The organism is Kitasatospora sp. NPDC051702, from assembly GCF_040681575.1.
GTDB lineage: Bacteria > Actinomycetota > Actinomycetes > Streptomycetales > Streptomycetaceae > Kitasatospora.
In genome coordinates this window covers 1-50,950 of record NZ_JBFAZB010000059.1, presented here as the reverse complement: position 1 = coordinate 50,950, position 50,950 = coordinate 1, and the positions used below count along the sequence as shown (strand labels likewise).

Sequence of the window (50,950 nt, the reverse complement as noted above, 5' to 3'; positions counted from 1 at the left end):
GAGTCCATGCGGAGCATCGGCGACTGACGAGAAGCCGGCGAGGTGCGTGCCCCGGCGGCGACCGCCTGGCGTGATCCGAAAGACACGCCCTAGGCTCCCGCCGTGGCACAGAGCGAACTGCTGGTCGACATCCGCGAGTACACCGTCGAGTCGCTGACGGACCTCCGCGCGGCACTCGTCGCCGTCAACCACGAGGCCCTGCACCACTGGCAGGGCCGCAGCCTGGACGCCCTCTGGGACATCATCGAGAACCGGGGCTTCTCCGACCTGCTCGACTCCCACGACGTCCTGGTCGTCCGGGCCCGCCGCAGCGCCTTCCTCTCCCCGGAGCACCCGCTCGGCCGGACCCTGCTGGAGCTGTTCCACGACGCCACCCACGCCCGGCTGGAACTCTGCTGACCCGGCTCGTGCGACGGACGAAGGGGGGGTGGGCCGTGACCCGGGAACTGCCCGAGCGGCACGTGGTCCTCAACGAGCTGGCGCAGGGCCTGCGGCCGCTGGCCCAGGGGATCGACTGGTTCGACGGGCTGCCCGGCGAGGAGCAGCGGCTCGCGCTGCGGGACCTCGCCGCGTTCGCCGTACAGGCCCGCGCCACCACCGAGGACGGCGTGGCCGCCGTCCGCCCGGCCGGGCTCAAACCGACCCACACCCCCTCGGTGCTGCTCTCCGGCGGGCGCATCGAGCACCGGCTGGGGGCGGTCGCCCGCCTGGAGCCGCCGCACGAGCGGCGCAAGGCCTTCCGGCTGCTGGTCCACGTGCTGGCGCTCGCCGACGCCCGGCGCCGGGAGCGCTTCTGCCGCGACGGCTGCTCCCACGCCTGGCACCGGCTGGGGCCCGCCCGGCCGCCGGGCGCCGCGTCCGGCACCACGGACTGGTCGCGGCTCACCCACGCGTACGGCACCGCCGAGGACGTCCCGGTCCGGCTCGCGCGCCTCGCCGCCGACCCCACCCCGCAGGGCTGGGACGCCCTCTGGTCCGCCCTGTGCCCCGACGACACCGTCCACCCGGCGGGCTTCGCGGCGCTGCCGGGACTGCTCGACATCGCGGGCGGGCTCGACCAGCAGCGCACCCTGCCGGCCCTGGCCCTGGCCGGTGCCATCGTGGCGGGTGCCGACCAGCCCCACGGGGCCGGGAACGTCCGCGCCCGGTACGCCACCGAGATCGCCGCCCTGCGCGCGCTGGCCGAGGAGCACCGGCGGACGGCCCCCTGCGTGCGGGACTACGCCGCCTCCCTGGACGCGCAGTTGAGCCTCGAGGGCGGTCCGGCCTGGGCCGGGGAGCTCACCCTGGGGATCATCGTGCAGCAGTACGAGCTGACCTGCCCGGCGTGCGCGGCGGAGGTCCTGGTCGTCGTCGGCGACCGCGGCCGGTACTCCCGCCCCGGCGGCCGGGCCCTCGCCACCGCCGGTGCCGACGCCGGCTCGGCCGGCCACGCCGCGACCCACCCGCTGCGGCCGGCCGACCCGGCGGACCTCCGCGGCACCGCCCGCCGCCTGTACGACCTGGCGGTCGCCGACCACCGGCCGGCCGTCGCGGCCGTGCTGGCCTGTGCGTTCGGCACCGCGACCTGCCCGGGCTGCGGGGCGGACTTCCCGGTGGCCGAGCGGATCGCCGCGGCCGCCGGGGAACCGGGGACCGCACCGGCCTGACTCCCTGACCGCCCGGGGCCGCGCGCCGCGCCTTCGCCCGGTCAGACCCCGTCCGAGCCCCGCTCGAGCCCGAGGTCCGTCCGGGCTCCGGTGATCCACCCGAGCACGCCGTACGCGTCGGTGTCCTCCGCGAGCGCGGTGGCCTCACGCAGCAACTCGGCCGCGTCCGCACGCCGTTGCTCCTGCCCGGCGATGTAGGCGAGGCCGGCCAGGTTGGCCGCGACGCCGGGAGCGAAGTCGGCCTCGCGCCGCAGGCGGGTCGACTCCTCCAGGTGGGCGCGGGCCTCCGGGAGGCGGCCGGCCATGTGGTCGAGGATGCCGAGATGACGCAGCGCGTAGGAGGCGGTGAGGGTGTCGCCGGCCCCGCGGGCGAGGTCCAGGGAGCGCCGGAGCAGCGGCTGGGCGGTGTCGTGGTCCCCGCGCACCACCTGGTGGTAGACGGCGATCCAGAACAGCGCCTCGCCGCGGCCCCGGTCGTCGCCGAGCCCGGCGTAGAGCCGCTCCGCCCGTTCGAAGAGCGCCAGTTCCTCCTCGGACTCCTCCTGCCGGGCCACGAAGCGGGCGTGGACCACCCGGCCGCGGGCCAGGGCGAGATCCGCCTCGACCGCGTCGAGACACCGGTCGGCCCGGGTCAGTGCGCCGGTGTCGCCCCCGAAAACCGCTTGCTCGTAGAGCCGTTCGGCTTGCTGCACACGATCGTCGATTCCGGTCATGGGGCGATCGTATCGATCACCCCTCCCCCGGGCCCGCCGTCTCGACGATCAGCAGACTCCCCCGGCTCCCCGCCCGGACCGCGTGCCGCGCCCCCGCCGGAACCACCACCAGCTCTCCCGAACGCAGCGTCATGTCGGCTTCCTCGACGTACAGTTGCAGCACCCCGTCGACGACCAGCAGCACCTCGGCCGCGGCGTGCGACTCCACCGGCAGCTCCCGCCCGTCCATCCGCAGCAGCTTCACCTCGGCGGCCCCGACCAGCCCCAGCACCCGGGACTGCCAGGCCTGCGGCAGCCGGGCCGCGCACTCGTTCACGTTCACGTTCATCAGGTCGACCGGGTTCACGGCATGCCTCCCCGCGGTCCGCCCGCCCGGTGGGGGGAGGCGTCCGCGCATCGCGTTCAGTGGATGCCGAGGACGCTACCCGCCCGGCGCCGCCCGTTGGTCGACCGTTCGGTAAAGACTGCCGGACCGCTCCGCGCGGCCCTCGCCCCCGCGAGGTGCTACGCGTGCCGGCCGACGGCCGGCGAGGCGTGCTCGGCCAGCACCTGCGCGACGACGTACCGGGCGATGTCCGCCATGACGGGATTGGTCTCCCGGTAGTAGTCCAGTTCGGCCACCGCGATCGACAGGGCCCAGCCCCGGCCGCGTGCCCAGGCCGCGTCGTCGGCCCCCACCGCCGCCCGGAAGTCGCCCCGGACGGCCGCCGGGAGCACGTACCAGGCCGGGATCAGGTCGACGGCGCCGTCCCCCAGTCCGGCGCACCCGAAGTCGATGACCGCACTCAGCCGGCCGCCGGAGACGAGCAGGTTGCCCGGCTGCAGGTCGGCGTGGATCCAGACGGGCGGGCCGGACGGCCCCGGGGCCTCCAGGGCCGCCTCCCAGGCGTCGGTCGCGGCGCGGGTGTCGACGATCCCGTGCAGCCCCGCGATCGCCGCCCGGGTCTGGCCGTCCCGTTCCGCGAGGGGTTCGCTGCGGTAGGCGGCGGGGCCGCCCGCCGGGTCCACCCGGTGCAGGGCACCGACGAAACCGGCCAGGTCGCCGGCCAGCAGCGCGGGCTCCTCGGCCCGGCCCGCCACCGGATTGGCCCCGTCCAGCCAGCGGAAGACCGACCACGGCCACGGGTACCCCGCGACCGGCCCGCCCACGCCCAGCGGTGCGGGGACGGGCACCGGCAGGGCCGGGGCCAGGCGCGGCAGCCACGCGTGCTCCTTGGCGATGTCCTCGGCGGCGGCCGGGATCCGCGGCAGGCGCACCACCATGTCCGCGCCGAGCCGGTACATGGCGTTGTTGGTGCCGGCCGAGTCGACCCGTTCGACCGGCAGGCCGGCCCACTGCGGGAACCGTTCGGCGAGCAACGCGCGCACCAGCGCCTCGTCGATGTCCCACTCGTCCGCGTGCATCGCGCCCATGCCTGTGGCTCCCCCTCGCTCGGTCCGGTCACGTGCCGGCGGCCGGGCTCACGCACCTGCGGGTACGGCCCCGGCCGGCTCGGACCCCGTCCGGTGGACCGGGCCGGGCACGGGGCCCGAATCTTCCACCGGGGTGCCGGGCCCGCAACCGGATTTCGGCGGCCCTCACCCCCGCGCGGCGAGGTCCGTGCGGTCGGTGAGGCCGTGACGGCCGTCGAGGTCCCGGCCACCGGCGAGGTCCTGACTGCCGGAGAGGTCCTGACTGCCCACCACCTTGAGCAGCCGCAGCGCCGCGTGCGAGGGGGTGCCGGGCGCCGCCGTGTAGAGGATCACCCACTGATCGCGGTGCGGGTCGTGCAGCGCCTCGCAGTCGAGGTCGAGCGGGCCGACCACCGGGTGGAGGATCCGCTTGCGGGTGGAGCGCCGGACCTCGACGTCCTGACGCGCCCAGAGCTCGCGGAACTCCGCGCTCGCGGCCACCAGGCGGTCGACCAGCCCGCGCAGCTCGCTGTCGGCCGGGTAGCGGGCGGCGGCGACCCGCAGGTCGGCGACCGCACGGAGGGCGAACTTCGCGGCGCCGTCCGGGTCGTGGCGGGCGCGGGTGTCCGGGTCGGTGAAGAAGCGCCAGATCATGTTGCGCTCGCCGGGCGGCAGGACGGAGAAGTCGCCGAGCAGCGCGGCCGCCATGGCGTTCCAGGCGAGCACGTCCCGGGCGGCGCTGCAGACCATCGCCGGGGTGTCGTCGAGACGGTCGAGCAGGTGCAGCAGCCCGGGCCGCACCTCCCGCGGCGGGCCGGCCGGCGGCAGCGGCGGCTCGCCCACCAGGTGGTGCAGATGGGCGCGTTCGTCGTCGGACAGCCGCAGCGCCCGGCTGATCGCCCCGATCATCTGGCGCGACGGGCGCGGCCCCCGGCCCTGTTCGAGGCGGATGTAGTACTCCACCGACATCCCGGCGAGCTGGGCGACCTCCTGGCGGCGCAGGCCCGGGGTGCGCCGGCGCCCGCCCGCGGGCAGGCCGACGTCGGACGGCTGGATGCGGGCGCGCCAGCGCCGCAGGAAGGCGGCCAGCTCCGCCCGGTCCACGTGTTCCACGCCGTCCAGTCTCGCCGGGCGGCCGACGCGCCACCATGGCACCGCCGGTACCACCCTCGACAGTGCTCTCCCGGGCGTCGCCGCCCCCGGTCAGGGTGGGGCCATGACCGACAACCGCATCGTCCTCGTCACCGGCGCCAACAAGGGCATCGGCTTCGCCACCGCCCGCGAACTCGCCCGCTCCGGGCACACCGTGCTGATCGGCGCCCGCGACCCCGGCCGCGGCGCGGCCGCCGCCGCGGAGCTCGCCGCGCAGGGCCTCGACGCCCGTTTCGTCCACCTCGACGTCACCGACCCGGAGTCGGCCGCCGCGGCGGCCCGCCGGATCGACGCCGAGCACGGCCGCCTGGACACCCTGGTGAACAACGCGGGCACCGCCCTCGACTACGGCCACACCCCGCAGACCCTGCCCCTGGAGGCGCTGCGCGCGACCTACGAGACCAACGTGTTCGGCGTGGTCACCGTGACCAACGCGATGATCCCCCTGCTGCGCCGCTCGCCGGCGGCCCGGATCGGCAACGTCTCCAGCGGTCTGGCCAGCTTCGCCGGCTTCCTCTCCCGCCCGGAGAACCCGGTCTGGGAGCACGCGACCCTGCTCGCCTACAACTCCTCGAAGGCCGCGCTCAACGCCGTCACCCTGGTGTACGCCCGCGAGCTGCGCGGCACCGGGATCAGGGTCGACGCGCTGGAGCCGGGCTACTGCGCGACCGATCTGAACGGCCACGCCGGCCCGGCGAGCGCGGAGGAGGGCGGGCGGGCGATCGCCGCCCAGGTCGGCGGGCCGGGTGACGGCCCGACGGGCTCGTTCTTCCGCCCGGGCGGCGGCACCCACCCGTGGTGACCGGCGCCCGCCGGTGACCGCTGCCCGCCGGCGGCCGGCGACCGATGCCCGGCGCGTCCGGCCGTGCGTCCGGCCCTGCGTCAGGCAGACCCTAGGCGGGCTGGACGGCCCCGGCGGCGATGAGGGCGGGCAGCCGGCGCATGTCGTCGAAGACGACGGTGTCCGGCCCCGCCAGCCGCTCCGCGGGGGTCACGCCGCCCGCGTAGCCGAGCGAGCGCATCCCGGCGGCCCGGGCGGCCTCGACGCCCGGGCGGCTGTCCTCGACGACGATGCACGCGGCCGGGTCGACGCCCATGGACCGGGCGGCGTGCAGGAAGAGGTCGGGCCAGGGCTTGCCGCGTCCGACGTCGGTGGCGGAGAAGATCCGGCCGGCGAAGTGCCCGTGCAGGCCCGTCCGGCCGAGGGTGTGGCGCATCTTCTCGTGCGAGCCGCTGGAGGCCACGCAGGTGGGCAGGGTGATCGCGGCCAGCGCCTCGGGCAGACCGTCGACCGGGGTCAGTTCGGCGTCCACGGCCTCGGCGTGGAGCTCGACGAAGCGCTTGGCCCACACCTGCGCGGTCTCCTCCCCGAGCCGGTCGGCGACCAGCGTGTGGTTGGCCGCCTCGGAGCGTCCGACGAACCGCTCGATCGCCTCGGCCTCGGTCAGCGGCCAGCCCAGCTCCGCGCCGAGGCGCAGCAGCACGCGCACGGCGATGACCTCGCTGTCCACGAGGACGCCGTCACAGTCGAATATCACCAGTTCGATCGGCTTGATCATCCCCACAGGATAGGCATCCGTCCGGACCGGCCACCGGGCGGCCCGGAGCCGGCCGGCGGCCGTTCGCCGAAGTCACGGGCCCGGAGGGGGAGTTCACCGTCGATGCCGGGCCCGGCCCGCGGGGTCCGTGGACTCCGCGGGCCGGGCGCTCGAACCGGACGGGCCTCAGCCGGTCTGGACGGAGGTGTCGTCGATCACGAAGCTCGTCTGCAGCGAGGAGTCCTCGACGCCGTTGAACTTCAGGGTGACGCTCTGGCCCGCGTAGGACGAGAGGTCGAAGGTGCGCTGCTGGTAGCCGGCCGCGGCGTCCACGTTGCTGTAGGTCTTCAGCGTGGTGCCGTTGGCCGAGAGGGTCAGCTTGTCGTAGGCGGTGGAGCCGGTCTCGGCGGTGTCGATGTGCAGCCAGAAGCTCAGCGTCGCCTTGCAGCCGGCCGGGATGGTGACGGTCTGCGCGAGGGAGTCGGTGTGGCTGGAGCCGTAGCCGTTCAGCCAGGCCTTCCAGGAGCCGCCGTGGGCCGCCTGCGAGGAGCTGTTGTCGACGACGCCGGAGCTGGTCGTCCACGGGGAGGCGCTGCCGGTCTCGAAGCCGGCGTTGCCGAGCAGCTGGGCCGGGGTGCAGGTGCCGCCGCCACCGCCGGTGACGGTCCAGGTGAAGCCTGCGGTGGCGGTCTTGCCGGCGGAGTCCGTGACCGTGACGGTCACGTTGGAGGTGCCGGCGGCGGTGGCGGTGCCGCTGATCAGCCCGGTGGAGGCGTTGATCGACAGGCCGGCCGGGAGGCCGGTCGCGCCGTACGACAGCGGGGCGGTGCCGCCGGAGGCGTTGATCTGCAGGCTGACCGAGCCGTTGAGCGCGGTGGACTGGTTGCCCGGGTTGCTCACGGAGACGGCGCTGCCGGCGGGCTTGGTGAGCAGGCAGCCGGCGACGTTGAGGTCGATGGCCCGGTTGGCGCCGAGGCAGGTGGTGAACCAGTAGGTCTCCTCACCGTAGCTCTGGCCCTTGAACGCCTTGGTGGTGCCGTCGGCGGCGACCTCGCAGGGGTTGTCGAGGGTGCACATCTCGCCGTTGTCGTTGCCGGTGTTGTTGATGCCGACGATCCGCCCGCTGGCGGAGTCGACGATCGGCGAGCCGGAGGTGCCGTGCGTGGTGTTGCAGCCGGAGCTGTAGCGCAGCGAGTCGTGCCAGGTCCACTGGTCCTCGCGCAGGGTGGGCACGAACCCGTTGACGGAGCAGTTCCACACCTGCTTCCAGTACGAGGAGGGTATGTACATGGCGGAGCCGTCGACCGGGTGGCTGTCGTTGATGGTCAGCGCGGTGGCGCCGTACTTGGAGCTGATCGAGGCGTAGGTGTCGGTGAGCTGGTAGAGCGCGACGTCGGTGCCGGTCATCGTCGCGTAGAGCACCTTGTCGGCCTGGACGGTGCCGAGGGTGTTGCCGGCGCCGTTGAGCAGGGTGCCGCTGCGGCTCGCGCTGGCGTTCTGGATGACCTGGCCCGCGGTGGGCATGGTCGGCAGGCAGTGGCCGTTGGTGAGCATGAGCGCCCGGTCGGCGGACACGGAGCTCGGGTAACGCACCAGCGACGCCGAGCAGTTGCTCAGGGCGATGGTGGAGGTCAGGTCGCTGGCCTGGACCGCGTGCGCGGGGGCGGCGGCGAGGGTCAGCCCGCCCGCGACGACGGCGCTCACACCCGCCATCGCGACAACTCTCTTCAGCATGGCTCTCCTTGTGGGGGATCGCGGGGTGTACGACTGGTCGCCGAGGCCCGCGCCGCACGAAAGTGCCATGGTCACTTCAAGCGGTCAACCGTCCTGACCGAACTCGCCACCGCCGATCGGCGGTCGTGCCACCGGGCGGGGGCCATCCGCCCCGGTATGCCCGTTACGCGCGCAACCGACGGCACCCCCGGGCACCACGGGTGCCAGGAGGTGCCAGAAGGTACCGACGGTAGGTCAGAACGCCTGCGACGAAGACGAGTCGGGAGAATCCGTCCGAAGGCCAGGACACCCGGCGCCCCGGCACCCCGGCACCCACGCCCACGCCCACGGCTACGGCTGCGGGAAGGAGTCCGCGTCCACGCTGTCGGTCTTCGCGTTGCCGCCCGCCGTCGGCTGGAGGGTGATCGACCAGGACGTCGCGGTGCGGCCGGTCTCGAACGCCAGCGTGTCCTGGAACTTGGTGAAGCGGCAGCTCTGCGTGAAGGCCTTCGCGTCGGAGTCCCAGTCCACGCCGCCGGAGAAGAACACCTCGTAGGTGCCGTCCTCGACGCCCTCGATGCTGGCCTTCGCCCCCTTGGCCACGTACACCGAGTGCACCGACTTGCCGTTCAGCGCGAGCGAGACCACCGCGTCCGACTTGCCGCCGTTGTCGACCTTGAACACGCCCTCGCCGCGCAGCCTCCCCTCCCGGACCAGGGTGCCGTTGTCCAGCGAGCGGGACTGCTGCTTCGGCGTCTGCGGCGCCGCGAAGGTCGTCTGAAAGCCCAGCGCCGCCATCTTCGCCAGGGCCGAACCCACCCCCGCCAGGCCCTCGGAGGCACCGAGCTCGGCCTGGGCCGAACCCAGCGCGCAGACCCCCTTGTTCTTGATGTCCTTGCGGACCCCGGCCGCGTCGGAGGAGAGCTTGGTCAGCGAGGCCACCAGCTCGGCCCGCGCCGTGGCGGCCTCCGGCGGCTCGCTCGCCCAGCGCAGGTCACTGCCCGCGGTCGTCGCGGCGCTGCCGATCGTGCCGAGCAACGTGTCGAACTCGCCCAGGGTCTTCGCCGTGGACACCTGGCCCAGCGCCTTGGCGAGCGGGTCGATGCCCTTGGCGAGCACCGGGCCGTACGGCGGCCTGGTCGGGGTGGGGAGCGGTGTCGGGGTCTCGGCCTGCACCGGCACCGCGGTGACCGTCGCCGTCGACGGCCCCGCGGCCGCCCCGCCACCACCACCGCCCCCGGAGCACGCGGCGCACGCGGCGAGCAGCAGCGCGGTACCGACGGCCAGACCTGTCTTGCTGATGGACTCCATGGAACCCCGCCCCGGTGACGTCTCGTACACACTGCGTGCACGACCCCGCCGCCATGGTGCCGACCCCGCCCAGGCCGGTCAACCGGATTCGCGGTTTCCGGCGGAAGGGCTACGTCAGGGGGCGTACGGGGGCGCCGACGGAGGTCAACTACGATCGGCCCGTGCTCAGTCTCACCGGCCTCCCGCTCCAGATCGCCGCCTCGGTCATCGCGATCCTCGTCTTCGCCGCCACCATGTGGCTCTGGCCGCGGTTCGGCGGGAAGGGCTGGAAGTCCTGGGCGGGCCGGATCGGCGCCTTCCTCGCCGCCCAGGTCTCCGTGCTGGTCGCGATGGGCCTGATCGCCAACGGCTACTTCGGCTTCTACAGCTCCTGGACCGACCTGCTCGGCACCAGCGGCGGCCTGGGCACGGTGGTCGACCACTCGCCCAACGCCTCCGGGGTGTCCGTCACCGGCGAGCAGAAGTTCTACTCCGCCCAGGGCTCGGAGCCCGACCGCTCCGGGCTGATCCAGAAGGTCGACGTCAAAGGAGCGGGCAGCGGCCTGAGCAGCGAGGCCTACGTCTACCTGCCCCCGCAGTACTTCCAGCCGGACTACGCCAAGCAGCGCTTCCCGATGGCCCTGGTGCTCACCGGCTACCCCGGCACCCCGGAGAAGCTGATCTCGCTGATGCAGTACCCGGCGTCCACCCTCTCCGCGATCGAGCAGAAGAAGCTGCCGCCGACCATCCTGGTGATGACCCGCCCCACGCTCGTCGGCAACCGGGACACCGAGTGCGTCGACGTCCCGAACGGCCCGCAGGTGGAGACCTTCTTCACCAGCGACCTGCCCAAGGCCCTCGCCACCTCCTACCGGATCGGCACCGACCCGGCGAACCGCGCCGTGATCGGGAACTCCACCGGCGGCTACTGCGCCCTCAAGTTCGCGCTGCGCAAGCCCGACTCCTACCGCGCGGCGGTCGCGCTCTCCGGCTACTACAGCGCGGCCCACGACGAGACCACCGGCGACCTCTTCGGCGGCAGCGACCGGCTGAAGCAGGAGAACGACCTGCTGTGGCGGCTGAAGAACCAGCCGCCGGCCCCGGTCTCCCTGCTGCTGACCACCGCCAACGACGAGAACAACTTCGGCGAGACCCAGGCCATGGTCGGCGCCTTCAAGGCCCCGACCAAGATGTCCACCATCACCCTGGACACCGCCGGCCACAACTTCCACACCTGGACCCGGGAGATCCCCCCGGCCCTGGAGTGGCTGGGCAAGCACCTCTCGATGCCGCCCGCGGCGTAGCCGAAGCCCGGACCCGACAGGGGGCCGGCAGGGCTCCGGCAGGGCTCCGGCAGGGCCCGACGGGGCGCGGTCCCGAGATCACACCCACCTCACAGCCGCGTCTCACGCTCCTCTCAGCCGCGCCACGCAGCGTATGGCGCATGACCACGACCAGCTACTCCACTCCGGCCGGGGACCCGTGGCCCGAGGCCGCGAACTTCCCGCCGCCGGAGGTGCCGCAGCCGGACCCCGCCCAGCCGGACCCGGCACCGCTCTTCCCCGAGCAACCCCTGCCGCCCACCGGTCCCAAGGGCGTCGCCTCCTGGTCCGGCCGGCTGCGCACCCTGCCCGCCCGCACCTGGCGCGGGCGGGCGGACGACCCGCGCTGGGTGCGCCCGGCCCTGCTGGCACTGCTGGCCGCCACCGCCGTCCTCTACCTCTGGGGCCTGAGCGCCTCGGGCTGGGCCAACGCCTTCTACTCGGCCGCCGTCCAGGCCGGCAGCCAGAGCTGGAAGGCCCTGTTCTTCGGCTCCTCCGACGCCGGCAACTTCATCACCGTCGACAAGCCGCCGCTGTCGCTGTGGCCGATGGCCCTGTCGGCGCGGATCTTCGGGCTCTCCTCCTGGTCCGTCCTGGCCCCGCAGGCGCTGATGGGCGCCGCCACCGTCGGCGTGCTGTACGCGACGGTGCGCAGACGCTTCTCCCCGCTCGGCGGTCTGCTCGCCGGGGCCGCGCTGGCGCTCACCCCGGTGGCGGCGCTGATGTTCCGCTTCAACAACCCGGACGCGCTGCTGGCCCTGCTGCTCACCCTGGCCGGCTACGGGCTGGTGCGGGCGATCGAGGCGGCCGGCACCCGGTGGCTGCTGTTCACCGGGGTGATGTTCGGCCTGGCCTTCCTCACCAAGACCCTGCAGGCCTTCCTGGTGCTGCCCGCCTTCGCGCTGGTCTACCTGGTGGTCGCGCCGACCGGCCTGTGGCGCCGGGTGCGCCAGCTGCTGCTGGCCGGCGCCGCGATGGTGGTCGCCGGCGGCTGGTGGGTGGCCGTCGTCGAACTGCTGCCGGCCTCCGCCCGCCCGTACATCGGCGGCTCGCAGGACAACAGCTTCCTCTCCCTCACCTTCGGCTACAACGGCCTCGGCCGGATCAACGGCGACGAGACCGGCAGCGTCGGCGGCGGCGGCCGGCTCCCGGCCGGCATCGAGGCACCGACCGGCGCGATGCGCGGCGGCCGCGGCTGGGGCGAGACCGGCATCACCCGGCTGTTCGACGGCGACATCGGCGGGCAGATCGCCTGGCTGCTGCCGGCCGCACTGATCCTGCTGGTCGCCGGCCTCTGGGCGACCCGCCGCTACGGCCGGACGGACACCGCGCGCGCGGCGTTCCTGGTCTGGGGCGGGGCGCTGCTCTCCACCGCGCTGGTGTTCAGCTTCATGTCCGGCATCTTCCACCAGTACTACACGGTGGCGCTGGCCCCGGCCGTCGCGGCGCTGGTCGGCATGGGCGTGGACGGGCTGTGGCGGGCGCGGCACCGGTTGCCGTGGGCGCTGGTGCTGGCCGGCACCCTCGCGGTGACGGCGGTCTGGGCGTTCGTCCTGCTCGGGCGCAGCGGGGACTTCCTGCCGTGGCTGCGCTGGGCGGTGCTGGTCGGCGGCCTGGCCGCGGCGGTCGCGCTGGTGGCCGGGCAGTTCGCGGGCCGGGTCGACGGCCGGCGGGGGGCGCGGATCGCCTCCGTGTCGGGCCTGGTGGGCCTGGCGGCGGCGCTCGGCGGTCCGGCGGCCTACGCGGTGGACACCGTCGGCACGCCGCACACCGGCTCCATCGTGACGGCCGGACCGGCCGTGCAGGGCGCCTTCGGGCCGGGCGGCGGCGGCCGCGGCGGCAAGGGCTTCGCCGGCAACGGCCGGATGTTCCTGCCGGGCGGGCAGAACGGCGGCGGCGTCAACGGCGTCCCGCCGCAGGGCGGTGCCGGCGGGTTCACCGGCGGCGGCCAGAACGGCGGCGGGTTCCCGGGCGGCGGCGTCAACGGCGGTGCCCAGGGCGGCAACGGCGGCTTCCCGGGCGGCGGTTCGGGCAACGGCTCGGGCAACGGCAACGGCTCGGGCGGTTTCCCGAACGGCGGCGACGGCGGTCACCGGGAGCGCGGCAGCGGCGGCGCGAACGGCACCGGCAGGTCCGGCGGGGGCACCGGCGGCTTCAACGGCGGTGGGCAGAACGGCGGCGGCTTCAACGGCGGCAACGGGTTCAACGGCGGCCAGAACGGCGGCGACCGCTCGGGCGGCTTCCCCGGCCCCGGGGGCACGGGCGGCCCCGGGGGCATGGGCGGGCTGCTCGGCGGCACCAAGGTGAGCGACGAGGCGGCCTCCCTGCTGGAGGAGAACGCCGACCACTACACCTGGGCGGCTGCCACCAGCGGCTCGCAGAACGCGGCCAGCTACCAACTCGCCACCGGCAAGCCGGTGATGGCCCTCGGCGGCTTCAACGGCACCGATCCCTCGCTCAGCCTGGCCGGCTTCCAGAAATACGTCCAGGAGGGCAAGGTGCACTGGTTCATCGGCGGCGGCTCGGCCCGGGGCTTCGGGGCCGGCGGTGCCAACGGCGCCGAGGGCGGCCGGGGCGACGGCCGGGAGCAGGAGTCCGAGACGGCCCAGATCGAGAGCTGGGTGGCGAGCCACTTCACCGCGAAGACGGTCGGCTCCACCACCTTCTACGACCTGACGGCCCCGCTCTCCTGACCGTCCCGCGCTCGGGGGCGCACCGCCGGCCGGCGGTGCGCCTCCGAGCGTGTTCGCGGCGGTGTTCCCCGGGTCCTCTCCCCGGGTCCTCCGCGGGGGCTCGTCAGCCGCCGATCGCGGACATCGGGCGGTCGGGCCGGACGAAGTCTGCGGAGTCGATGGCGTGCCCGGGACCCTTGCGCCCGATGGTGGCCCGCCAGGCCTCCTCGATCCGGTCGTCGTCGGCGCCGCCGCGCAGCAGGGCCCGCAGGTCGGACTCCTCGGTGGCGAACAGGCAGTTGCGCAGCTGGCCGTCGGCGGTCAGCCGGACCCGGTCGCAGCCGCCGCAGAAGGGGCGGGTGACGGAGGCGATCACCCCGATGACGGTGTCGGTGCCGGCGATCCGCCACTCCTCGGCCGGGGCGTTGCCGTGCCGGCCGACCGGCACCAGGTCGAAGCGGGTGCCGAGTTCGGCCAGGATCTCGTCGGCGGTGACCATCGTCGCCCGGTCCCAGGCGCCCTGGGCGTCCAGCGGCATCGACTCGATGAACCGCATCCGGTACCCGTGCTCGAGGGCGAACTCGGCCAGCGCGACGATCTCGTCCTCGTTCACGCCGCGCACCGGCACCGCGTTGACCTTCACCGGGTCGAGGCCGGCCGCTCGGGCGGCCGCCAGCCCGGCGAACACGTCCGCGATCCGGTCCCGGCGCGTGATCCGCGCGTACCGCTCGGGGCTCAGGGTGTCCAGGCTGACGTTCACCCGGTGCAGCCCCGCCTCGCGCAGCGCCACCGCCGTGCGGGCCAGGCCGATCCCGTTGGTGGTGAGCGAGACCTCCGGCCCGAGCGCGGTGATCCGCCCGACGAGCGCCGGCAGGCCCCGGCGCAGCAGCGGCTCCCCGCCGGTCAGCCGCACCGAGGTGATCCCCAGCCGGCCGACGGCGATCCGCACCAGCCGCAGCACCTCGTCGTCGCTCAGCACCTCGGCCTTCGGCAGCCAGTTCAGGCCTTCGGCCGGCATGCAGTAGGTGCAGCGCAGGTTGCAGCGGTCGGTGAGCGAGACCCGCAGGTCGGTGTGGACCCTGCCGAAGCGGTCCAGCAGCGGGCGCGGTGCGGTGTTCATCGACCCAGTACAGGGGCTGGCGGGCCGCAGGGCCAGCGGCCGAACCACCGGGGACCGTCCCCGACCTGCGGGTTCGCCTTGTGCATTCGTACAACTGTGGCTTCCTACGGCTGCGGGCGGGCCGCCCGGGCGGGCAGGCTGGGCCCATGCAGACCACCGAGACCCCACCCGGCCCCGTCGCCGCGCTGGTGCTCGCCGCGGGCGGCGGCCGGCGCCTGGGCGGACGGCCCAAGGCCCTCGTCCGGTACGCGGGCCGGCCCCTGGTCGAGCACGCGGTGGCCGTGGTGCGGGCCGGCGGCTGCCCGGACGTGACGGTGGTGCTCGGCGCCGAGGGCCACCGGGTCCGTTCGACGGCGCACCTGCCGGGCTGCCGGCTGGTGGACAACCCGGACTGGGCCGAGGGCATGGGCTCCTCGCTGCGGGCCGGCCTGGCGGCGCTGGCACCCGGCACGTCGGCGGTGCTGGTGATGCTGGTGGACACCCCCGGCGTCACCCCGGCCGCGGTGGCCCGCCTGCTGGCCGCGCACCGGGCCGGTGCCGAGCTGGCCGCCGCGGCCTACGACGGGCGGCGCGGACACCCCGTGCTGATCGGCGCCCGGCACTTCGCGGAGGCGGCCGCGGGCGCCCGCGGCGACGCCGGGGCCCGCGCGCTGCTGGCCGCGCACCGGGCGGCCACCACCCTGGTCGAGTGCGCCGACGTCGCCGTCCCGGACGACCTGGACACCCCCGCCGACCTGGCCCGCTGGGCGGCCGGCTGACCCCTCCCGCCCCTCCGGGTGCCCGAAGCACCCGGAGCCCGCACGGACCGGGCGCACACCCCTGATCCATCCCGGAGGATTGCCCCATTCCGCGCCAAGCGCCCGCTGTTTCGGGGAGCATGGAAACGTCCCACCACCCGACTCGAACGGACGGAGCCCGCGATGGCCGGACTGCCCGACGACTTCACCGGACACGACCCCGCCCTGCCAGGGCCAGGGGCGGGCGGTGGCGCCCGGGCGATCCGCTGCCCCGCCTGCCGCCGGGAGCACCTGTACGAACCACCCTCGCTGCCCTGTCCGTGCGGCGCCTCCCTGAAGGTGCCGCTGCTGCGCGGCGGGGTGCCGGTGCAGGTCCGGTTCCGCTCCTGGGAGGACTCCTGGCTGAGCATGCGCTGCCCGCACTGCGGCCGCTCCGACCAGTGGCCGCAGCCCGAGTTCACCTGCAACTGCGGCGCCACCGTACGGCTCCCCGTGGACCGCACCACCCGGCTCGGCGGCGGCACCGCCGGACCGCTCGCCGCCCCCGGCCCACAGACCTCCCGCCCGCACCCCGCCCACCCGATGGGCGCACCGGTGCCCGCCCCGCCCGGCGGCTCCGCCGGCCCCGGCGGCCGGCCCAGGCCGTTCCGGCACCGCGCACCGTTCCGCCCGCACCCGGTGCGCACCTCGCAGGACGCGGTGTTCACCGCCGCCCGCTACCTGGAGTGGCTCGGCTTCGACGACCTGGAGCTGACGGAGGCCCAGGAACGCGACGGGGTGACCCTGTTGGGCAGCCGGATGGTCGCCCAGGTGGACACCTGGACCGAGCCGGCCGACGTGAAGTCGGTGGAGTGCCTGTGGCTGCAGACCCTGCACGCCGAGGAGATGGCCGCCGCCATGTTCACCCTCGCCGGCTACTCCCACCAGGCCACCGTGCGCGGCGAGCAGCTGCTGGTCGCCCTGTTCAGCCTGGACCTGGCCGGGGTGCCGCAGCCCGCGAACGGCGCCGCCGAGGCGCTGATGGAGACCGGCTGGACGTCCTGACCCGACCGGAACCCCTCTAGATCATTTCCTCCGCCGACGCAAGAACCTCCGCTCGTGATCTGGTGCACAAGCTCACCCCCGTGTTGAATTGCCGCCACAGCGCGGGCCTTCGCGCTGCCGTCGCCATGCTGGCGGGAGTTGACGGCAGCGCAGCTGGGGCAGGCCCGTGCCCTGCTGGATGGCGCACACAAGGAGGTGGCGTTGTCGGAGCACGGATGGAACCCGAGCGGCCCGGACGAACGGGGGCGGGCGGCAGCGGAGGAACCGGGCGACACCGTGTGGCGGCTGAGGTCACGGGGGTGCTGGCAGGAGGCGGCCGAACTGCTGCGCCCGGCTGCCGAACGGGACCCGGAAGCGGCCCTCGCCCGAGCCGAACTCCTCATCGAACAGTGCCTCTTCACCGCCGCGCACTGGGCCCAGGCGGAACAGGCGCTGCGCCTGGCCGAAGCCCTGGCGACCGGCACCGAGCAGCGCGCGGCCGCCGCCTGCGCCCGCGGCTTCCTGGCGTACCTGGCCAGCGTGCTCGGCCCGCGGGACCGCCTGGACGAGGCCCAGGCCGCCCTCGGGCGCACCTCGGCACTGCTGCCGCCGGATGCCCCGGGCCGTCCGCTGCTGGACTTCCGGCGCGGGCTGGTCGCCGAGAACCTGCTGCGCGACCGCGGCGCGGCCTGGATCGCCTACCGGCGCGCGCACGACGGCGCCGGCGAGCGGGGGGACGAGCTGCTGCGCTCCTACACCTGGCGCCACCTGGCCGCGCTGGCGCTGGCCCGCGGGGACCGCGGCCACGCCCGCGAGGGCTTCGACGCCTCGCTGCGGCTGCGCGAGCAACTCGGGTTCACGGTGGGGGTCGCGCCGGCGCTCGCGGCGCTCGCGGAGGTGTCCGAACCCGCCGAGGCGGCCCGGCTGCGCGCCGAGGCGGCCCGGCTGGTGCACGCGCTGGGCGGGGTGCCGGTGTGGCTCGCACGCCAGCTGGGCACCGTCCACGCGCCGGGGGCTCCCCCGGACGGACGCATCGTCCGCGAGACCCGGGGAACAATCAGCTAAGGTGAGCCTAACCTGGCCGGGGCGAGCAGTGCCCCGGCCGGGTCGCCTTGCCGTTCCCCGGGCACCGCCATGCCCTCCTCCGGCCGGGCCCGACGGGCACCCCGCCCGGCCGGGCGGCGCCGGGCGGTCCACGGGCGGTCCCCGGTCGACCCGATGGGGCCCGCCCATGTCCGCGAGCAGCACCCGGCCCGGCGTCGCGCCGCGCGCCCCCCGTACCACCGAGGCGCACGCCCACGACCCCGTGCCCGACCCGGCCGCCCCCGGCACCGCCGCGTACCGTCGGCTCGCCGTGCTCGCCCCCGTCCTGCGGGTGCGCTGCGCCCCGCCGCGACGCGACGACGGCTGGATCCCGGCCGCCGACCTGGCCGCCCGCCCCGAGGCGCTGCGCGAACTGATCACCCACGACGCCCGGCAGGGTTCCGCCCGCTACGGCCGGCCGCTGCGCCCGGACGTCGCGGCCGGCTTCGCACTGCACCGCTTCGTCTGGCCGGTCTCCCTGCTCTTCACGGTGCCGTGGTTCCTGGAGCGGCGCGTCCCGCTGCTCACCCCGGCGGACGTCTCGGTGCGCCGCGAGGCCGGCTCGGCCGAACTGACCGTCCGTCCGGGCGCCTTCGCCTGCCTCCCGGACGACCCGGTGGCCGGGGCTCCGCGGGCCCGCCCGGTACCGGACGAGGCCGCGCTGGCCGGCGAACTCCGCTGCGCCCTGGGCGCGTTCCTCGCCCCACTGCTGACCGCCTTCCGTCCGGAGGTGCGGCGCGGTCCGCGGGTGCTGTGGGCGATGGCCACCGACGCGGTGGTGGAGGGGCTCTGGTACGTCGGCGGACTGCTCGGCGAGCAGGAGCGGGCGCGCGACGAACTGTCCGCGCTGCTGCGGCCCCCGTCCGCCGACGGGGGCCCGGAGGCACCGGCGCGCACGCCCGGCGCGGCGGACTGCGCCGCTCCGGCTCCGGCCCCCTTCACTCCGAACGCCGGTTTCGCGGCGGCGGAAGCCGGGTGCACCGGCGCTTCGGACACCGACCGGGCCCGGGCCAGCTGCTGCCTCGTCTACACCGTGCGGCCCGAGGAGATGTGCGGCGGCTGTCCGCGCGTCACGCGGAGTTGACGCACACCCGTACGACGCCGCACCCGAAAAGCCTGGAATTCCGGGAACAATCCGCATCGAATTCATACGACAATGCGAATTCACTGGGGTCAGAAATCCCTCTACTCAGCGCATTGACACCGAATCGGTCATTCCCCCGCCGAGCATCCGCCATGATGGTCCCCGCCATCACGACGCAGGAACGCGACGCAGGAAAGTGAGGCTGGTTCCGGCGATGAAATTGTCCGACATACCGCTCGGCTGGGCCGTCACCGCAGGCGTTGGGCTGCTGGTCAGCGCACTCCTGGTGGCCCTGGCCCGGACCAGGGGAGGCGCCCCCGCCGGCGGGGCGGACTCCTGGGAGCGTTCCGAGGAACGGCGCCGCCGCAAGGAGTCCCTCTACGGCGCCGCCTCGTACACGCTGCTGTTCTGCTGCGCCGCCGTCGCCGCCGCCCTCTCCTTCCACGGACTGGTCGGGTTCGGGGTCCAGAACCTCAACCTCTCCGGCGGCTGGGAGTACCTCGTCCCGTTCGGCCTGGACGGCGCTGCGATGTTCTGCTCGGTGCTCGCCGTCCGCGAGGCCAGCCACGGCGACGCCGCGCTCGGCTCCCGGCTGCTGGTCTGGCTGTTCGCCGGAGCCTCCGCCTGGTTCAACTGGGTGCACGCCCCGCGCGGCTTCGGCCACGCCGGCGCCCCGCAGTTCTTCTCCGGCATGTCCCTCTCCGCGGCCGTCCTGTTCGACCGGGCGCTCAAGCAGACCCGCCGGGCCGCCCTGCGCGAGCAGGGGCTCGTCCCCCGCCCGCTGCCGCAGATCCGCATCGTCCGCTGGCTGCGCGCCCCGCGCGAGACCTACGCGGCCTGGTCGCTGATGCTCCTGGAGGGCGTGCGCAGCCTCGACGAGGCGGTGGACGAGGTGCGTGAGGACAAGCGGGAGCGGGCCCTGGACAAGGAACGCCGGCGGCTCGCCGGGAGGCGCGAGCGCGCCGAGATCCGGGCGATCAGCCGCAGCACCAGCGCCTGGCGCCAACGCGGTGGCGGGGCACGCCAGTTGGAGTCCGGCTCGGAGCCCGCCATAGCCGGCGGGCCGGAGCCGGAGCAGCCCGCCGGACCGCCGGCGGTCGAGGCCGCCGAGGGCGCGGTGGTGCAGCCCGGCCTGCCGGCCCGCCCGGAACGGCGCACCATCGACCTGACGCTCGACGAGGACACCGTGACGCTGCCCCGGCTGGACTCGCTGGAGCGCAAACTCAAGGACCTGGAGCAGCAGTTCGGGTAGCGGCCGGTACCCCGCGGTCGGGTGCGGTGCGGCCCGGTGCGGTCGGGTTGCCCCGCGGTCCGGCGCGTGCGGGCCGCGGGTGCCCGGGCCGTGGGTGCCCGGACGCCCCCGGTCGCCCGGTGGGTGCTCAGGCGGCCGGCGTGCCGCTGAGCTCGAACCACATCCGCTTGCCGGACCCGCGCGGCTCCACGCCCCACGCGTCCGCCAGCGCCTCGACCAGCATCAGCCCGCGCCCGGAGGAGGCCTGCTCCCCCGGGGTCCGGCGGGTCGGCCAGAGGTCGGACTCGTCCTCCACCTCCACCCGCAGCCGGGCCCGGCCGCCGTCCGCGTCCGGCTCCCGGTAGAGCCGGGCGGTGAACATGGCGTCGCGGTCGGTGTGCCGGATCGCGTTGGTGACCAGCTCGGAGGAGAGCAGCTCGGCGGTGTCGATGAACTCGGCGACGCCCCAGCGGCGCAGCGCGTCCCGCAGCTCGGCCCGGACCTCGGCGATCCGCGCCAGGTCGGCCTGGCCGATCCGGCGGCGCAGCTGCTGGGCGGCCAGCCCGCCCGCCGGGCCGTCCCAGCGCAGGAGCAGCAGCGCTATGTCGTCCTCGCGCTCGCTGGAGTCGGCGGCCTGCGAGGCGATCCGGTCGGCCAGCTCCTCCAGCGGGTCGCGGGCCGACTCGGCGGCCGCCGGCAGCGGCCGGGCGAGCGCCCTGGTCAGCCGGGCGACGCCCTCGTCCAGGTCCATGCCGCGCGCCTCGACCAGGCCGTCGGTGCAGAGCAGCACCGTCTCGCCCGGGTCCAGGCTGAACCGGGTGACCCGGTACTCCTGGTCCGGGTCGATGCCCAGCGGCAGCCCGCCGGCCACCGGCACCACGGCGGCGGTGCCGTCGGCGCGGCGCACCACCGGGTCGAGGTGGCCGGCCCGGACGGCGTAGACCACGCCGTAGTCCACGTTGACCTCGGCGTAGGTGCAGGTCGCGAAGTGGTCGGTGTCCAGGTCGGCGAGGAACCGGGAGGCCCGGGCCATCACGGCGGCCGGCGGGTGCCCCTCGGCCGCGTAGGCGCGCAGCGCGATCCGCAGCTGGCCCATGATCCCGGCGGCGTGCACGTCGTGGCCCTGGACGTCCCCGATCACCAGGCCGACGTGGCCGCCGGGCAGCGGGACCACGTCGTACCAGTCGCCGCCGATCTGCAGGCCCGAGCCGGCCGCCAGGTAGCGCACCGCGGTGGTCACCCCCGGCACGGACGGCACGGTGCGCGGCAGCATCACCCGCTGCAGGCCGGCGGCCAGCTCGTGCTCCGCGTCGTGCAGCCGGGCCCGGGCCAGGGACTGGGCGACCAGCCCGCCCAGCGTGGTCAGCAGGGTGCGCTCGTCCGCGTCCAGCTCGCGCTCGTCGTCGAAGCTGACCACGCAGACGCCGATCGCCCGGCCGCTGGCCACCAGCGGCAGGTAGGCCCAGGCGCCGCGCCCGGTGCGGCTGGTCGGCTCCCACACCTGCGGGTAGTTCTCCCGGAAGCCCTCGCGGGTCGCGATGAAGACCGGCGTGCGGTGGCGCAGCGCCTCGGCCGCCGGGTGACCGGCCGGCAGGACCGTGCGGTCCCAGACCGCCAGCGCGTCCGCCCGGTAGCCGGAGGCGCCGAGGATCCGCGCCCGGCCGGCCTCGAAGGAGGCCAGCACCAGGCCGTCCGGCGGCAGTCCGGGCAGCGGGAGCTCGGTGAACACCCGGGCGACGTCACGGACGGTGACCGCCTCGGAGAGGGCGCGCGCCGCCTCCTTGATGAAGCGCGAGCGCTCCTCGCGCAGCAGCGCCATCCGGTCGGCCCGGTCGCGCTTGTGCAGCTCCACGGTGGCGTCCCAGACGAAGCCGACCATCCGGGAGGCCCGGCCGAAGGCGTCCGCGAGCACCCGGCCGCGGAAGCGCACCGCCCGCATGGACCCGTTCGGCCCGACCGTGCGGTAGTAGGCGCCGCACTGGCCCAGCTCGGCGACCGCGCGCTCGACCCGGCGGCGCACCACCGGCGCGTCCTCGGGGTGCAGCAGGGCGAGGAAGGAGCCCGCGGTGCGGTCGAAGCGGCCCTGGTCCATGGTGTCCAGGCCGATGATCGCGCAGGCCCGCTGGTCGCCCTCCAGGACGTCGCGGCGGATGTCCCAGTCGAAGGAGCCGATGCCGTTGGCGGCCATCGCGGGCTCCAGCCAGTCCGGCATGGAGTCCGCGGAGGAGGGCGGCAGACCGCCGGACAGCACCGGCGCCAGCCGCCCGGCGGCGATCCCGGGCGCCGTCCGCAGCGAGTGCCGGCGCGCCGCCTGCGCGGGCGGCTTCGCCCGGCCGGTGCCGGCCGTGGTGGGGCCCGCGGGGGCGGTGGTGGCGGTGGTGGCCTGGTGCTCGACGGCGGACGCGCCGGGAGGAAGCGCCGGCCCCGACGACTCGGGCTCAGTGGGCATGCTGCTCCTGCCGCTGCCGTGGCGGACCGCACCGACCGTCCGGGCGGGCCGCGTGGCGATGTGAGGGGTGGTGCTGGATCGGACGGTGTCGACGGACGGTGTTCAGTCGAGGTTCGGTCTCCCCGCTGCTTCCCGCACGTGGACACACATTCCCACCATCCTGGGCGATGTTCGGCCCAGCGGCAATGGCAACGGGCCGGAAATCTTCCGTTCCGCCTTCTGTTCAGGGCTTCCTTCGACGGCGAATGAATCGCCGTCGAACGGGTTGCCGACGGGGGCGGTGGGCCGGGTGCGCGGGAGCCGACGGGCGTGGCCGCCGGGCGGGTCGGTGAGTGCGGCCGGTGGGGCCGGCGGGCCCGGCGGCGGGCGGGCGGACTCAGGGCAGGGCCAGCTCGAACCAGGTGACCTTGCCCTCGCCGCGCAGCTGGACGCCCCACGCGTCCGCGAGCGCCTCCACCAGCATCAGGCCGCGCCCCGAGGTCGCGTACTCGGCGTCCGGATCCCGGCGGCGGCCGGGAAGTCTGCTCGCGCCGTCCTGCACCTCGATCCGCAGCCGGTGGTCCGACCCCAGCACCGCGTCGAACACCGCGCCCTTGCCGGTGTGCAGCAGGGCGTTGGTCACCAGCTCGGAGGAGAGCAGCTCGGCGGTGTCCGACAGCTCCGGCACCCCCCAGTGGTCCAGCGCCGTCCGCAGCCGCCGCCGGACCGAGCCGACCGCGACGAGGTCGGCCGGGTCGAGCGTCAGGTGGAGCCGGCGGTGCAGCGCGCAGCCGGGGGCCGGAGCACCCGGCAGGGTCGTCCCGGTGCCGGCGGCCGGACCCCGCGCCGGCCCGGACCGGTAGGCGTCGCCGGAACTCGTCCGCTGCCGCGGGAATCGCGACTGACCGTCCATCACCACATGCCCCCGCCCTCGAAACCCGGGCCCCCGCCTCCGGATCCCCCGCCGGCCGGGTGGCCCTTCCGATCTGACCACTCATCCTCATGCCCAGCTGACGGCGTTTGCAACAGTGTGCGTCCGATCACGTGGGGTGAAAGGGGCACGGGAGGGTTCACGTGATCCAACTGCCCGCGCCGGACGGGTTTGCGAAGCGCAGAGGCTGTTTTCGAACCCGCCCCCGCCCGATCCCGCGCACACCCGGCGCCCACTGCGACCGGGCGCCCCGCCCCGCGCCCCCGGTCTCACCCCCGCCGCGCGCCCGGCCCCGCGGCGGACCGGGCGCCCGCCCGCACCCCGCCGCCCCGGTCTCACCCCCGCCGCGCGCCCGGCGAGCCGAACCTCTCCGGAGGAGCAACGCTGGACAGGGCGGCGTGCTCCGGGTTCAATGACCCGAGATGTTTGAACGACGTTCTAACATCGTTCCGAAGCCGACCCCCCTCCCCCCGGCGACCGCGAGCGAGGAACCGTGCGACTGACCCCCACCGAGCGGGACCGGCTGCTGATCTTCACAGCAGCCGAGCTGGCCCGCGCCCGCCGAGCCCGCGGCGTACGCCTCAACGTCCCCGAGGCCACCGCCCTGATCGCCGACACCGTCTGCGAGGCCGCCCGCGACGGCCGGCGCCTGGCCGAGGCCATCGAGGCCGGCCGCAGCGTGCTCACCGCCGCCGACGTGCTGCCCGGCGTGCCCGACGTCGTCACCGTCGTCCAGGTCGAGGCCGTCTTCGACGACGGCACCCGGCTGGCCGTGGTCAACGACCCCTTCAAGGGCGCCGGCTCCCTCGGCGACGAGGCCCCCGGCGGCGCGCTGATCGGCGACGGCGCCGGCTACGACCCGGTCGAGGAGACGGTGGTGCTCCCCGTCCACAACACCTCCGGGGTGCCGATCTCCGTCACCTCGCACTTCCACTTCTTCGAGGCCAACCCGCGCCTCGCCTTCGACCGCGCCGCCGCCTACGGCACCCACCTGGCCGTCCCGGCCGGCTCCTCGGTGCGCTTCGACCCCGGCGCCACCGTCGAGGTCGGCCTCGTCCCGATCGGCGGCGACCGCGTCGCCATCGGCTTCGCCGGCCTGGTCGACGGCCCGCTCGACGCGCCCGGCGCCAAGGAGGCCGCCCTGGCCAAGGCCCGCGCCACCGGCTACCTGACCGGCTTCGACGACTCGGAGGTGCCGTCGTGACCGCGATCACCCCCCACGACTACATCGCGGTGCACGGCCCGCGCGCCGGCGACCGCATCCGGCTCGGCGACAGCGGCCTCATCGTCCGCGTCGAGTCCGACTCCCAGGCGCCCGGCGAGGAGTTCCTGGCCGGCTTCGGCAAGACCGCCCGGGACGGCCTGCACCTCAAGGCCGCCGCCGTCCGCGACACCTGCGACGTGGTGATCAGCAACGTCCTGGTGATCGACGCCGTCCAGGGCGTCCGCAAGACCTCGATCGGCCTGATCGGCGGCCGGATCGCCTCGATCGGCCGGGCCGGCAACCCCGACACCCTCGACGGCGTGGACGTCGTCGTCGGCACCGGCACGACGATCGTCTCCGGCGAGGGCATGATCGCCACCGCCGGCGCCATCGACACCCACGTCCACCTGCTGTCGCCGCGCATCATGGAGGCCTCGCTGGCCTCCGGCGTCACCACCATCATCGGCCAGGAGTTCGGCCCCGTCTGGGGCGTCGGCGTCAACTCCCCCTGGGCGCTGCGGCACGCCTTCAACGCCTTCGACGCCTGGCCGGTCAACATCGGCTTCCTCGGCCGCGGCTCCTCCTCCGACGCCGCGCCGCTCGTCGAGGCCCTCGCCGAGGGCGGCGCCTCCGGCTTCAAGGTGCACGAGGACATGGGCGCCCACACCCGCGCCCTGGACACCGCGCTGCGCGTCGCCGAGGAGTACGACGTGCAGGTCGCCCTGCACACCGACGGTCTGAACGAGTGCCTCTCCGTCGAGGACACCCTCAAGGTGCTGGAGGGCCGGACCATCCACGCCTTCCACATCGAGGGCTGCGGCGGCGGACACGTCCCCAACGTCCTCAAGATGGCCGGCGTCCCCAACGTCATCGGCTCCTCCACCAACCCCACCCTGCCCTTCGGCCGGGACGCGCTCGGCGAGCACTTCGGCATGATCGTCTCCGCGCACGACCTCAAGGTCGACCTGCCCGGCGACGCCGCCATGGCCCGCGACCGCATCCGCGCCGGCACCATGGGCGCCGAGGACGTGCTCCACGACCTCGGGGTCATCGGCATCACCTCCTCCGACGCCCAGGGCATGGGCCGCGCCGGCGAGACCGTCCGCCGCACCTTCGCCATGGCCGGCAAGATGAAGGCCGAACTCGGCGCCCTCGACGGCGGCTACGGCACCGTCGAGAGCGGCGACGACAACGAGCGCGTCCTGCGCTACATCGCCAAGCTCACCATCAACCCCGCCATCGCCCACGGACTCGCCCACGAGGTCGGCTCGATCGAGGTCGGCAAGCTCGCCGACATCGTGCTCTGGCGCCCCGACCACTTCGGCGCCAAACCGCAGCTCGTCCTCAAGGCCGGCTTCCCCGCCTACGGCGTCGTCGGCGACCCCAACGCCTCCACCGACCGCTGCGAACCCCTCGTCCTCGGGCCGCAGTTCGGCGCCCACGGCGCCACCGCCGCCGACATCTCGGTCGCCTTCGTCGCCCAGGCCGCCGCCGACGGCGCCTACCTCGACCGCCCCGCCGACGGACTGCCCACCCGCCGCCGCCGCGTCGGCGTCCGCGGCACCCGCGGCATCGGCCCGCGCGACATGGTCCGCAACGCCCGCACCGGCCACGTCGAGGTCACCGAGACCGGACTGGTCTCGCTGGACGGCGCGCCGCTGCGCTCCGAACCCGCCGACAGCGTGTCGCTCAGCCGCCTCTACTTCCTCTGACCCGCCCCCACCCTCCCCTGAAGGAACGCCAGATGACCACGCCCACCCCCGCCTCCCTCGGCTACCGGATGCCCGCCGAGTGGCACCCGCACGACCGCACCTGGATGGCCTTCCCCACCACCAACCCCACCTTCGACACCCCCGAGAACCTGCACGCGGGCCGCGAGGCCTGGGCCGCCGTCGCCAACACCATCGTCCGGTACGAGCCGGTCACGCTGATCGTCAACACCGGCGAGAGCGCCGAGGCCCGCAAGTACGTCTCCGAGCAGGTCGAGATCGTCGAACGCCCGCTGGACGACGCCTGGATGCGCGACATCGGCCCGTCCTTCCTGATCGACGGCAAGGGCTCGCTGGCCGCCGCCGACTGGATCTTCAACGGCTGGGGCGCGCAGTCCTGGGCGCGCTGGGACGACGACCAGCACATCGCCGAGCACATCAGCGAACTCACCGGGGTCCAGCGCTTCGCCTCCCGCCTCATCAACGAGGGCGGCGGCATCCACGTCGACGGCGAGGGCACCGTGCTCGTCACCGAGACCGTCCAGCTCGGCGAGGGCCGCAACTCCGACTGGACCAAGGAGGAGGTCGAGGCCGAGCTGCACGCCTTCCTCGGCACCACCAAGGCCATCTGGCTGCCGCGCGGGCTCACCCGCGACTACGACGAGTTCGGCACCCGCGGACACATCGACATCGTCGCCTCCTTCGTGCGCCCCGGCGTCGTCGTCGCCCACGTCCAGCCCGACCCGGCGCACCCGGACCACCAGGTCTGCCAGGAACTCGTCGCCATCCTGCGCGACTCCACCGACGCCCAGGGCCGCCCCCTGGAGGTCATCGAACTCGCCGCCCCCACCGTCCTGCTGGACGAGGACGGCGAGCCGGTCGACTACTCCTACATCAACCACTACGTGGCCAACGGCGCGGTCGTCCTCTGCGCCTTCGACGACCCGCGCGACCAGGAGGCCGCGGCCGTCCTCGGCCGCGCCTACCCGGGGCGCACCGTCGAACTCGTCGACGCCCGCGGGATCTTCGCCAACGGCGGCGGCATCCACTGCATCACCCAGCAGCAGCCGAAGGCCCTCTGACGCACGGCTCCGGCCGGCTGGGCGCCACCGGAGCGCGGCCCCCGCGGCCCGCTCCGGTGGCGCACCGGCCCGTCCCAGCGCCCCGTCCCCGCGACACTTCCCGGCGCTTCCCAGCGACACTTCCCAGCGACCCGTCCCACCTAGGGAGAGCGACTCACATGGCGGACCCCCGCCCGCGCCGGCCGGCACGCCCCCGCGAGGAGGTCTTCGCCACCGCCAGGGCCGCGATCGCCGAACACGGGCTCGCCAAACTCACCATGGCCGGGCTCGGCAAGCAGCTCCAGATGAGCGCCGGACACCTGCTCTACTACTTCGGCAGCAAGGACCAGCTGCTGCTGGAGACGCTCCGCTGGAGCGAGGACCAGCTCGGCACCCGCCGCCGCGACGCCCTCGCGGACCGCACCCGCGACCCCTGGCAGCGGCTCGACGCCTACCTGCGGCTCTACCTGCCCGAAGGGCCGGGGGATCCGCGGTGGATCCTCTGGGTCGAGGTGTGGGGGCGCTCGCCCGCCAGTGCCGAGATCCGCCAGGGGCAGCAGGAGATCGAGGCGCCCTGGCAGGCCGACCTGGTCGCCCTCATCGAGGACGGCGCCGCCACCGGCCACTTCACGCCCGGCCCCACCGCCGACCGCGCCACCCAGATCCGCGCCCTCCTCGACGGCCTCTCCGTCCCCCTCGCCATCGGCCTCCCCGGCCACCACCACCCCGCCGCCCTCACCCAGGCCACCGCCGTCACCACCATCCTCCTGCGCAACTGACCGCACACGGGGCCCCCTGACGCCACGGCGGCAGCTCCGCGGGGAAAAATATGTCGCCCGGTCTACAGATTCCATCGCGGACACGAACAGATGCCTGGCACGCCAGAAGTCGACCCCTCCGACTTCCTGCGCGACGACCCACACCAAGGACACCCGAGCCCGAAACGGGCACCCCCCGCGCTCGGCATGAATATGGCGACCGGTCTACAGATGCCGCGGCGGCGCGGGGCGTGGGAGCTGGAAGCCGGCGCACGAAAAGTCGGACCCGCCGACTTCCTATGAGGCTGCGCCCCGGCCATCCGAGCCCGCGCGCCCCGCAGCTTGAATATGTCGACCGGTCTACAGATTCAGTCCCAGCAGGGCCGCGGTCGGCGCGCAGGAAGTCGGCCGGGCCGACTTCCTGCGCAGCCGCACCGCAGGGCCGGGCCCGGGCCGGAGTGGGCGCCCCGGGCCAAGAAAATATGTCGACCGGTCTACAGATGTCGCGACGGCGCGGGGCGTGGGAGTGAAGCCGGCGCACGAGAAGTCGGGCCCGCCGACTTCTCGTGCGGCCGTGCGGCCGTGGCGCGGATGCAAATGCGGGTGCGGGTGTGGTGCCGGGTGGCCGCGGCTTGTGGCCCATGTCGCAGCGGGAAGAATATGTCGGTCGGTCTACTGATTTTTTCGGAGGCCCGTGGCCTCGGTCCGGTCATTCGGTCCAGATGGCTGCGGCGGTGCGGTCGTCGGCGTAGCCCTTGGCACGGACCTGGACCTGACGGAGGAAGTCGACGGTGCCCGGTGGGTGCGGGTGTGCCCAGTGGCCGGCCAGGAAGTGGGCGACGGCCGGCTCGTCGGCGATCGGACGGGCCAGGCCGGGGGTGCAGAGCAGCAGGACGTCGCCCGGGGTCGCGGGGACGAGCCGGAAGCGGAACGGTCGCGGTTCCTCCGGCGGCTGCTGGCCCTCCGGATGGTGCAGCAGTCTCGCCGCATAGGCGTCGATCCAGTGGCCGGCGCGCAGCAGGTAGAGCCCGCCCGGGCCGATCCCGAACGCCGCCCGGTAGGCGGCCGCCGGGTCGAGGGACATCAACAGGCAGTGCAGCGCCGCCGGGGACGGCGTGTCCGCCCCCGCGTCCCCCTCCTCCCGCGGCGCCAGGGCGCGCAGCGGGGCGACGGCGCTGGTGGCCAGCCGTTGGAGGCCGTAGCGGAGCCGGTCGCGGGCGCAGTCGCGCAGGTCGGCGGCCAGTCCCTCGCGGCTGCGGCCGATCGCGGCGGCCAGCTGTCGGCACGCCTCGCTCGTGGCGGTGGCGACCGCCTGCGCGGAGACCGCCTCGTCCGCGGCGGTGCCCGTCCGCTCGAAGCCGCCGAGCACCGCGAGCAGCAGCCCGTCCGGACCGTCCCCGAACCGGGTGATCAGCAAGGTGTCCCGGCGCGGCTCGCCCCGGTAGCGGGCGGAGTCGCCGCGCACGGAGACCGCGCGCAGCACGGACTGCCCGTACTGGGCGCCCTCCAGGGCGGTGTCGGGCACGAGCGCCCCGAGCGCACCGGGGTCCGTCTCCGGCACGGCGGTCGGTTCCGGGCCGTAGGTCGGCGGGCGTTCGCCGACGTGCGGCACGGTGGGCCGGTCGGTGGCGCGGGCTGGTCGGGGGGACGGGTGCAGGTCCGGGATGGTCGCGGTGGCGATGGCCGTGGCGAGGGTGTCGGGGCCGGGGTCGGCTTCGGGCCCGGGCTCGGAGGCGTCGGCCGGCTCGGACTCCGGCTCTGGAGCGGGGGTCGGCTCCGGCTCTGGGGCAAGCGTTTGGACGGGCTGCGGTTCGGGTTCCGGGACGGTGTCTTGGGCGGCGTGGTCGGCCCCGGTTCGGGGTTCGGCGGGTTCGGGGGCAGGCTTCTCCAGGGTCACCGTGGGCGGCGCCGGTTCGGATGCCGGCGCCGGCGAGGGGGCGGGGGCGGGGGCGTCCCGGGCGAAGGACGGGGCGGGGAACCGGTGGGTCTCGGCCGGGGTGCGCGGCTGGCCGATCACGCCGATCGCGGTGTCGAACCAATCGTCGATGCTGTCCCGCTCCAACAGCTCGTCCGGGGCCGGGTCCGTGGCCGCTTCGGTCTCGGGCTCCCGGACGGCTTCCGGTCCCGGTTCGCGCCCCGCGGTCGGAGCCTCGACCGACTCCGCCGCGGCTGCCACCGTCACCACAGGGACTCGCTCCGGCCCGGGGCCCGACTCCGACTCCGGCACCGGCACCGGCACCGGCACCGGCACCGAAGCCGACGCGAGCTCCGGCGCGGCGTCCGACTCCGACTCCGGCTCCGGCTCCGGCTCGGCGGTGCGCTGGTGTCCGATGAGGCCGGCCGCCGTGGCGAACCAGTCGTCGACGCTCCCGGCACCCGCGTCCGCCCGCGGGGTGTCGGGGAGGGTGCCCGCGGGGCCTTCGTAGACCTCGTCCCACCAGCCGTCCTCCGGCCGGTGCGGCTGTGCGGGTGCACCCTGCTTGCTCATCTGGCGGCTCCTGGTCGGTCCGTGGTCGCGCCGCCCCCGGCGGGGCCGGACTCGACGTCATTGTCTCCGAGTGCAACGACGCTGTCCGGGTTTCGGCGACAACCGGTCAGCGACCGGAGCGTTCCCGGCCACCGCGCTCACCAGCATGTTCATGGCGGTGTCGACGGCAGGGGGCGCAGCCCTCCCCCGCGGCGTCGCCGGAGGCGCCACCAGCGCTTCACCAGCGGGTTCGGCGACGGGTTCGCCCCGGGGTTCACCACTGCGCCCACGACCGTTCCGTCCGCGCTTGCCGGATGTGCCCGGAGCAGGGCGTTTCCGGGGTGTTCGGGTCCGCGGACGGCCGAAAATGGGGACCGAGGAGGGGCATCGCTTCACTCGTTCGGCTGATTAAATGTGCGCATGACCGCGTCGGCCCCCAGCTCGCCCCGACCGGGGAGGGCCGCACCGGCGGGCCGCCCGGTGGGTGCGCTGTGGGTTCTGGTGCTGGTCGCCCTGCTCACCGTGCTGCCGTGCGCGGGCCAGGCCAAGGCGGTCGGCGCGGGCGTCCATCCGGCGCCGTCGACGGTCACCGCCGCGGTCACCGCAGCCGTCTCCGTCGACCGCGCCCCGCGCACCGGCCCGGCCCCCACGGCCGCCGAGCAGCGCCAGCGGGCCGAACAGCAGCGGCACTGGACCTGGTGCACGGCCGACGGCGAACCGCCGCACCGCGACAACGGCTGCTCCAGCCACCCGTACTGCGCCCAGGACGCCCAGCTGCCGAACCCCCCTCCGCAGCCGCAACCGGCCGTGTCACCGCTCACGCCGGCGCCCGAGGCGCTGCCGAGGGTGGTGCCCGCCGGGTTGCTGGACGGTCCGTATCCGGCGCCCGATCTGCACGAGCTGCAAGTACACCGGTCCTGAGCGGAACCCACCGCCCGGCACCCGCCGGCGGATCCGCCCCTCCTCCCCTCTTCAGCTGACCGCCGCGCCCCAGCACCGCGCGGCGGGGACAAGGACAACCACCATGGGTTCCGCCTCGAAGCAGTCCAACAAGACCTCCGGCAAGGCCGGGACGACCGACCGCCGCGCCCGGATAGCCGAGCTGCGCGCCGCCGAGCAGCGCCGCGAGCGCCGCAACAAGATCATCGCCTCGGTCGCCGCCGGCGTGCTGGTGATCGGCGCGATCGCCACCGGCACCTGGATCATCATGGACGCCAACCAGTCCAAGAAGGACAAGGAGGCCGCCGCCAACGCGGACATCCCGGGCGTGCAGACCTTCGGCGACCTGAGCCGCAACCACGTCAAGGAGAAGGTCACCTACCCGATGACCCCGCCGGTCGGCGGCGACCACAACGCGGTCTGGCTGGACTGCATGGGCCACGTCTACGACCAGCCGGTCGAGAACGAGCGCGCCGTCCACTCGCTGGAGCACGGCGCGGTCTGGGTGACGTACAACGGCAAGGCCACCCCGGAGGACGTCAAGACCCTCTCCGACAAGGTCAAGGCCACCCCGTACTCGCTGATGAGCCCCTACCCGGACGAGAAGGGCACCATCACCCTGAACGCCTGGAGCACCCAGCTGGTCGTGGACAGCGCCGGCGACCCCCGGGTGAACGAGTTCTTCACCAAGTACGTCCAGGGCAAGCAGACCCAGGAGCCGGGCGCCTCCTGCACCATGGGGCAGATGTGACCGCCGCCGGCTCGGACCTGCCCGAGGGGGCGGAGCCGTCCGAGGCGACCGGGCCGTCCGCGGAGTCCGCGGACGGCGCCGGGCAGTCCCGCGCGGGCCGCCGGCTGTGGTGGCCGGCCGCGCTGGCCGCCGCGCTCGCGCTGGCGCTCGGCGTGCCCGCCCTGGTGGCGAGCGGCACCTCGGCGTCCGGCACCGCGTCGGTGGCCGTCCCGGCGAACGACTCGCCCGAGGCCGGGTTCGCCCGCGACATGGCGACCCACCACCAGCAGGCGGTGGACCTGTCGTTCATCGTCCGGGACCGCACCGGCGACGACGCCACCCGGACCCTGGCCTTCGACGTCATCAACACCCAGGCCAACCAGCGCGGGATGATGATGGGCTGGCTCGACCAGTGGGGGCTGCCGCAGCACTCGACCGACAAGCCGATGGCGTGGATGCGGATGGACCACGACTACCAGGCCCACGACGGTTCGCTGATGCCCGGCATGGCCACCAACGCCCAACTGGCGAAGCTGCGTTCGCTCAGCGGCCGGGACGCCGAGGTCTACTACCTGCAGCTGATGATCGAGCACCACAAGGGCGGCGTCGAGATGGCGCAGGGCTACGTGGACGTAGCGCGGAACGACTCCGAGAAGCGGCTCGCCCAGTCGATGGTGACGGCGCAGAGCTCGGAGATCCAGCTGATGACCGACATGCTCAAGGAGCGCGGCGCCGCCCCCGGCGTCCCCTCCTCCTGACCCACCCGCTCGCCCCCGGACGGCCGGGGTGCGGCCGACGGTCCCGTACCGTCCGGACCGCGCCCCGGCCGTCCGGCGTCCGCGGCCCCACTGTCCGCAACCCCGCTGTCCGCGGCCCCGGCGTCCGCAACGCCCGGCGGCACGACCGCCCGGCAGCCGACCGGGCCCGCCACGACGACCTCCGTCACCCCCTGGAGAAGACCGGATGACCACCGACACCCCCTGGCTGATCGCCGGACTGGGCAACCCCGGCCCGTGGTTCCGCCTCACCCGCCACAACGCGGGCTTCCTCGCCGTGGACCGGCTGGCCGAACGGCACGGCGCCCGGTTCCGGCGGCGCGGGATCGGCGTCCAGGTCGCGGAGATCGAGGTGGACGGCCGCCGGGTGCTGCTGGCGAAGCCGCAGTGGTTCATCAACCTGTCCGGCCGCCCGGTGGCCGCCCTGCTGCGCCGCCACGGCGTGCCGGCCGCGCAGCTGGTGGTCGTGCAGGACGACCTGGACTTCGCGTTCGGCACGGGCAGGCTCAAGCGCGGCGGCGGCCCCGGCGGCCACAACGGGGTGCGCTCGGTGGGCGAGGTGCTCGGCACCCGCGACTTCGTCCGGCTGCGCTTCGGCATCGGGCGACCGCCGAAGGGCCAGTCCGTCGGGGACTTCGTGCTGAAGAGGTTCTCCGACGAGGAACAGGCCGCACTGCCGGGCGTTTTGGACCGCTGCGCCGACGCGCTGGAGACGCTCGTCCGGCTCGGACTCAACCGCGCCCAGGACACCCTGAACGTCCGGACGGACGCCCGGCTCCCGTCCGGGCGTGAAAGCCCGGTCTCCTAGGCATGGCCAAGGGGCTCGTTCACGAGGGAAGCGCGTTCGTCAACTTCCGGCACCACCTCCCGGATCCGAAGGACCACGGGTTCCGGTGGGTCGACATCAAGCGGTTCGGCTTCTCCGCGGAGTGCCCGGACGACAGCGGGTTGCTCGCCGCGCTGATCGGGCACGAGCAGTTCCGGGACGACTACGCGGGCGGTGGAGTTCTGCCGGACGGGCTCCGGCACGGCCCGTACTGGCTGCGGTCGATCACTCCGGACCGCTACGACCCGATCCGCGAGCAGCAGGCCGTACGGATCCTGCAGGAGTGGGTGGGCCCGGCCCGCGGCCGGCCCGCCGGGCTGGAGGCGGCCCTGCGGCAGGAGGTGTTCGACCGCCTGACCACCGCCGACGGCATCCACCACCTCGGCGAGCTCGGCGCCGGGGCGATGCACGACTGGGGCGGCGTGCACGGCGAGTTCCACGAGTTCGTGCTCGTCGACCGCTCGGCCGGGCGGATCACCCTCGTCGTCGCGGCCGACGACTGAGCCCACCACCGCCCACCCGCGGTGACGGCCGGGGCCTGGGGCGGCCACCCGGGGCTGGTCGGCCGCCCCGCCGATTGCGGGGCGGCGCGGTGTCAGCGGGCGAGGAACGGCTCCAGTGCCGCGGCGAGTTCGGCGGGGGCGTCGAGGGCGACGAGGTGGGCGGCGGTGGCGAACTCGACCAGGGAGGCACCGGGGATCCCGGCCGCGTACCGGCGGGCGATGTCCTGGAAGTCGGCGACGTCGAGCCGGCCGACACCCACCAGTGCGGGGACGGCGAGGGTGGCGATGTCACCGTTCGAGGGGCCCCGGGAGTGCGCGCCGACGGCCTCCTGGTTCACCAGCGAGGTCCGCAGCGGGCCGCGGAGCCGGTCGGCCAGCCCCTCCGCGACCTCGTCCCACCCGCGGGCGGGCCCGCGCAGCCACATGTCCAGGTTCACCTCGACGGCGGCGTCCACGTCGCCCGCGGCCAGCGCCGCGGTCTCGGCCTCGTCGTAGCGGACCATGTCCTCGGACCAGCCGTACCGCGGCCACGGCGCGGAGAACAGGGCGAGGGAGTGCACCCGGTCCGGGTGGGTGAGGGCGAAGTCCACCGCCACCCGGCCGCCCCAGGAGGCGCCGACCAGCCGGACGCGCTGGTGGCCGAGGTGGTCCAGCAGGCCGAGCAGGTCGTCGGCCTCGCTGAACGGCCCGCTCGGGATCGCGGACTCGCCGAAGCCGCGCAGGTCGTACCGGATGACGGTGTGCCGTTCCGCGAGCGCGGGCACGACCGCGTCCCACATGTGGTGGTCGGCGACACCGGCGTGCACGAGCACGACGGGCGGACCGTCACCGTCGACGGTGTAGAACAGGTGGCCGAGCTCGTCGGCGATGATCGACATCCGCAGATGATCTCAGGACAGCTGCGCAGGTGTCACCCGGTTACCACGGGCACGCGAACGCGGGGACGGGCACGGACTCGGGCACAGGCACGGACTCGGACTCGGACGCAGGGGACGGGCCGCCGGGGCGTGTCTCCTTCCTCGTCGCGGCGACCGGATGAGGACGGCGGCGAGGTGGGGTGCGGCCTGGAACCGTTCCGCGGCCCCGCGCAGCGGCCGTCCGTCATCGACGACACAACGGGCCGGCCGCGAAGGGCCGGTCCCGGTCGCGGGGGCATGACGAGCCGGGCAACACGCCTCAGGCGACGCGCGCGGCGCGTGCGGGGCGGGCCGGGCGGGTCAGGGCGGCGGCGGCCACGGCGACGGCCGCGAGGGTGAGCAGCACCGCCCGGCCCCCGGAGGCCGTACCGGCCAGGTGGACGCCGAGTACCGGTAGCGCGGTGCCGAGCGCGGTGCCGAGGCTGCGCGCCATGTTGACCATCCCGCCGCCGACCGCCGAGCACTGGGCGGGGACGGCCCGCATCACCAGCGCGTTGTTGGCCGGCAGCAGCAGTCCCAGCCCGTAGCCGGCGAGCAGCAGCGGGACGGCCGCGCCCACGGCGGTGGCCGGCAGCAGGCCGAACAGCAGCAGACCGGCACCGGCGAGCAGCGCGCCCGCGCGGCAGCGGCTGACGTCCGACCAGGTGCGCGGCAGCAGGGCGCCGCCCACCGTCGCCGCGACGGCGAACGCGGCGGGCAGCAGGGTGATCACCAGGCCCGCCCGGGACACCGGCACGCCCGCGCCGGTGAGCAGTACCGGGCCGAGCACCAGCGGGCAGAACAGCAGCAGGTAGCCGATCAGCGAGACCACCAGCCCGGACCGCACCCCCGGGGTGTTGACCAGGCCGGGGGCGAGGATCGGCCGAGAGGCCCGCCGTTCCTGCCGGACCAGTGCGAGGGCTAGGACGGCGGCGGTGAGCAGCAGCGCGGCGGCGGCCCAGCCGGGCAGCGGCAGGCCGGAGGCGGTGGAGAGGGCGAGCAGCAGGGCGGTGGTGGAGCCGGTGAGCAGCAGCAGGCCGAGCAGGTCGAAGCGGCCGTCCTCGGCCCGCGCGGACCGCTTCGGACGGCGCCGGCCGACGCGGGGCCGGTCGGCGGCCGGTCCGTCGGCTAGGGGTCGGCCGGCAACGGGTCGGCCCGCGCAGGGGCCGGCGGCGCGGGAGCGGGACGCCGTCCCGGGGTCCGGGGTCGCCCCGCTCCCGGTGCCCGTGGTCCGCGTGCGGGGCAGCAGGAACCAGCCCGCGAGGATGCCGAGCACGCCGATCGGCACGTTGATCCAGAACACCCACCGCCAGGAGGCGTGTTCGACCAGCAGCCCGCCGAGGCTGGGGCCGAGGGCCAGGCCGAGGCCCTGGGCGGCGGCCTGGATGCCGAGGGCGCGCCGCATCGCGTGTTCCGGGACCCCGCGCGCCACCAGGGCGACGCTGTTGGCCTGCATCATGGCGCCGCCGACGGCCTGGACGCCCCGGAAGGCGACCAGCTCGCCGAGGCTGCCGGCGAGTCCGGCGCCGAGCGAGGCCAGGGCGAAGACGGCGAAGCCGCCGAGGTACATGGTCTTGCGGCCGACCAGGTCGGAGAGCCACCCGATCGGGGCGAGCAGGGCGACCAGGACCAGGAGGTAGGCGAGGGCGACCCATTCGACGGCCGCGAAGTCCGCGTGGAAGTGCCGGCCGAGGGCCGGGAAGACGAGGGCGGTGACGCTGGCGGTGAGCTGTCCGAGGAAGGCGCCGAGGCAGACGGTGCCGACGGCCAGCCAGTGGGCGTGGCGCCAACCGGCTATGCCCCGGGGCCGGGGCCGCTCGGTGAGCAGCCGCGCGGCGAGGGCGGTGGCGTTCATGCCACGAATATATCGGACGCAGACATGTTCCCTGAGCGAGCCGATCGCCCTGCGACAGACAGCGGGGCGACGGCCGGACGACCCACCGGACGACGCCCGGGAGGGCGCCCCGGAGGACGCCCCGCGCGCCACCCCCGGCGCCGGCGCCCGACGTCGGACAGCGCTGCCGGACCCCCTCGTACCAGGGGATACGCTGTCCGCCATGCCGTCGTCACCACACGTTCCCGACCCCGCCACCGAACCTCCCGGAACGGCGGTCGAACACGCCCGGCGGCTCACCGACACCGTCACCCGGCTGCGCCGCGCCCTGCGCAGCAGCATCCGCACCGACTACCCGTGGGAGTCCCTGCCGATGGCGCAGGTCGAACTCCTCCAGACCCTGTCCGCCGCACCCCTGCGGGTCGGCGAACTCGCCGCCCGGCAGCGGCTCGCCCCCAACACCGTCAGCGGGCTGGTCGGCAAGCTCCTCGACGCCGGGTTCGTCGACCGCCAGGCCGACCCCGGCGACCGCCGCACCGCCCGGATCGCCCTCACCCCGGCCGGGCGGCGCCAGCTCGACGACTGGCAGCGCGCCCACGAGCGCCGCATCGCCGCCGCCCTCGACGTCCTCGCCCCGGCCGACCGCGAAGCCGTCGTGCACGCCCTGCCCGCCCTCGAACAGCTCGCGCTCGCCCTGGCCGACCCGGGCGCCGCCACCGACCAGGGCTGAACCGGGTCGGCCCCCGCGGGGGCCGGGCGGGGCCGGACGGCGGGCGGGTCCGGACCGGGCGGGTCCGGGCCGCGAAAACCGCTGGTCGGAACGGTCCGCGGCGCACTACGGTGCCCGGCATGACCACGGCACAGGTCCTCATCGAACCCTGGACGGACACCGACCTGGCGCTGCTGCGCCGCGTCAACACCCCCGAGATGAAGCGGCACGTCGGCGGCCCGGAGACCGAGGAGCAGCTCCTCGTCCGGCACCGGCGCTACCTGGACTTCGTCCCGTCCGGCCTCGGCTGCATGTACCGGATCGTGCTGCTCCCCGAGGGCGAGGCGGTCGGCACCGTCGGCTACGGCACCCGGACCTGGCGGGGCGAGACCGTCCACGAGATGGGGTGGAACGTGCTGCCCGGGCACCAGGGCCGGGGCATCGCCGTCGCCGCCGCCCGCGCCGCCGTCGCGGCCGCCCGCCGCGAGGGCGCCCACCGCCACCTGCACGCCTTCCCCTCGGTGGACAACCCCGCCTCCAACGCGGTCTGCGCGAAGGCCGGGTTCACGCTGCTCGGCGAGACGGACTTCGAGTTCCCGCCCGGGCGGTTCATGCGCAGCCACGACTGGCGGGTGGACCTCCGGAGTCCGGAGGACTGAGCGGCCGGACGGCGGGACGGCGGGACGGCGGGATGGCGGGATGGCGGGAAGCGTCGGCCCGGCAGGAGCGGGACACCCGCAGCCGGGCGGGCCGCGTCAGAACAGCGTGCCGCTCTCCAACTCCAGCAGCCAGCGCTTGCGGTCCACACCGGCGGCGAAGCCGGTCAGCGAGCCGTCGGCCCCCATGACCCGGTGACAGGGCCGGACGATGAGCAGCGGGTTGGCGCCCACCGCCCCGCCGACCGCCCGGACCGCCCGCGGCGACTCCCCGGCCAGGTCGGCGAGCCGGCCGTAGGTGACGGTCTCGCCGTAGGGGATCTCGTCCAGGGCCGCCCAGATCCGCCGCCGGAACTCGGTGCCCACCGGGGCGAGCGGGAGGTCGAAGCCGGTGCGCTCGCCCGCGAAGTAGGCGGTCAGCTGGGCGACCGGCTCGGCCAGCGCCTCCGGGTCGAGGACCCAGTCGTCGGCGGGCTCGGCCAGTGCGTACTTCTGGCCGGGTGCGGTGACGGTGGCCAGCGCGGCCGACCCGCCGTCCTCGGGCAGGACGCCGCTCAGCAGCAGCCGGCCGAGCGGGCTCTCCATGGTGGTGTAGACGGTGGTGCTCATGCCTGTGCGTTCTCCGTTCCGGTACTGGTGGTGCTCGCGGGCCCGGCCCACAGCCGGTGGACGGCGTAGGAGCGCCAGGGCGCCCAGGCCTCGGCCGCGCGGGCGGCGTTCTTCGGGTCGCCGGGGGCGCCGAGCCGGACGAGTCCGTGCCTGACGCCCGCGTCGCCCGGGAGGAAGACGTCCGGGTCGGCGAGGGCCCGCATCCTCAGGTAGCCGACGGTCCACGGGCCGATGCCGGGCAGGGCCAGCAGGCTCGCCGCGGACTCCTCCCGGTCCACTCCGCCGTCGAGCCGGACCACGCCCTCGGCCAGGGCGGCGCAGAGGCCGGTGAGCGCCCGGCGGCGGGCGGCGGGCATCGCGAAGTCCTCCGGGTCCGCGGTGGCCAGGACCGCTGCGGTCGGGAAGAGCAGGTTCAGCCCACCGCTGGGTTCGGGCAGCGCGGCGCCGTACTTCCGGGCCAGCCGGCCGGCCAGCGTACGGGCGGCGCCGACGGTGACCTGCTGGCCGAGGACCGCGCGGACGGCGAGCTCGTGCGGGTCCACGTGGCCGGGCGAGCGAAGACCGGGGCGGGCGCGGACCAGCGGGCCGAGCACCGGGTCGGCGCCCAGCTGCTCGTCGACCGCGTCCGGATCGGCGTCGAGGTCGAACAGGCCGCGCAGGCGCTGGACGGCGGTCGGCAGGTCGCGCAGGTCGGCGAGCAGCAGGCGGCAGTCCAGCCAGCCGCGGGTGCGCGGCTCGCCCGGCGCGAGGCCGTCGACCTCGGCGATGCCGTGACCGTACGGGAGGGCCAGGGTGCGGCGGTAGGTCCGGACGCCGGGGCGCTGCCCGGGGACGACCTCCTCGACGCCGGGGACGGCGCGCAGGGCCAGGAAGTCGATCAGGTGGTCGCTGTCGAGCGCGCCGCGGTAGGCCAGCCGGAGGGTGAGGCCACCGGCCGGGGCCGCCGTGCGGCGGCCGGCCGCGACCTCGGCCCGCAGGCCGCTCGGGGTGCGGTCGTAGACCTCGCGGACGGTGTCGTTGAACTGCCGGACGGAGGCGAAGCCGGCCGCGAACGCCACGTCGGTGACCGGCAGTTCGGTGGTCTGGAGCAGCAGGCGGGCGGTCTGGGCGCGCCGGGCGCGGGCCAGCGCGATCGGGCCGGCGCCGAGTTCGGCGGTCAGCTGGCGCTGGAGCTGCCGGGAGCTGTAGCCGAGGCGGCCGGCCAGGCCCGCCACGCCCTCGCGGTCCACCACGCCGTCGCCGATCAGGCGCATCGCGCGGCCGACCAGGTCGGCGCGGTGGTTCCACTCCGGCGATCCCGGCACGGAGTCGGGCCGGCAGCGCCGGCAGGCGCGGAAGCCCGCGCCCTGGGCGGCCGCGGCGCTGGGGTAGAAGACGCAGTTGACTCGCTTGGGGGTCACGGCGGGGCAGCTCGGTCGGCAGTAGATGCCGGTCGAGGTGACGGCCGTGAAGAAGACGCCGTCGAAACGGGCGTCGCGGCTGTCCACTGCGCGGTACCGGATGTCGTCGTCGATCACGCTGTCCAGTCTGCGGCACCGGGGAGGGGGTGACTGGCGGGAATCGGACATCGCCATGGGGGCCTCCCCTCCCCTCCCCCCCACCCCGCCCACCACCCACCGCCCACCGCCCACTACCCAGGACCCGCGGCCCACCCAGCCCGGACCAGCCCACCCAGCCCGGACCACCCCGGCTCTCCGGGTCGCCGGGTGGCCCTCGGCCGCCGCCCGATAATCCCGGGCCCGGAGCAGCCGCGGCGGATACGCTCGCCCGAATGAGCGATCTGAGCACGCAGCCCTACACCGGCCCGGACGACCCCAGGATCGTCGCCATGCGCCCGGCCGAGTTCGCCTTTCCCGGCCCGCTGCGGGACGCCCTGGTCACGGCCGTCCTCAGAGGCGCGAAGACGAGCACCACCGGTCTGCTGACCGAGTACGAGGTCGCGGACGAGCCCCTCCCCCGGGTCGGGGAGCTGACCGCGGTGCTCGACTCGGCCGACCGCCGGATCGCCGTGATCGAGACCACGCACGTCCGGATCGTCCCGCTCTCCGAGGTCGACCTGCAGCACGCCCTCGACGAGGGCGAGGGGTACGACACGGTGGCCGCCTGGCGCTCGGCGCACGAGCGCTTCTGGCACGGCCCCGAGCTGCGCGGCGCCCTCGGTGACCCGGGCTTCACCGTGGACGACACCACCTCGGTCGTCCTGGAACGCTTCCGCCTGCTGGCCGACCTCCGCTGAGCCGAGTGGCCCGCGCGGAGGCCGGTCACGGCCGGCGCGGGCCTGGTCAGCGCTTCACCGGACCTCCCGAGGCGCGCATCGACTTGGTGATCGTCTTCCACTTCTTGAGCCGCGCCGAGGCCAGCCGGGCGTCCGAGCGGGAGGCGATCCACTCGTTCTCGCGCTGGAGCTTGAGGTAGCTGTCCATCCGGCGCTGCGGCAGCGTGCCGTCGGCCAGAGCGGCCTGCACCGCGCAGCCGGGCTCGGTGTGGTGCCCGCAGTCGTGGAACCGGCAGTCCTCGGCCAGTTCGGCGATGTCGCCGAAGGCCATCTCCACGCCCTCGCCACCGTAGAGGCCGACCTCGCGCAGCCCGGGGGTGTCTATCAGCACGCCCCCGCCGGCCAGCGGGAACAGCTCACGGGTGGTCGTGGTGTGGCGGCCCTTCTGGTCGCCCTCGCGGGCTTCCTGGACGGCCATCACGGCGGTGCCCGCGAGGGTGTTGGTGAGCGTGGACTTGCCCACGCCGGACTGGCCGATCAGCGCTGTGGTGCCGGGGATGCAGGCGCGCAGCACGTCCATGCCCTCACCCGTCTCGGCGCTGACCACGAGCACCGTCACGCCGGGTGCGATCGCCTCGACGTCGGCCCGGATGAACTCGGCGTCGTGCACCAGGTCGGCCTTGGTGAGGACGACCAGTGGCTCGGCGCCGGACTCCCAGGCCAGGGCGAGGAAGCGCTCGATCCTGCCGAGGTCGGGGTCGGCCGCCAGCGAGGCGGTGATCAGGACGGAGTCGACGTTGGCGGCCAGCACCTGACCGTCGGAGCGCTTGCCCGCCACCTTGCGGATGATCGCGGTGGAGCGCGGCAGCAGCGCGGTGACGGCGGCCATCGGCCGGGCGTGGAGGTCCACGGCGGCCCAGTCGCCGGTGCACGGGCAGTTGATCATGTCGGCGTCGCCCACCGGCCGGGTGTCGAGCCGGACGGTGCGCGGCTCGCCGGTGTCCGGGTCGGCGAGCACGGCGTCGCACTGGCCGCGGTCGACCCGGACGATCCGGGCCGGGAGCAGCCCGGCCTCGACGTACGGGGCGAACTGCTCGGCGAGGTCGGACGTCCAGCCGTACCCGGCCAGCGGCGCGTCACCGGAGGACGGCGACGAAGAAGGGGAAGAAGAGGAAGAGGAAAGAGGGAACGACGAAGTGGAGGCAGCGTTGAACAACGCAGTGTGCCCTTCGGGAGGAGATGGTCCCGGCGGGCTGCGGCTGGCGCGGAGAGGTCAGCCGGCGGCCGGGGTGAGCAGGTGAACGCGTGTGCTGCCCAGGGCAGCTATCGGGGCAACGACAACCACGGGGGCCACCTCCTGCTCTCTACTCCTCGGGCGGCCTCTCGGCGCCCGAACCGGACGTGCCAAACGCTAGCGGAGCGGGGCGCTCCCGCCAACGGGTTTTTGACCTGCACGAATGCGGGGGCGAAGGCGGGATGAACCCCACGAGGGGCAAAGTTTGGCCCTGCCTTCGCCCCGCCTGCGCCCTGCCTTCGCCCCGCCTGCGCCCCGCCCGCCGGACCCCGGCGTCCCGCCCGGCCCTACCCGCCGTACCGGTGCTTGAGGTTCGGGTCGTCCAGCCACCAGGGCCGCATCCCGGCCTTCTCCTCGGCCGGCCGCCCCTCCTCCAGCGCCTCCGCCGCGGCCGCCTCGAAGCGGGCGTCCAGCTCGGCGTCCACCGCCTCGGTCTCCTCCCGCCCCTGCACCACCATCCGCCGCACCAGGGCGGCGAGGAACGGCAGCCCGACCAGGTCGCCCAGCACCCACAGCGCGTTGCCGCCCCAGGTCTGGTCCTGCGCGAGGCTCGGCCCCCACGGCCGCCCGAGCGCCACGTAGTAGTGCTCGGCGACCAGGTGCCCGCCGTAGATCAGCACCAGCCCGAGCGCCGCGTCGAAGATCACCTCGGCGAACGTGATGAACAGCCCGACCAGGTGCGGGTACTCGTGCCCGACCGGGTCGATCTGCAGCCGCGGCCAGAAGTACGCCAGGCCGAGCAGCACCAGGGCCAGGTGCAGCAGCACGTTCCCCGCCGCGCTGGACACCGACTCCTCGTACCAGGGCGTGCAGTACAGCAGCCACGGCGGCGCCATCAGCAGAGCGGTGGAGACGGCCGGGAACATCAGCACCTTGGACGGCCGGCTGCGCAGCGCCCGCAGGACGCGCTCGCGCCGGGCCGGCGGCGCGGCCGCGACCAGCAGCGAGACCGGCGCGCCGAGCGCGAGCAGCAGCGGCACGACCATGAGCAGCAGCACGACCTGCACGGCCCGGTCGGTGAACAGCACGCGTTCGTAGACGCCGAGCCCGGAGCAGGTGCACCAGATCCAGAGCAGCAGCCCGCCGAGGAAGGCGGCGGTGCGGGAGGGCTGCCAGCGCGGGCCCCCGGCGCGGCGGACGGAGCGCACCGCGGACAGGTACCAGCCGGCGAGCAGCACGGAGAGGCCGAGCACCAGTGGTTCGGCCGTCCACGAGGTGGCGAGGTCGGACCACTGCCAGGGGGGCGGGCCGCTGTAGGCGAGTTCCCGCACCGCGCCGTCCATCCGTCCACCTCGTTCGCCCGCTGTCGGTCCGCCGCCGCACCGGCGTCCCGGGTCGCGGCCCCCGCTCCGGAGGTCGCGCGGGCCCGGCGCCGTGCCCGGCCATGATGGCCCCCCGGCCGGCCCCGCCCGCGCCCGGGCCCCACCTCTATACCTCCACCAGGACAAGGCTTTACCCGGCCCCGGACAAAGCCTTGCCCGGGCAAAGTTCTGGTCTGGTCACCCGCCTCCGCGCAACCGCCGGGGCGCCCGTCCCGTCTGGCAGGATGCACCGTCGGCGGTAGCGGCCACGGGGTCATGACAAGGGGACGACAAGGGTGCTCAGCACTGCACGCAGCGAGGGCCGCCGCCTGGCGGGGCGCCACCGCAACATCGAGCTCGGTCTGCTGGCGCTCGCGGTGGCCGTCTGCCTGGCGGGCCACGTCGACGCCGATCTGGCGCTGACCGGGGCGATGCCGCACGGTCTGCTGGTGCACGCGCTGGCCCTGGGCGGGCTGGCCGGGGCTGCCCACCTGGCGGTGCGCCGGTTCGCCCCGTACGCGGATCCGCTGATCCTGCCGCTGGGCGTCTTCCTGACCGGCTTCGGCCTGATGCTGCTCGACCGGCTGGACGTCTCGTACAAGGCGGTGCACGCCGCGAAGGGCGACTACCAGAAGCTGCCGGCCGCGCCCTCCCAGCTGATGTGGGTGTTCATCTCGGTCGCGGTGGCGATCGGGCTGATCGTGCTGATCAAGCACCACCGGTTCTTCCAGCGGTACGTGTACCTGCTGATGACCGGCGCACTGATCCTGCTGGCGGCGCCGGCCTTCTTCCCCGGCCGGGCGGAGGACTTCGGCGCGAAGCGCTGGATCCGCCTGTTCGGGCTCTCCTTCGAGCCGGACGAGTTCGTGAAGGTCGCGATCACGATCTTCTTCGCCGGCTACCTGATGGCCTCCCGGGACGCACTGGCGCTGGCCGGCCGGAAGGTCTGGGGGCTGACCCTGCCGCGCGGACGGCACGCCGGCCCGGTGCTGGCGATCTGGGTGGTCAGCCTGCTGGTGCTGGTCTTCGAGCGCGACCTCGGCACCTCGCTGATCTTCTTCGGTGTCTTCGTCGTGATGCTGTACGTGGCGACCGAGCGGACCAGCTGGGTGGTGCTCGGCGTCCTGATGGCCGTCGGCGGCGCGGCGGTGGTCGGCACCGTGGAGCCGCACGTGCACGGGCGCGTCGAGGCCTGGCTGCACCCGCTGGACATCTACAAGGAGCACCACGACCCGGCGATCATCTCCGACCAGCCCGCGGAGGCGCTGTTCAGCCTCGGCACCGGACACCTGACGGGGACGGGCCTGGGTTCGGGACGCCCCTGGCTGATCGGGTTCGCCGGGCGCAGCGACTTCGTCTTCACCACGATCGGCGAGGAGCTGGGCCTGGCCGGGGTGACGGCCGTGCTGCTGGTCTACCTGCTGTTGGTCCAGCGCGGGCTGCGCACGGCGGTCGGGCTGACCGACCCCTTCGGCAAGCTGCTCGCGGCCGGGCTGTCGACGGCGCTTGCGCTGCAGGTGTTCGTGGTGGTCGGCGGGGTGAGCGGGCTGGTCCCGCTGACGGGCAAGGCGCTGCCGTTCCTGGCGGCGGGCGGCTCGTCGCTGCTGGCGAACTGGCTGATCGTGGCCCTGCTGATCAAGCTGAGCGACTCGGCCGGGCGCACGGCGCTGGAGCCGGCCCAGCCGGGCCCGGAGCCGCTCCCGGTCCAGGCCGGCCGTCCCGACCGGTCGGCGGCCCCGGGCGGACCGGCGACGGGCACCCCGCCGGTGGGGACCCCGACACCCGGCACCCCGACACCCGGCACCCCGACCTACGGGACGCCGACGCCCGCGGACCCGGCCGGCTCGCACGCCCCTGCCGAGGCGTCCCCGTTCGGCCACCCCCCGGCCCCGCACGGGCCGCACGCCCCGCACGGGCCGCACGCCCCGAACCTCCCGTTCCCGCCGAACCCCGCCACCGCCTGACCCCCGTCCCTCCCGCGCAACCCCGGGAGGGGCCCGGGCCGGCACCGGACGACGACAGGGCCTCCCCGCACCCGCGGGAGAGGCCCTGCCGCACGTCCCGGCCTACGAACCAGCCCCACGCACCAGCCCGACGGGCCGGGCCCTGCCGTGCTCCCGGCCCCAGCCGGACCCCGGCCCCCACCGGCCCCCGCCGCCACCCCTACTGCTGCTCCCACGGCGGCTTGGGCGGGTAGCTGGGCGCCGGCCGCTCCGGCGGCGGCCCGGCCGGCCGGTCGCTGTCCGGCGGGGGCGGCCCGGGCCGGTGGTGGGGCCCGCCGCGGGCGGTGAGCCGGCCGCGGACGTTGTCGGCGGCCAGCACGTCGGCCCAGCGTTCCGGGTACTCGGAGGGGACGTCGGCCTCGGTGTCGTCGCCCTCGTCCTCCCACTCCTCCTCGGCCCCCTCGGCGAGGCCGAGTTCGCGGGCGCGCCGGGCCCGTTCGACGGCCCGCCGGGCGGCGACCTCGCGCACGACGGCGGCGGCGGCCTCCTCGTGGGCGCGCTCGTTCTCGGCGCGGGCGTCGGCGGTCTCCAGGGTGGGCCAGCGGCGGTCTATGGCGGCGTTCATGGCGGCGCCGATGAGGACGGCCAGGGCGACCACGAAGATCCACAGCAGGACGGCCACCGGCGCGGCCAGCGAGCCGTACACGGTGGGGCCCTCGACCGAGCTGACCAGGTAGATCCGCAGCGCGACGCTGCAGACGACCAGCACCACCAGGGCGACCAGGGCGCCGGGGATGTCCTCGCGCCACGGGGTGGAGACGGGGACGGCCAGGTGGTAGAGGGTGGTCAGGGAGACGATCAGCAGGAGGATCGCGACCGGCCAGTAGGTGGCGCCGACCAGCCCCGCGACGCCCGGCACGGCGTTCTCGATCAGGCCCGGACCGGCCATCAGCAGCGGCAGCACGAGGGAGCCGATGACGAGGGCGCCGAGGTAGAGGCCGAGGGACATCAGCCGGGTCTTGACGATGCCGCGCTTGCCGTCGAGCCCGTACATGACGGTGATGGTGTCGATGAAGATGTAGAGCGCTCTGGAGCCGGACCACAGCGACAGCAGGAAGCCGATCGAGATGAGGTCGGGCCGGGTGTGGTCGAACACCTGGTTCAGCAGCGGGACGACGACCTGCGTGACGGAGGAGTCGGACAGCACCGTTCCGGAGGCCGAGACGATGTCGTGCTTGAGCCGGTCGATGGTGCCCGCGCCGAGGAACTCGTCGAGGTAGCCGAGGGTGCCGGCCAGGCCGAGCAGCAGCGGTGGGATCGACAGCAGGGTGAAGAAGGCCGCCTCCGCGGCGAGGCCGGTGACCCGGTACTCGACGCAGGTGTTGGTGGTGTCCCTGACGAGTTCCCACGCCGTGCGGCGCCAGGTGGCCTGTTTGGCCGCGCGCCGGGAGCCCTTGCCCCGGCGCCGGGACGGCCGTTCGGGGGTCGGTCTGCTCGTATCGCCTGCTGCTTGCACAGGGCTAACGGTATCGGGCCGGGCCCGCGCGGTTGATCTCCCCCGGGGTACGGTCGCACGGGAGGCCCCGGGGCCGGGAGCGGCGGGAACCTCCGCGGGTCTCACATGACGAAACCTCAGCGTCCACAATGCGGATGTTAGTGGACCGCGAGTCCCGCGCCGTGCGAATCTCTTGCCATGTCTAGCGCCGGAACCACCCTGGTAGGTCGACTCCACGTCGACCTCCTCCGCGTGTCCAGCGCCATCTGTCCGGTGATCTGAGCCCACCCCGCCGCACCACCGCACCCGGCGCCATCCACCTCGCCGTCCCCGCTGAAGCGGACGCGCAGGCGCCCGCCCGGCCACGGTCACTGCTCTCTCCGGCCCTGGGAAAACCCGCAGGTCACAGCAGCCCCGCCCCGCCGAGCACGCCCAGCGACCAACCCGGCGTCAGAGCCACCTGCCCCGAAGGACTTCACCATGGCCACCACTCCCGAGACCACCGAGCCCGCGGCCGACCGCGCGCCCGCGCGCCGCCCCGCGGCGCCGCGCAAGGTGACCCGCCACCGCGGTGAGGGCCAGTGGGGCATGGGCCACCACACCCCCCTGAACGCCAACGAGCAGTTCAAGAAGGACGACGACGGTCTCAATGTGCGGACACGCATTGAGACGATCTACGCGCACCGGGGCTTCGACTCGATCGACCCGGCGGACCTGCGCGGCCGGATGCGCTGGTGGGGCCTGTACACCCAGCGCAAGGAGGGCATCGACGGCGGCAAGACCGCGATCCTGGACCCGCACGAGCTCGACGCCGAGTACTTCATGCTCCGCGTGCGCATCGACGGCGGCCGGCTGACCGTCGCCCAGCTGAAGGCGATCGCCGAGGTCTCCGAGCAGTACGGCCGCAACACCGCCGACCTGACCGACCGCCAGAACGTGCAGTACCACTGGATCCGGATCGAGGACGTCCCGGCGATCTGGCAGAAGCTGGAGGCCGTCGGCCTCTCCACCACCGAGGCCTGCGGTGACACCCCGCGCGTCATCCTCGGCTCCCCGGTGGCCGGCATCGCCGAGGACGAGATCATCGACGGCACCCCCGCCATCGACGAGATCCAGCGCCGCTTCATCGGCAACAAGGACTTCTCCAACCTGCCGCGCAAGTTCAAGTCCGCCGTCTCCGGCTCCCCGCTGCTGGACGTGGCGCACGAGATCAACGACATCGCCTTCGTCGGCGTCGTCCACCCCGAGCACGGCCCCGGCTTCGACCTCTGGGTCGGCGGCGGCCTCTCGACCAACCCCCGCCTCGGCGTGCGACTGGGCGCCTGGGTCCCGCTGGACGAGGTCGCCGACGTCTACGGCGGCGTCATCGGCATCTTCCGCGACTACGGCTACCGCCGGCTGCGCAACCGCGCCCGGCTGAAGTTCCTGGTCGCCGACTGGGGCCAGGAGAAGTTCCGTCAGGTGCTGGAGGACGAGTACCTCGGCCGCCGCCTGGTCGACGGCCCCGCGCCCGCCGAGCCGGTCGCCCGCTGGCGCGACCACGTCGGCGTCCACAAGCAGAAGGACGGCAACTACTACATCGGCTTCGCGCCGCGCGTCGGCCGCGTCGACGGCCGGCTGCTCGGGCAGATCGCCGACCTCGCCGCCGCCCACGGCAGCGACCGGCTGCGCACCACCGCCGAGCAGAAGATGCTGATCCTCGACGTCGCCGAGGACCAGGTCGAGTCCGTGGTGGCCGGCCTGGAGGCGCTCGACCTGCGGGTCACCCCGTCGCCGTTCCGCCGCGGCACCATGGCCTGCACCGGCATCGAGTACTGCAAGCTCGCCATCGTCGAGACCAAGGAGCGCGGCCGCACGCTCATCGACGAGCTGGAGAAGCGCCTGCCCGACTTCTCCGAGCCGCTGACCATCAACATCAACGGCTGCCCGAACGCCTGCGCCCGCATCCAGGTCGCCGACATCGGCCTCAAGGGCCAGCTCGTCACCGACGAGGACGGCAACCAGGTCGAGGGCTACCAGGTGCACCTGGGCGGCGCGCTGGGCCTGGAGGCCGGTTTCGGCCGCAAGGTCCGCGGCCTCAAGGTCACCAAGGAGGGCCTGCCGGACTACGTCGAGCGCGTCCTGACCCGCTACCAGGCCGACCGCGCCGAGGGCGAGCGCTTCGCCCAGTGGGCGGCCCGGGCCGGCGAGGAGCAGCTGTCGTGACCGCGCACCGGGAGAAGCGGGGTGCCCGATGAGCGAGCGTGCCGCGCCGTTCTTCTGCCCCTACTGCGGGGACGAGGACCTGCGCCCCTCCGAAGCCGGGCACGGGGCCTGGGAATGCCACGGGTGCCGCCGCGCATTCCAGTTGAAGTTCCTCGGCCTGCTGTCCGCGACCAACCACGGGGGTCCGTCCGATGACCAGCGCAACGACTGACTACGAGGCGATCGCCACCACCGCCGCACGGGAGCTGGAGGAGGCCACGGCGCAGGAGATCCTGCGCTGGGCCGCCGACACCTTCGGCAGCCGGTTCTGCGTCACCTCCTCGATGGAGGACGCGGTGGTCGCCCACCTCGCCTCCTCGGTGTTCCCCGGCGTGGACGTCGTGTTCCTGGACACCGGCTACCACTTCGCGGAGACCATCGGCACCCGTGACGCGGTGGCCGCGACCATGCCGGTCAACGTCATCACGCTCCAGCCGCTGCGCACGGTGGCCGAGCAGGACGCCGAGCACGGACCGCACCTGCACGACCGCGACCCGGACCTGTGCTGCGCGCTGCGCAAGGTCGAGCCGCTGAACCGCGGCCTCGGCGGCTACGACGCCTGGGCCACCGGCGTGCGGCGCGACGAGTCCCCGACCCGGGCGAACACCCCGGTGGTGGCCTGGGACGCCAAGCGCCGCAAGGTCAAGATCGCCCCGATCGCCCGCTGGACGCAGGAGGACGTCGACGCCTACGTCGCCGCCAACGGCGTGCTGCTCAACCCGCTGCTGTGGGAGGGCTACACGTCCATCGGCTGCTCGCCGCTGTCCTGCACCCGCAAGCCCGCGGAGGGCGAGGACGCCAGGGCCGGCCGCTGGTCCGGCTCGGGCAAGACCGAGTGCGGCATCCACCTCTGACCCACCGCCACCGCCGTTCCGGCACCGCCCCCTCCCCCTCTCCGACCCACCGCCACCTACCGACGAAGGACTCCACCGTGACCACAGTTCACACCCCGGCCGCCGCGGCCGCAGCCGCAGGGGCGGCCCGCGCGGCCGGCCCCTGCGAGCGCGGCGCCACCGTGTGGCTGACCGGGCTGCCGAGCGCGGGCAAGACCACGCTCGCCTTCGCCCTGGCCGGGCGGCTGCGCGCCGAGGGCCACCGGGTGGAGGTCCTCGACGGCGACGAGATCCGCGAGTTCCTCTCCAAAGGCCTGGGCTTCTCCCGCGAGGACCGCCACACCAACGTGACCCGGATCGGCTTCGTCGCCCAGAAGCTCGCCGCCAACGGCGTGAAGGTGCTCGCCCCGGTGATCGCGCCCTTCGCCGACTCCCGGGCAGCCGTGCGCGAGCGCCACGCCGCCGCCGGCACGGAGTTCCTGGAGATCCACGTCGCCACCCCCGTCGAGCTCTGCGCCGAACGCGACGTCAAGGGCCTCTACGCCAAGCAGGCCGCCGGCGAACTCTCCGGCCTCACCGGCGTCGACGACCCGTACGAGGCGCCGCAGAACCCGGAGCTGCGACTGCAGACCCGGGGCCGCGAGGTGGCCGAGTCCGCCGCCGAACTGCACGCCTTCCTGACCGAGAGGGGCCTGGCATGACCACCGCGACGGACAGCTTGGTCCACACCGACGACAACCCCTTCGCGCTGTCCCACCTGGACGCGCTGGAGGCCGAGTCGGTGCACGTCTTCCGCGAGGTCGCGGGCGAGTTCGAACGGCCGGTGATCCTCTTCTCCGGCGGCAAGGACTCCATCGTCATGCTCCACCT

45 protein-coding genes and 4 pseudogenes are annotated in these 50,950 nt (G+C 74.7%); 29 read left to right on the top strand and 20 right to left on the bottom strand.

Going from position 1 to position 50,950, the window contains the following annotated elements:
- Window positions 1–102 precede the first annotated feature (102 nt).
- A complete protein-coding gene (locus AB0N04_RS34140; RefSeq protein ID WP_360213024.1) occupies window positions 103–399 on the top strand; it encodes a hypothetical protein in 297 nt (98 codons plus the stop codon).
- Between the two features lie 35 nt (window positions 400–434).
- Complete coding sequence (locus AB0N04_RS34135) at window positions 435–1,649, top strand: DUF5958 family protein (protein WP_360213022.1); 1,215 nt, start codon at window positions 435–437, stop codon at window positions 1,647–1,649.
- Between the two features lie 41 nt (window positions 1,650–1,690).
- Here AB0N04_RS34135 and AB0N04_RS34130 read toward each other — a convergent pair whose 3' ends face one another.
- The 4 genes from AB0N04_RS34130 to AB0N04_RS34115 all read right to left on the bottom strand — a co-directional run bounded on the left by AB0N04_RS34130 (window position 1,691) and on the right by AB0N04_RS34115 (window position 4,858).
- Window positions 1,691–2,362, bottom strand: coding sequence for a tetratricopeptide repeat protein (locus AB0N04_RS34130; RefSeq protein ID WP_360213020.1), 672 nt, complete (start codon window positions 2,360–2,362; stop codon window positions 1,691–1,693).
- Window positions 2,363–2,378: 16 nt separating this feature from the next.
- Window positions 2,379–2,708 carry a cupin domain-containing protein gene (locus AB0N04_RS34125; protein ID WP_360213018.1) on the bottom strand — a complete coding sequence of 110 codons (330 nt, stop codon included), beginning with the start codon at window positions 2,706–2,708 and terminating at the stop codon, window positions 2,379–2,381.
- Between the two features lie 158 nt (window positions 2,709–2,866).
- Window positions 2,867–3,775, bottom strand: coding sequence for an aminoglycoside phosphotransferase family protein (locus tag AB0N04_RS34120; RefSeq protein ID WP_360213016.1), 909 nt, complete (start codon window positions 3,773–3,775; stop codon window positions 2,867–2,869).
- Window positions 3,776–3,940: 165 nt separating this feature from the next.
- Window positions 3,941–4,858, bottom strand: coding sequence for a helix-turn-helix transcriptional regulator (locus AB0N04_RS34115; protein WP_360213106.1), 918 nt, complete (start codon window positions 4,856–4,858; stop codon window positions 3,941–3,943).
- A 112-nt stretch (window positions 4,859–4,970) separates the two neighbouring features.
- On the opposite strand from AB0N04_RS34115, the gene AB0N04_RS34110 reads away from it, so the two are divergent.
- Window positions 4,971–5,708 carry an SDR family oxidoreductase gene (locus AB0N04_RS34110; protein ID WP_360213014.1) on the top strand — a complete coding sequence of 246 codons (738 nt, stop codon included), beginning with the start codon at window positions 4,971–4,973 and terminating at the stop codon, window positions 5,706–5,708.
- A gap of 91 nt (window positions 5,709–5,799) precedes the next feature.
- On the opposite strand, the gene AB0N04_RS34105 is transcribed toward AB0N04_RS34110, so the two are convergent.
- From AB0N04_RS34105 to AB0N04_RS34090, 4 genes and pseudogenes are all read right to left on the bottom strand, one after another.
- Complete coding sequence (locus AB0N04_RS34105; protein ID WP_360213012.1) at window positions 5,800–6,465, bottom strand: HAD family hydrolase; 666 nt, start codon at window positions 6,463–6,465, stop codon at window positions 5,800–5,802.
- A gap of 165 nt (window positions 6,466–6,630) precedes the next feature.
- A pseudogene (locus AB0N04_RS34100) lies at window positions 6,631–7,359 on the bottom strand (putative Ig domain-containing protein); the annotation flags it as partial.
- 201 nt (window positions 7,360–7,560) lie between these two features.
- A pseudogene (locus tag AB0N04_RS34095) lies at window positions 7,561–8,157 on the bottom strand (trypsin-like peptidase domain-containing protein); the annotation flags it as partial.
- Window positions 8,158–8,508: 351 nt separating this feature from the next.
- Window positions 8,509–9,468 (bottom strand): hypothetical protein, encoded by a 960-nt coding sequence (locus AB0N04_RS34090; protein WP_360213010.1) that lies wholly within the window; start codon window positions 9,466–9,468, stop codon window positions 8,509–8,511.
- Window positions 9,469–9,629: 161 nt separating this feature from the next.
- On the opposite strand from AB0N04_RS34090, the gene AB0N04_RS34085 reads away from it, so the two are divergent.
- Both AB0N04_RS34085 and AB0N04_RS34080 read left to right on the top strand, forming a co-directional pair.
- A complete protein-coding gene (locus AB0N04_RS34085) occupies window positions 9,630–10,751 on the top strand; it encodes an alpha/beta hydrolase-fold protein (RefSeq protein ID WP_360213008.1) in 1,122 nt (373 codons plus the stop codon).
- 140 nt (window positions 10,752–10,891) lie between these two features.
- Window positions 10,892–13,462 carry a glycosyltransferase family 39 protein gene (locus AB0N04_RS34080; protein WP_360213006.1) on the top strand — a complete coding sequence of 857 codons (2,571 nt, stop codon included), beginning with the start codon at window positions 10,892–10,894 and terminating at the stop codon, window positions 13,460–13,462.
- 103 nt (window positions 13,463–13,565) lie between these two features.
- On the opposite strand, the gene moaA is transcribed toward AB0N04_RS34080, so the two are convergent.
- Window positions 13,566–14,561 carry a GTP 3',8-cyclase MoaA gene (gene moaA, locus AB0N04_RS34075; protein WP_360213004.1) on the bottom strand — a complete coding sequence of 332 codons (996 nt, stop codon included), beginning with the start codon at window positions 14,559–14,561 and terminating at the stop codon, window positions 13,566–13,568.
- Between the two features lie 146 nt (window positions 14,562–14,707).
- Between moaA and AB0N04_RS34070 the strand changes: the two genes are divergently transcribed.
- The 5 genes from AB0N04_RS34070 to AB0N04_RS34050 all read left to right on the top strand — a co-directional run bounded on the left by AB0N04_RS34070 (window position 14,708) and on the right by AB0N04_RS34050 (window position 19,740).
- Window positions 14,708–15,319 (top strand): nucleotidyltransferase family protein, encoded by a 612-nt coding sequence (locus AB0N04_RS34070; RefSeq protein ID WP_360213002.1) that lies wholly within the window; start codon window positions 14,708–14,710, stop codon window positions 15,317–15,319.
- Between the two features lie 162 nt (window positions 15,320–15,481).
- Complete coding sequence (locus AB0N04_RS34065) at window positions 15,482–16,342, top strand: hypothetical protein (protein WP_360213000.1); 861 nt, start codon at window positions 15,482–15,484, stop codon at window positions 16,340–16,342.
- A 201-nt stretch (window positions 16,343–16,543) separates the two neighbouring features.
- Entirely contained in the window at window positions 16,544–17,386 is an 843-nt protein-coding gene (locus AB0N04_RS34060; protein WP_360212998.1) for a hypothetical protein, read from the top strand.
- Between the two features lie 166 nt (window positions 17,387–17,552).
- Window positions 17,553–18,488 carry a (2Fe-2S)-binding protein gene (locus tag AB0N04_RS34055; RefSeq protein ID WP_360212996.1) on the top strand — a complete coding sequence of 312 codons (936 nt, stop codon included), beginning with the start codon at window positions 17,553–17,555 and terminating at the stop codon, window positions 18,486–18,488.
- 214 nt (window positions 18,489–18,702) lie between these two features.
- Window positions 18,703–19,740: a DUF2637 domain-containing protein gene (locus AB0N04_RS34050; protein WP_360212994.1), complete on the top strand. Its 1,038-nt coding sequence runs from the start codon at window positions 18,703–18,705 to the stop codon at window positions 19,738–19,740.
- A gap of 127 nt (window positions 19,741–19,867) precedes the next feature.
- Here AB0N04_RS34050 and AB0N04_RS34045 read toward each other — a convergent pair whose 3' ends face one another.
- Window positions 19,868–22,168 (bottom strand): SpoIIE family protein phosphatase, encoded by a 2,301-nt coding sequence (locus tag AB0N04_RS34045; RefSeq protein WP_360212992.1) that lies wholly within the window; start codon window positions 22,166–22,168, stop codon window positions 19,868–19,870.
- 376 nt (window positions 22,169–22,544) lie between these two features.
- A complete protein-coding gene (locus AB0N04_RS34040; protein WP_360212990.1) occupies window positions 22,545–23,060 on the bottom strand; it encodes an ATP-binding protein in 516 nt (171 codons plus the stop codon).
- 511 nt (window positions 23,061–23,571) lie between these two features.
- On the opposite strand from AB0N04_RS34040, the gene AB0N04_RS34035 reads away from it, so the two are divergent.
- The 4 genes from AB0N04_RS34035 to AB0N04_RS34020 all read left to right on the top strand — a co-directional run bounded on the left by AB0N04_RS34035 (window position 23,572) and on the right by AB0N04_RS34020 (window position 27,831).
- On the top strand, window positions 23,572–24,282 hold the full coding sequence (locus AB0N04_RS34035) for an urease subunit gamma (protein WP_360212988.1): 711 nt from the start codon (window positions 23,572–23,574) through the stop codon (window positions 24,280–24,282).
- Between the two features lie 5 nt (window positions 24,283–24,287).
- Window positions 24,288–25,994, top strand: coding sequence for an urease subunit alpha (locus AB0N04_RS34030; protein ID WP_360213104.1), 1,707 nt, complete (start codon window positions 24,288–24,290; stop codon window positions 25,992–25,994).
- Between the two features lie 32 nt (window positions 25,995–26,026).
- Complete coding sequence (locus AB0N04_RS34025) at window positions 26,027–27,073, top strand: agmatine deiminase family protein (protein ID WP_360212986.1); 1,047 nt, start codon at window positions 26,027–26,029, stop codon at window positions 27,071–27,073.
- 158 nt (window positions 27,074–27,231) lie between these two features.
- On the top strand, window positions 27,232–27,831 hold the full coding sequence (locus tag AB0N04_RS34020; protein WP_360212984.1) for a TetR/AcrR family transcriptional regulator: 600 nt from the start codon (window positions 27,232–27,234) through the stop codon (window positions 27,829–27,831).
- A 688-nt stretch (window positions 27,832–28,519) separates the two neighbouring features.
- On the opposite strand, the gene AB0N04_RS34015 is transcribed toward AB0N04_RS34020, so the two are convergent.
- Complete coding sequence (locus AB0N04_RS34015; RefSeq protein WP_360212982.1) at window positions 28,520–30,298, bottom strand: protein phosphatase 2C domain-containing protein; 1,779 nt, start codon at window positions 30,296–30,298, stop codon at window positions 28,520–28,522.
- Window positions 30,299–30,697: 399 nt separating this feature from the next.
- On the opposite strand from AB0N04_RS34015, the gene AB0N04_RS34010 reads away from it, so the two are divergent.
- The 5 genes from AB0N04_RS34010 to AB0N04_RS33990 all read left to right on the top strand — a co-directional run bounded on the left by AB0N04_RS34010 (window position 30,698) and on the right by AB0N04_RS33990 (window position 34,051).
- Complete coding sequence (locus AB0N04_RS34010) at window positions 30,698–31,198, top strand: hypothetical protein (RefSeq protein WP_360212980.1); 501 nt, start codon at window positions 30,698–30,700, stop codon at window positions 31,196–31,198.
- Between the two features lie 103 nt (window positions 31,199–31,301).
- Window positions 31,302–31,967, top strand: coding sequence for a DUF3105 domain-containing protein (locus tag AB0N04_RS34005; RefSeq protein ID WP_360212978.1), 666 nt, complete (start codon window positions 31,302–31,304; stop codon window positions 31,965–31,967).
- Window positions 31,968–32,119: 152 nt separating this feature from the next.
- A complete protein-coding gene (locus tag AB0N04_RS34000; RefSeq protein ID WP_360213102.1) occupies window positions 32,120–32,704 on the top strand; it encodes a DUF305 domain-containing protein in 585 nt (194 codons plus the stop codon).
- Window positions 32,705–32,909: 205 nt separating this feature from the next.
- Window positions 32,910–33,530 carry an aminoacyl-tRNA hydrolase gene (pth, locus tag AB0N04_RS33995; RefSeq protein WP_360212976.1) on the top strand — a complete coding sequence of 207 codons (621 nt, stop codon included), beginning with the start codon at window positions 32,910–32,912 and terminating at the stop codon, window positions 33,528–33,530.
- A gap of 2 nt (window positions 33,531–33,532) precedes the next feature.
- On the top strand, window positions 33,533–34,051 hold the full coding sequence (locus tag AB0N04_RS33990; protein ID WP_360212974.1) for a hypothetical protein: 519 nt from the start codon (window positions 33,533–33,535) through the stop codon (window positions 34,049–34,051).
- 92 nt (window positions 34,052–34,143) lie between these two features.
- Here the strand turns inward: AB0N04_RS33990 and AB0N04_RS33985 are convergent, their stop codons facing one another.
- The 3 genes and pseudogenes from AB0N04_RS33985 to AB0N04_RS33975 form a co-directional block, all read right to left on the bottom strand.
- Window positions 34,144–34,929, bottom strand: coding sequence for an alpha/beta fold hydrolase (locus AB0N04_RS33985; RefSeq protein ID WP_360212972.1), 786 nt, complete (start codon window positions 34,927–34,929; stop codon window positions 34,144–34,146).
- 180 nt (window positions 34,930–35,109) lie between these two features.
- Window positions 35,110–35,211: pseudogene (locus tag AB0N04_RS33980) on the bottom strand (IS481 family transposase); the annotation flags it as partial.
- A 16-nt stretch (window positions 35,212–35,227) separates the two neighbouring features.
- Window positions 35,228–36,802, bottom strand: a complete 1,575-nt coding sequence (locus AB0N04_RS33975) for an MFS transporter (RefSeq protein WP_360212970.1) — start codon at window positions 36,800–36,802, stop codon at window positions 35,228–35,230.
- 202 nt (window positions 36,803–37,004) lie between these two features.
- Between AB0N04_RS33975 and AB0N04_RS33970 the strand changes: the two genes are divergently transcribed.
- The gene (locus AB0N04_RS33970) at window positions 37,005–37,511 is read left to right on the top strand and encodes a MarR family transcriptional regulator (protein ID WP_360212968.1); all 507 of its coding nucleotides are present in this window, start codon (window positions 37,005–37,007) and stop codon (window positions 37,509–37,511) included.
- Window positions 37,512–37,630: 119 nt separating this feature from the next.
- Window positions 37,631–38,149: a GNAT family N-acetyltransferase gene (locus AB0N04_RS33965; protein ID WP_360212966.1), complete on the top strand. Its 519-nt coding sequence runs from the start codon at window positions 37,631–37,633 to the stop codon at window positions 38,147–38,149.
- Between the two features lie 96 nt (window positions 38,150–38,245).
- Here AB0N04_RS33965 and AB0N04_RS33960 read toward each other — a convergent pair whose 3' ends face one another.
- Entirely contained in the window at window positions 38,246–38,755 is a 510-nt protein-coding gene (locus AB0N04_RS33960; protein ID WP_360212964.1) for a methylated-DNA--[protein]-cysteine S-methyltransferase, read from the bottom strand.
- Window positions 38,752–40,323 carry an AlkA N-terminal domain-containing protein gene (locus AB0N04_RS33955; RefSeq protein WP_360213100.1) on the bottom strand — a complete coding sequence of 524 codons (1,572 nt, stop codon included), beginning with the start codon at window positions 40,321–40,323 and terminating at the stop codon, window positions 38,752–38,754. The genes AB0N04_RS33960 and AB0N04_RS33955 overlap by 4 nt, the downstream gene beginning before the upstream one ends.
- Before the next feature lie 203 nt (window positions 40,324–40,526).
- Between AB0N04_RS33955 and AB0N04_RS33950 the strand changes: the two genes are divergently transcribed.
- Window positions 40,527–40,991: an ASCH domain-containing protein gene (locus AB0N04_RS33950; protein WP_360212962.1), complete on the top strand. Its 465-nt coding sequence runs from the start codon at window positions 40,527–40,529 to the stop codon at window positions 40,989–40,991.
- Between the two features lie 46 nt (window positions 40,992–41,037).
- Here AB0N04_RS33950 and rsgA read toward each other — a convergent pair whose 3' ends face one another.
- Window positions 41,038–42,186, bottom strand: a complete 1,149-nt coding sequence (rsgA, locus tag AB0N04_RS33945) for a ribosome small subunit-dependent GTPase A (RefSeq protein ID WP_360212960.1) — start codon at window positions 42,184–42,186, stop codon at window positions 41,038–41,040.
- Window positions 42,187–42,551: 365 nt separating this feature from the next.
- A complete protein-coding gene (locus AB0N04_RS33940; protein ID WP_360212958.1) occupies window positions 42,552–43,547 on the bottom strand; it encodes a cytochrome c oxidase assembly protein in 996 nt (331 codons plus the stop codon).
- A gap of 314 nt (window positions 43,548–43,861) precedes the next feature.
- On the opposite strand from AB0N04_RS33940, the gene AB0N04_RS33935 reads away from it, so the two are divergent.
- Window positions 43,862–45,529 carry an FtsW/RodA/SpoVE family cell cycle protein gene (locus AB0N04_RS33935; RefSeq protein ID WP_360212956.1) on the top strand — a complete coding sequence of 556 codons (1,668 nt, stop codon included), beginning with the start codon at window positions 43,862–43,864 and terminating at the stop codon, window positions 45,527–45,529.
- Window positions 45,530–45,728: 199 nt separating this feature from the next.
- Here the strand turns inward: AB0N04_RS33935 and AB0N04_RS33930 are convergent, their stop codons facing one another.
- Window positions 45,729–47,024: a YihY/virulence factor BrkB family protein gene (locus AB0N04_RS33930; protein ID WP_360212954.1), complete on the bottom strand. Its 1,296-nt coding sequence runs from the start codon at window positions 47,022–47,024 to the stop codon at window positions 45,729–45,731.
- A 177-nt stretch (window positions 47,025–47,201) separates the two neighbouring features.
- Here AB0N04_RS33930 and AB0N04_RS33925 point away from each other — a divergent pair, with 177 nt between their 5' ends.
- The 6 genes and pseudogenes from AB0N04_RS33925 to AB0N04_RS33900 all read left to right on the top strand — a co-directional run.
- Entirely contained in the window at window positions 47,202–47,285 is an 84-nt protein-coding gene (locus tag AB0N04_RS33925) for a putative leader peptide (RefSeq protein WP_317621159.1), read from the top strand.
- A 198-nt stretch (window positions 47,286–47,483) separates the two neighbouring features.
- Complete coding sequence (locus tag AB0N04_RS33920) at window positions 47,484–49,208, top strand: nitrite/sulfite reductase (protein WP_360212952.1); 1,725 nt, start codon at window positions 47,484–47,486, stop codon at window positions 49,206–49,208.
- Window positions 49,209–49,236: 28 nt separating this feature from the next.
- Window positions 49,237–49,419: a hypothetical protein gene (locus tag AB0N04_RS33915; RefSeq protein WP_360212950.1), complete on the top strand. Its 183-nt coding sequence runs from the start codon at window positions 49,237–49,239 to the stop codon at window positions 49,417–49,419.
- A complete protein-coding gene (locus AB0N04_RS33910) occupies window positions 49,400–50,101 on the top strand; it encodes a phosphoadenylyl-sulfate reductase (protein WP_360212948.1) in 702 nt (233 codons plus the stop codon). The genes AB0N04_RS33915 and AB0N04_RS33910 overlap by 20 nt, the downstream gene beginning before the upstream one ends.
- 77 nt (window positions 50,102–50,178) lie before the next feature.
- On the top strand, window positions 50,179–50,781 hold the full coding sequence (gene cysC, locus AB0N04_RS33905) for an adenylyl-sulfate kinase (protein WP_363365639.1): 603 nt from the start codon (window positions 50,179–50,181) through the stop codon (window positions 50,779–50,781).
- A pseudogene (locus AB0N04_RS33900) lies at window positions 50,778–50,950 on the top strand (sulfate adenylyltransferase small subunit); the annotation flags it as partial. The gene cysC and the pseudogene AB0N04_RS33900, both read left to right, overlap by 4 nt.

Excerpts from the sequence above, each read along its gene's own strand:
- AB0N04_RS34130 (WP_360213020.1), bottom strand. The coding sequence starts at position 2,362 with ATGACCGGAATCGACGATCGTGTGCAGCAAGCCGAACGGCTCTACGAG.
- AB0N04_RS34120 (WP_360213016.1), bottom strand. The coding sequence starts at position 3,775 with ATGGGCGCGATGCACGCGGACGAGTGGGACATCGACGAGGCGCTGGTG.
- AB0N04_RS34110 (WP_360213014.1), top strand. The coding sequence starts at position 4,971 with ATGACCGACAACCGCATCGTCCTCGTCACCGGCGCCAACAAGGGCATC.
- AB0N04_RS34105 (WP_360213012.1), bottom strand. The coding sequence starts at position 6,465 with ATGATCAAGCCGATCGAACTGGTGATATTCGACTGTGACGGCGTCCTC.
- AB0N04_RS34090 (WP_360213010.1), bottom strand. The coding sequence starts at position 9,468 with ATGGAGTCCATCAGCAAGACAGGTCTGGCCGTCGGTACCGCGCTGCTG.
- AB0N04_RS34080 (WP_360213006.1), top strand. The coding sequence starts at position 10,892 with ATGACCACGACCAGCTACTCCACTCCGGCCGGGGACCCGTGGCCCGAG.
- moaA (WP_360213004.1), bottom strand. The coding sequence starts at position 14,561 with ATGAACACCGCACCGCGCCCGCTGCTGGACCGCTTCGGCAGGGTCCAC.
- AB0N04_RS34070 (WP_360213002.1), top strand. The coding sequence starts at position 14,708 with ATGCAGACCACCGAGACCCCACCCGGCCCCGTCGCCGCGCTGGTGCTC.
- AB0N04_RS34065 (WP_360213000.1), top strand. The coding sequence starts at position 15,482 with ATGGCCGGACTGCCCGACGACTTCACCGGACACGACCCCGCCCTGCCA.
- AB0N04_RS34055 (WP_360212996.1), top strand. The coding sequence starts at position 17,553 with ATGTCCGCGAGCAGCACCCGGCCCGGCGTCGCGCCGCGCGCCCCCCGT.
- AB0N04_RS34050 (WP_360212994.1), top strand. The coding sequence starts at position 18,703 with ATGAAATTGTCCGACATACCGCTCGGCTGGGCCGTCACCGCAGGCGTT.
- AB0N04_RS34045 (WP_360212992.1), bottom strand. The coding sequence starts at position 22,168 with ATGCCCACTGAGCCCGAGTCGTCGGGGCCGGCGCTTCCTCCCGGCGCG.
- AB0N04_RS34040 (WP_360212990.1), bottom strand. The coding sequence starts at position 23,060 with ATGGACGGTCAGTCGCGATTCCCGCGGCAGCGGACGAGTTCCGGCGAC.
- AB0N04_RS34025 (WP_360212986.1), top strand. The coding sequence starts at position 26,027 with ATGACCACGCCCACCCCCGCCTCCCTCGGCTACCGGATGCCCGCCGAG.
- AB0N04_RS34020 (WP_360212984.1), top strand. The coding sequence starts at position 27,232 with ATGGCGGACCCCCGCCCGCGCCGGCCGGCACGCCCCCGCGAGGAGGTC.
- AB0N04_RS34015 (WP_360212982.1), bottom strand. The coding sequence starts at position 30,298 with ATGAGCAAGCAGGGTGCACCCGCACAGCCGCACCGGCCGGAGGACGGC.
- AB0N04_RS34010 (WP_360212980.1), top strand. The coding sequence starts at position 30,698 with ATGACCGCGTCGGCCCCCAGCTCGCCCCGACCGGGGAGGGCCGCACCG.
- AB0N04_RS34005 (WP_360212978.1), top strand. The coding sequence starts at position 31,302 with ATGGGTTCCGCCTCGAAGCAGTCCAACAAGACCTCCGGCAAGGCCGGG.
- pth (WP_360212976.1), top strand. The coding sequence starts at position 32,910 with ATGACCACCGACACCCCCTGGCTGATCGCCGGACTGGGCAACCCCGGC.
- AB0N04_RS33990 (WP_360212974.1), top strand. The coding sequence starts at position 33,533 with ATGGCCAAGGGGCTCGTTCACGAGGGAAGCGCGTTCGTCAACTTCCGG.
- AB0N04_RS33985 (WP_360212972.1), bottom strand. The coding sequence starts at position 34,929 with ATGTCGATCATCGCCGACGAGCTCGGCCACCTGTTCTACACCGTCGAC.
- AB0N04_RS33975 (WP_360212970.1), bottom strand. The coding sequence starts at position 36,802 with ATGAACGCCACCGCCCTCGCCGCGCGGCTGCTCACCGAGCGGCCCCGG.
- AB0N04_RS33970 (WP_360212968.1), top strand. The coding sequence starts at position 37,005 with ATGCCGTCGTCACCACACGTTCCCGACCCCGCCACCGAACCTCCCGGA.
- AB0N04_RS33965 (WP_360212966.1), top strand. The coding sequence starts at position 37,631 with ATGACCACGGCACAGGTCCTCATCGAACCCTGGACGGACACCGACCTG.
- AB0N04_RS33960 (WP_360212964.1), bottom strand. The coding sequence starts at position 38,755 with ATGAGCACCACCGTCTACACCACCATGGAGAGCCCGCTCGGCCGGCTG.
- AB0N04_RS33955 (WP_360213100.1), bottom strand. The coding sequence starts at position 40,323 with ATGTCCGATTCCCGCCAGTCACCCCCTCCCCGGTGCCGCAGACTGGAC.
- AB0N04_RS33950 (WP_360212962.1), top strand. The coding sequence starts at position 40,527 with ATGAGCGATCTGAGCACGCAGCCCTACACCGGCCCGGACGACCCCAGG.
- AB0N04_RS33940 (WP_360212958.1), bottom strand. The coding sequence starts at position 43,547 with ATGGACGGCGCGGTGCGGGAACTCGCCTACAGCGGCCCGCCCCCCTGG.
- AB0N04_RS33925 (WP_317621159.1), top strand. The coding sequence starts at position 47,202 with ATGTCTAGCGCCGGAACCACCCTGGTAGGTCGACTCCACGTCGACCTC.
- AB0N04_RS33920 (WP_360212952.1), top strand. The coding sequence starts at position 47,484 with ATGGCCACCACTCCCGAGACCACCGAGCCCGCGGCCGACCGCGCGCCC.
- AB0N04_RS33915 (WP_360212950.1), top strand. The coding sequence starts at position 49,237 with ATGAGCGAGCGTGCCGCGCCGTTCTTCTGCCCCTACTGCGGGGACGAG.
- AB0N04_RS33910 (WP_360212948.1), top strand. The coding sequence starts at position 49,400 with ATGACCAGCGCAACGACTGACTACGAGGCGATCGCCACCACCGCCGCA.